This is a genomic window from Agromyces sp. PvR057 (genome assembly GCF_040547485.1).
In the GTDB taxonomy this organism is placed as follows: Bacteria; Actinomycetota; Actinomycetes; order Actinomycetales; family Microbacteriaceae; genus Agromyces.
The window spans coordinates 283,955-340,566 of the sequence record NZ_JBEPPT010000003.1; the positions used below are offsets into that span (position 1 = coordinate 283,955).

Annotated in this window: 52 protein-coding genes and 1 tRNA gene (2 of these 53 running past the window's edge); 33 read left to right on the forward strand and 20 right to left on the reverse strand. The window is 71.2% G+C overall.

Annotated features, from left to right (window positions below; translation table 11 throughout):
* Positions 1-6 carry the 5' end (the start) of a GntR family transcriptional regulator gene (locus ABIC29_RS13960; RefSeq protein ID WP_354246238.1) on the reverse strand. 666 nt of this gene lie to the left of the window's left edge, so only the first 6 of its 672 coding nucleotides appear in the window; it begins with the start codon at positions 4-6; the stop codon falls past the left edge of the window.
* A gap of 230 nt (positions 7-236) precedes the next feature.
* Here ABIC29_RS13960 and ABIC29_RS13965 point away from each other — a divergent pair, with 230 nt between their 5' ends.
* From ABIC29_RS13965 to ABIC29_RS14025, 13 genes are all read left to right on the forward strand, one after another.
* Positions 237-1,508, forward strand: coding sequence for a Gfo/Idh/MocA family protein (locus tag ABIC29_RS13965; protein WP_116080172.1), 1,272 nt, complete (start codon positions 237-239; stop codon positions 1,506-1,508).
* A gap of 83 nt (positions 1,509-1,591) precedes the next feature.
* The gene (locus tag ABIC29_RS13970) at positions 1,592-2,797 is read left to right on the forward strand and encodes an extracellular solute-binding protein (protein WP_354246241.1); all 1,206 of its coding nucleotides are present in this window, start codon (positions 1,592-1,594) and stop codon (positions 2,795-2,797) included.
* A 56-nt stretch (positions 2,798-2,853) separates the two neighbouring features.
* Entirely contained in the window at positions 2,854-3,804 is a 951-nt protein-coding gene (locus ABIC29_RS13975) for a carbohydrate ABC transporter permease (protein WP_354246243.1), read from the forward strand.
* A gap of 5 nt (positions 3,805-3,809) precedes the next feature.
* Positions 3,810-4,673 carry a carbohydrate ABC transporter permease gene (locus ABIC29_RS13980; protein ID WP_502915491.1) on the forward strand — a complete coding sequence of 288 codons (864 nt, stop codon included), beginning with the start codon at positions 3,810-3,812 and terminating at the stop codon, positions 4,671-4,673.
* A gap of 63 nt (positions 4,674-4,736) precedes the next feature.
* Positions 4,737-5,759 (forward strand): NAD-dependent epimerase/dehydratase family protein, encoded by a 1,023-nt coding sequence (locus tag ABIC29_RS13985; protein ID WP_116080176.1) that lies wholly within the window; start codon positions 4,737-4,739, stop codon positions 5,757-5,759.
* Positions 5,759-6,811 (forward strand): dihydrodipicolinate synthase family protein, encoded by a 1,053-nt coding sequence (locus ABIC29_RS13990; RefSeq protein WP_116080177.1) that lies wholly within the window; start codon positions 5,759-5,761, stop codon positions 6,809-6,811. The genes ABIC29_RS13985 and ABIC29_RS13990 overlap by 1 nt, the downstream gene beginning before the upstream one ends.
* Positions 6,799-7,803: a hydroxyacid dehydrogenase gene (locus tag ABIC29_RS13995; RefSeq protein WP_354246248.1), complete on the forward strand. Its 1,005-nt coding sequence runs from the start codon at positions 6,799-6,801 to the stop codon at positions 7,801-7,803. The genes ABIC29_RS13990 and ABIC29_RS13995 overlap by 13 nt, the downstream gene beginning before the upstream one ends.
* Positions 7,800-8,708: a Gfo/Idh/MocA family protein gene (locus tag ABIC29_RS14000; protein ID WP_147309093.1), complete on the forward strand. Its 909-nt coding sequence runs from the start codon at positions 7,800-7,802 to the stop codon at positions 8,706-8,708. The genes ABIC29_RS13995 and ABIC29_RS14000 overlap by 4 nt, the downstream gene beginning before the upstream one ends.
* Positions 8,705-9,643 (forward strand): GNAT family N-acetyltransferase, encoded by a 939-nt coding sequence (locus ABIC29_RS14005; RefSeq protein WP_354246252.1) that lies wholly within the window; start codon positions 8,705-8,707, stop codon positions 9,641-9,643. The genes ABIC29_RS14000 and ABIC29_RS14005 overlap by 4 nt, the downstream gene beginning before the upstream one ends.
* Before the next feature lie 121 nt (positions 9,644-9,764).
* Positions 9,765-11,195 (forward strand): hypothetical protein, encoded by a 1,431-nt coding sequence (locus ABIC29_RS14010; RefSeq protein WP_354246514.1) that lies wholly within the window; start codon positions 9,765-9,767, stop codon positions 11,193-11,195.
* Positions 11,192-11,947 (forward strand): SDR family NAD(P)-dependent oxidoreductase, encoded by a 756-nt coding sequence (locus tag ABIC29_RS14015; protein WP_116080180.1) that lies wholly within the window; start codon positions 11,192-11,194, stop codon positions 11,945-11,947. Before ABIC29_RS14010 ends, ABIC29_RS14015 begins: the two co-directional genes overlap by 4 nt.
* Positions 11,944-13,044, forward strand: coding sequence for an enolase C-terminal domain-like protein (locus tag ABIC29_RS14020; RefSeq protein ID WP_354246255.1), 1,101 nt, complete (start codon positions 11,944-11,946; stop codon positions 13,042-13,044). The genes ABIC29_RS14015 and ABIC29_RS14020 overlap by 4 nt, the downstream gene beginning before the upstream one ends.
* 21 nt (positions 13,045-13,065) lie before the next feature.
* Positions 13,066-13,854: an SDR family NAD(P)-dependent oxidoreductase gene (locus tag ABIC29_RS14025; protein WP_354246258.1), complete on the forward strand. Its 789-nt coding sequence runs from the start codon at positions 13,066-13,068 to the stop codon at positions 13,852-13,854.
* A 47-nt stretch (positions 13,855-13,901) separates the two neighbouring features.
* Here the strand turns inward: ABIC29_RS14025 and ABIC29_RS14030 are convergent, their stop codons facing one another.
* Together ABIC29_RS14030 and ABIC29_RS14035 are read right to left on the reverse strand one after the other, a co-directional pair.
* The gene (locus tag ABIC29_RS14030; protein WP_354246261.1) at positions 13,902-14,240 is read right to left on the reverse strand and encodes a nuclear transport factor 2 family protein; all 339 of its coding nucleotides are present in this window, start codon (positions 14,238-14,240) and stop codon (positions 13,902-13,904) included.
* A complete protein-coding gene (locus ABIC29_RS14035) occupies positions 14,233-14,982 on the reverse strand; it encodes an SDR family NAD(P)-dependent oxidoreductase (protein ID WP_354246264.1) in 750 nt (249 codons plus the stop codon). The genes ABIC29_RS14030 and ABIC29_RS14035 overlap by 8 nt, the downstream gene beginning before the upstream one ends.
* 90 nt (positions 14,983-15,072) lie before the next feature.
* Here ABIC29_RS14035 and ABIC29_RS14040 point away from each other — a divergent pair, with 90 nt between their 5' ends.
* Together ABIC29_RS14040 and ABIC29_RS14045 are read left to right on the forward strand one after the other, a co-directional pair.
* Complete coding sequence (locus ABIC29_RS14040; protein WP_354246267.1) at positions 15,073-16,059, forward strand: C-terminal binding protein; 987 nt, start codon at positions 15,073-15,075, stop codon at positions 16,057-16,059.
* 79 nt (positions 16,060-16,138) lie between these two features.
* Positions 16,139-16,993, forward strand: coding sequence for a fumarylacetoacetate hydrolase family protein (locus tag ABIC29_RS14045; protein ID WP_354246270.1), 855 nt, complete (start codon positions 16,139-16,141; stop codon positions 16,991-16,993).
* A 95-nt stretch (positions 16,994-17,088) separates the two neighbouring features.
* Here the strand turns inward: ABIC29_RS14045 and ABIC29_RS14050 are convergent, their stop codons facing one another.
* The 3 genes from ABIC29_RS14050 to ABIC29_RS14060 are packed head-to-tail and all read right to left on the reverse strand — an operon-like array spanning position 17,089 to position 19,967.
* A complete protein-coding gene (locus tag ABIC29_RS14050) occupies positions 17,089-17,937 on the reverse strand; it encodes an SMP-30/gluconolactonase/LRE family protein (protein ID WP_354246273.1) in 849 nt (282 codons plus the stop codon).
* The gene (gene nucS, locus ABIC29_RS14055) at positions 17,937-18,632 is read right to left on the reverse strand and encodes an endonuclease NucS (protein WP_354246276.1); all 696 of its coding nucleotides are present in this window, start codon (positions 18,630-18,632) and stop codon (positions 17,937-17,939) included. The genes ABIC29_RS14050 and nucS overlap by 1 nt, the downstream gene beginning before the upstream one ends.
* 9 nt (positions 18,633-18,641) lie before the next feature.
* Entirely contained in the window at positions 18,642-19,967 is a 1,326-nt protein-coding gene (locus ABIC29_RS14060) for an MFS transporter (RefSeq protein WP_116080197.1), read from the reverse strand.
* Between the two features lie 321 nt (positions 19,968-20,288).
* On the opposite strand from ABIC29_RS14060, the gene tdh reads away from it, so the two are divergent.
* Together tdh and ABIC29_RS14070 are read left to right on the forward strand one after the other, a co-directional pair.
* A complete protein-coding gene (tdh, locus tag ABIC29_RS14065; protein ID WP_354246280.1) occupies positions 20,289-21,332 on the forward strand; it encodes an L-threonine 3-dehydrogenase in 1,044 nt (347 codons plus the stop codon).
* 2 nt (positions 21,333-21,334) lie between these two features.
* The gene (locus ABIC29_RS14070) at positions 21,335-22,510 is read left to right on the forward strand and encodes a glycine C-acetyltransferase (protein ID WP_116080201.1); all 1,176 of its coding nucleotides are present in this window, start codon (positions 21,335-21,337) and stop codon (positions 22,508-22,510) included.
* 31 nt (positions 22,511-22,541) lie between these two features.
* Here ABIC29_RS14070 and ABIC29_RS14075 read toward each other — a convergent pair whose 3' ends face one another.
* On the reverse strand, positions 22,542-23,306 hold the full coding sequence (locus ABIC29_RS14075) for an SDR family NAD(P)-dependent oxidoreductase (RefSeq protein ID WP_354246283.1): 765 nt from the start codon (positions 23,304-23,306) through the stop codon (positions 22,542-22,544).
* Positions 23,307-23,457: 151 nt separating this feature from the next.
* Between ABIC29_RS14075 and ABIC29_RS14080 the strand changes: the two genes are divergently transcribed.
* Together ABIC29_RS14080 and ABIC29_RS14085 are read left to right on the forward strand one after the other, a co-directional pair.
* A complete protein-coding gene (locus ABIC29_RS14080) occupies positions 23,458-24,561 on the forward strand; it encodes a LacI family DNA-binding transcriptional regulator (RefSeq protein WP_116080204.1) in 1,104 nt (367 codons plus the stop codon).
* A gap of 77 nt (positions 24,562-24,638) precedes the next feature.
* Positions 24,639-25,859, forward strand: a complete 1,221-nt coding sequence (locus tag ABIC29_RS14085) for an amidohydrolase (protein ID WP_354246286.1) — start codon at positions 24,639-24,641, stop codon at positions 25,857-25,859.
* Here ABIC29_RS14085 and ABIC29_RS14090 read toward each other — a convergent pair.
* The 3 genes from ABIC29_RS14090 to ABIC29_RS14100 all read right to left on the reverse strand — a co-directional run bounded on the left by ABIC29_RS14090 (position 25,846) and on the right by ABIC29_RS14100 (position 30,227).
* A complete protein-coding gene (locus tag ABIC29_RS14090) occupies positions 25,846-27,213 on the reverse strand; it encodes an MATE family efflux transporter (RefSeq protein WP_116080208.1) in 1,368 nt (455 codons plus the stop codon). The genes ABIC29_RS14085 and ABIC29_RS14090 overlap by 14 nt on opposite strands.
* 100 nt (positions 27,214-27,313) lie before the next feature.
* Entirely contained in the window at positions 27,314-28,345 is a 1,032-nt protein-coding gene (locus ABIC29_RS14095; protein WP_354246289.1) for a hypothetical protein, read from the reverse strand.
* 10 nt (positions 28,346-28,355) lie between these two features.
* Entirely contained in the window at positions 28,356-30,227 is a 1,872-nt protein-coding gene (locus ABIC29_RS14100; protein WP_354246292.1) for a substrate-binding and vWA domain-containing protein, read from the reverse strand.
* 183 nt (positions 30,228-30,410) lie between these two features.
* Between ABIC29_RS14100 and ABIC29_RS14105 the strand changes: the two genes are divergently transcribed.
* Positions 30,411-32,429 carry a M13 family metallopeptidase gene (locus ABIC29_RS14105; RefSeq protein ID WP_116080211.1) on the forward strand — a complete coding sequence of 673 codons (2,019 nt, stop codon included), beginning with the start codon at positions 30,411-30,413 and terminating at the stop codon, positions 32,427-32,429.
* Positions 32,430-32,533: 104 nt separating this feature from the next.
* A complete protein-coding gene (locus ABIC29_RS14110; RefSeq protein WP_116080214.1) occupies positions 32,534-33,442 on the forward strand; it encodes a serine hydrolase in 909 nt (302 codons plus the stop codon).
* A 14-nt stretch (positions 33,443-33,456) separates the two neighbouring features.
* Here ABIC29_RS14110 and ABIC29_RS14115 read toward each other — a convergent pair whose 3' ends face one another.
* The 3 genes from ABIC29_RS14115 to ABIC29_RS14125 are packed head-to-tail and all read right to left on the reverse strand — an operon-like array spanning position 33,457 to position 38,197.
* Positions 33,457-34,263, reverse strand: a complete 807-nt coding sequence (locus ABIC29_RS14115; RefSeq protein ID WP_354246295.1) for a lipase family protein — start codon at positions 34,261-34,263, stop codon at positions 33,457-33,459.
* A 13-nt stretch (positions 34,264-34,276) separates the two neighbouring features.
* On the reverse strand, positions 34,277-36,835 hold the full coding sequence (locus ABIC29_RS14120; RefSeq protein WP_354246298.1) for a phosphatidylglycerol lysyltransferase domain-containing protein: 2,559 nt from the start codon (positions 36,833-36,835) through the stop codon (positions 34,277-34,279).
* 39 nt (positions 36,836-36,874) lie between these two features.
* A complete protein-coding gene (locus ABIC29_RS14125; protein WP_354246301.1) occupies positions 36,875-38,197 on the reverse strand; it encodes an alpha/beta hydrolase-fold protein in 1,323 nt (440 codons plus the stop codon).
* A gap of 119 nt (positions 38,198-38,316) precedes the next feature.
* On the opposite strand from ABIC29_RS14125, the gene ABIC29_RS14130 reads away from it, so the two are divergent.
* Both ABIC29_RS14130 and ABIC29_RS14135 read left to right on the forward strand, forming a co-directional pair.
* Positions 38,317-39,705: a glycine--tRNA ligase gene (locus ABIC29_RS14130; RefSeq protein WP_354246304.1), complete on the forward strand. Its 1,389-nt coding sequence runs from the start codon at positions 38,317-38,319 to the stop codon at positions 39,703-39,705.
* Positions 39,706-39,795: 90 nt separating this feature from the next.
* A tRNA-Gly gene (locus tag ABIC29_RS14135) sits at positions 39,796-39,870 on the forward strand.
* A 75-nt stretch (positions 39,871-39,945) separates the two neighbouring features.
* Here ABIC29_RS14135 and ABIC29_RS14140 read toward each other — a convergent pair.
* The 3 genes from ABIC29_RS14140 to ABIC29_RS14150 are packed head-to-tail and all read right to left on the reverse strand — an operon-like array spanning position 39,946 to position 42,334.
* Positions 39,946-40,350: an NUDIX hydrolase gene (locus tag ABIC29_RS14140; protein WP_354246307.1), complete on the reverse strand. Its 405-nt coding sequence runs from the start codon at positions 40,348-40,350 to the stop codon at positions 39,946-39,948.
* Positions 40,351-40,395: 45 nt separating this feature from the next.
* Entirely contained in the window at positions 40,396-41,040 is a 645-nt protein-coding gene (locus tag ABIC29_RS14145; RefSeq protein WP_354246310.1) for a trimeric intracellular cation channel family protein, read from the reverse strand.
* A gap of 4 nt (positions 41,041-41,044) precedes the next feature.
* Positions 41,045-42,334, reverse strand: coding sequence for an alpha/beta hydrolase-fold protein (locus tag ABIC29_RS14150; protein WP_354246313.1), 1,290 nt, complete (start codon positions 42,332-42,334; stop codon positions 41,045-41,047).
* Positions 42,335-42,522: 188 nt separating this feature from the next.
* Between ABIC29_RS14150 and ABIC29_RS14155 the strand changes: the two genes are divergently transcribed.
* On the forward strand, positions 42,523-43,908 hold the full coding sequence (locus tag ABIC29_RS14155) for a glycine--tRNA ligase (protein WP_354246316.1): 1,386 nt from the start codon (positions 42,523-42,525) through the stop codon (positions 43,906-43,908).
* Here the strand turns inward: ABIC29_RS14155 and ABIC29_RS14160 are convergent.
* The 4 genes from ABIC29_RS14160 to ABIC29_RS14175 form a co-directional block, all read right to left on the reverse strand.
* Entirely contained in the window at positions 43,878-44,609 is a 732-nt protein-coding gene (locus tag ABIC29_RS14160; RefSeq protein ID WP_354246319.1) for a GNAT family N-acetyltransferase, read from the reverse strand. The two genes, ABIC29_RS14155 and ABIC29_RS14160, sit on opposite strands and share 31 nt — an antisense overlap.
* Before the next feature lie 140 nt (positions 44,610-44,749).
* On the reverse strand, positions 44,750-46,132 hold the full coding sequence (locus ABIC29_RS14165; RefSeq protein ID WP_354246322.1) for a glutamyl-tRNA reductase: 1,383 nt from the start codon (positions 46,130-46,132) through the stop codon (positions 44,750-44,752).
* 66 nt (positions 46,133-46,198) lie between these two features.
* Positions 46,199-46,927 carry a hypothetical protein gene (locus tag ABIC29_RS14170; RefSeq protein ID WP_354246325.1) on the reverse strand — a complete coding sequence of 243 codons (729 nt, stop codon included), beginning with the start codon at positions 46,925-46,927 and terminating at the stop codon, positions 46,199-46,201.
* A 395-nt stretch (positions 46,928-47,322) separates the two neighbouring features.
* On the reverse strand, positions 47,323-48,879 hold the full coding sequence (locus ABIC29_RS14175) for a hypothetical protein (protein WP_354246327.1): 1,557 nt from the start codon (positions 48,877-48,879) through the stop codon (positions 47,323-47,325).
* Between the two features lie 291 nt (positions 48,880-49,170).
* Here ABIC29_RS14175 and hemE point away from each other — a divergent pair, with 291 nt between their 5' ends.
* The 9 genes from hemE to hemC form a co-directional block, all read left to right on the forward strand.
* Positions 49,171-50,319 (forward strand): uroporphyrinogen decarboxylase, encoded by a 1,149-nt coding sequence (hemE, locus tag ABIC29_RS14180; protein ID WP_354246329.1) that lies wholly within the window; start codon positions 49,171-49,173, stop codon positions 50,317-50,319.
* On the forward strand, positions 50,316-51,845 hold the full coding sequence (gene hemG / locus ABIC29_RS14185) for a protoporphyrinogen oxidase (protein WP_354246331.1): 1,530 nt from the start codon (positions 50,316-50,318) through the stop codon (positions 51,843-51,845). The genes hemE and hemG overlap by 4 nt, the downstream gene beginning before the upstream one ends.
* Before the next feature lie 101 nt (positions 51,846-51,946).
* A complete protein-coding gene (locus tag ABIC29_RS14190) occupies positions 51,947-52,402 on the forward strand; it encodes a YtxH domain-containing protein (protein ID WP_158551715.1) in 456 nt (151 codons plus the stop codon).
* 10 nt (positions 52,403-52,412) lie between these two features.
* Positions 52,413-52,817, forward strand: coding sequence for a phage holin family protein (locus tag ABIC29_RS14195; protein WP_158551716.1), 405 nt, complete (start codon positions 52,413-52,415; stop codon positions 52,815-52,817).
* Positions 52,804-53,112, forward strand: a complete 309-nt coding sequence (locus ABIC29_RS14200; RefSeq protein ID WP_116080234.1) for a hypothetical protein — start codon at positions 52,804-52,806, stop codon at positions 53,110-53,112. Before ABIC29_RS14195 ends, ABIC29_RS14200 begins: the two co-directional genes overlap by 14 nt.
* Before the next feature lie 20 nt (positions 53,113-53,132).
* Positions 53,133-53,786 (forward strand): GntR family transcriptional regulator, encoded by a 654-nt coding sequence (locus tag ABIC29_RS14205; protein WP_354246336.1) that lies wholly within the window; start codon positions 53,133-53,135, stop codon positions 53,784-53,786.
* A 54-nt stretch (positions 53,787-53,840) separates the two neighbouring features.
* Complete coding sequence (gene hemQ / locus ABIC29_RS14210) at positions 53,841-54,578, forward strand: hydrogen peroxide-dependent heme synthase (RefSeq protein ID WP_116080237.1); 738 nt, start codon at positions 53,841-53,843, stop codon at positions 54,576-54,578.
* Positions 54,578-55,840, forward strand: coding sequence for a ferrochelatase (locus tag ABIC29_RS14215; RefSeq protein ID WP_116080239.1), 1,263 nt, complete (start codon positions 54,578-54,580; stop codon positions 55,838-55,840). The genes hemQ and ABIC29_RS14215 overlap by 1 nt, the downstream gene beginning before the upstream one ends.
* Positions 55,837-56,612 carry the 5' portion of a hydroxymethylbilane synthase gene (gene hemC, locus ABIC29_RS14220; RefSeq protein ID WP_354246341.1) on the forward strand. Its footprint extends 202 nt past the window's final position, so 776 of the gene's 978 nt are visible here — the first part of the coding sequence; the start codon lies at positions 55,837-55,839; its stop codon lies off the right edge, out of view. The genes ABIC29_RS14215 and hemC overlap by 4 nt, the downstream gene beginning before the upstream one ends.

Consider the following 56,612-nt stretch of genomic DNA (forward strand, 5'->3'; position numbering starts at 1 on the left):
CATCATGGAACTCCTTCTGCGTCGGGCACCGGCGTGCCGGGTCCGCTCGATCTTTGCTACAAGCTATAGGGAATGACACTACGGGGACCGTTGCCACGGCGATACCACGTCATCGGGGGACGCCGTGGAGTTCGGCCGGGGGTGGACATCACCGTAGCTTTGCTACATGCTATAGCGAAATGAACGTCGCGGAGTCAGTCCCTCACGGATCGGCTCCCGACAGGAAGAGCGGCGAGATGAAGGCCACGACGAAGACCGAACCGGTGCGCATCGCGCTCGTCGGCGCCGGCAACCGCGGGCAGTCGTACACGAGGTGGGTGCACGCGAACCCCGACCGCGCGCGGCTCGTCGCCGTCGCGGACCCTCGTTCCCACCAGCGGGACGTCGTCTCGGCCGGCGACCCCGAGGTGGCGCAGTACGCCGACTGGCGGGAGATCGCCGCCCTCGACGAGCGCATCGCAGACGCCGTGATCATCGCGACGCAGGACCGCCAGCATGTCGAACCCGCCGTCGCGCTCGCGGAACGCGGCTACGCGATCCTCATGGAGAAGCCGCTCGCGCCGACGGAGGTCGAGAGTCGGCGGATCGTCGAGGCGATCACGCGGACCGGGGTCATCTTCGGGGTCTGCCATGTCATGCGGTACATGCCGTACACGGACCTCGTGAAGTCCATCATCGACAGCGGCGTCCTCGGCGAGGTCATCAACGTGCAGCACCTCGAGCCCGTGGGCTGGTGGCACATGGCCCATTCCTACGTTCGCGGCCCGTGGCGCCGCGAAGACCTGGCCGCGCCGATGCTGCTCGCCAAGTCGAGCCACGACATCGACTGGATCAGGTACGTCACGGGCAAGCGCATCGCGAAGGTCGCGAGTTTCGGATCGCTCCAGCACTTCCGCCCCGAGAACAAGCCGGCCGGCGCAGCCGACCGCTGCCTCGACTGCGCCCTGGCGACGAGTTGCCCCTATGCCGCGCAGAAGCTCTACCTGAAGACCGTGCGCGAGGAGGGCGACGTGTGGCCGGTCACCGTCATCACGGATGAGGGCACCGAGGCCGGCGTCATCGAGGCGCTCCGCACCGGCCCGTACGGCATCTGCGCCTACGACGCCGACAACGACGTGGTCGACAACCAGGTCGTCGCGTTCACCTTCGACGACGGCACGGCCGGAACGTTCACCATGACGGCTTTCTCGGAGCAGACGCATCGTCGCACCCAGATCTTCGGCTCGCATGGCGTGCTCGACGGTGACGGCGAGTCGGCGAGAGTGGTCGATTTCCGCACCGGCGAGGCCGTCGTGCACCAGGTCGGCCCGACCGGCGCGGCCAACGCCGGAGGAGACCACGGCGGCGGTGACGGCGGCGTGATGAACGCCTTCGTCGCGGCCGTCGCAACAGGGGACCGGTCGTTCATCCGGTCCGGGCCCCTGGAATCACTCGACAGCCACCTCACCGTGTTCGCGGCGGAACGCTCACGCCACGAGGGGCGGATCGTCGAGGTTCCGCGGTACTGATCCACCAACCCACACAGCGCGGCGTCAGCCGCATTCACCGAAGGAGCACCATGCGTCACAAGAGATTGCTGGCAGGCAGCGCCATGGCCGCTGTCGCAGCGATGACCCTCGTCGGTTGCAGCAGCGGTTCGGCCGACTCCGGCGAGCAGACGGTCACGATGTGGATCTACCCCGTCATCGCAGACGAGGCGTCGCATCGCGACTACTGGGACGGCATCGTGAAGGCCTACGAAGCCGACCACGAGAACGTGACCGTCAAGTACGAGATCTACCCGTGGGCGAACCGCGACGAATCGCTCGCCACCGCGATCGCGGCCAACAAGGCACCCGACCTCGTCTACCTCATCCCCGACCAGCTGTCGACCTACCAGAACTCGATCGAGCCGATGGACGAGTACCTGCCCGCCGAGCAGAAGGACGACATCCTCGACAACGTCGTCGACTCGATCACGATCGACGGCCAGCTCATGGGCGCGCCGCTGCTCACGAGCGCCAACGCGCTCATGTGCGACAAGAACGCGTTCGATGCGGCCGGGCTCACCGAGTACCCGTCCACGTGGGACGACCTGATGGACATCGCCCCCGCGCTGAAGGAGAAGGGCATCTACGCGACGCAGTACTTCGCGGCCCCCGAGGTGACCCTCAACATGACCTTCTACCCCCTGCTCTGGCAGGCGGGCGGTTCCGTCTTCAACGAGGACGGCAGCGAGGTCGCCTTCGACAGCGAGGCCGGCGTCGAAGCGCTCACCTACATCACCGACATGGCGAAGAACGGCTACATCGAGCCCGACCTGATCTCGACCTTCCCGTCGCTCGAGCAGACCGCGATCGCGACCGATCAGGTCGCCTGCACCTGGCAGTCGGCGCCCGCCGATGTCAGCGCCTTCTGGGGTGAGGACGCCATCGTCATCAAGCCGCCGCTCGAGAACGAGGAATCCGTCTCCTACGGCACCGTGGGGTCGCTCGCGATGATGAAGGGATCGTCGCACAAGGAGGCCGCCGGAGCATTCGCCGCGTACGCGACCAACGCGGAGAACGTCGTCGCGTACGATCTCGCCGCGAACTACTTCTCGCCGTTGAAGTCGACCGGCGAGCTGTACGCGGACGACCCGATCCAGGGTGCCATCGAGGCGATCGTGCCGACGAGCACCGTCGGGGAGCTCTTCCCGAGTTCGCGTGAGGTCATGGGTGTGCTCGCCCCCGAGATCCAGGCCGCGCTCCTCGGCACGAAGACCCCGAAGCAGGCGCTCGAGGATGCCGCAGCATCCGCCGCGCCCCTGCTGAAGTAGTCGCACCACGCGGTGGGGCGGCGGAATGCCGCCCCACCGCACCCGAGGAGGCCCAGATGACAACCACCGGTTCCACGGCGATGCTCGAACCGCCTCGCCCCCGATCGGACGGCGAGCCGCCGCGATCCAAGCGGAACCTCGCCAAGCGCGTGCTCGAACGGCGCGAGGCGCGAATCGGGTTCTTCTTCGCGTTGCCGGCGTTCCTCCTCTTCCTCGCCTTCCGATTCGGGCCCGCGATCGCAGGCGTCGGGCTCAGCTTCTTCGACTACGACATCTCGGGCCTGCTCGAATGGGAGGGCGTCGCGAACTTCGAGCGCATGGTCGGCGACCCCGTGTTCTGGAACGCGCTGGGCGTCACGCTCCTGTACTCGCTGCTCGCGGTGCCGCTCTCCGTCGCGCTGTCGGTGGTCATGGCGCTGGGCGTCCGGCGCGGCTTCCGCGGCTCACGCTTCTTCCGTTCGGTCTTCTTCCTCCCGGTCATCACCTCGCTCGTGCTGGCCGGCGCGATCTTCAAGTGGATCTTCTCGACCGACGGGCCGTGGTCGCAGTTGATGACGCCCTTCGGTCTCGACGAGTCGTGGCTCAACTCACCGGTGCTGGTCGTTCCGGCCCTGGTCATCGTCGGCATCTGGTCGCGATTCGGCTACGGCATGCTCATCGTCATCGCCGCGCTGCAGGACGTACCGCGCGAGCTCGAGGAGGCCGCCCTCATGGACGGCGCCGGCGCATGGCACCGCTTCCGGTACATCGTGCTCCCGCACCTGAAGCCGACGTTGTTCTTCCTCCTCGTGATCGAGACCACCGCTTCGTTCCAGGTGTTCGACCTCGTCTACGTGATGACCCAGGGCGGCCCGGCCCACGCGAGCTACTCGCTCGTCTACATGCTCTACGACCAGGGCTTCAAGTACTTCGACTACGGCTATGCCGCTGCGATCGGCGTGACGCTCTTCGTCATGACCCTCGTGGTCGCGCTCATCCAGCGCCGTCTCGTCGGGAGGGACAAATGACACAGGTGACCACCACCCGACTGGGTCTTCGCCGCCGCTCCTACCTCGCGCTCGAGCCGACGCCGGTCGGCGTGCTGCTGCGTTGGATCGGTCTCGGCATCGCGGCGATCGCGTGCTTCTTCCCGTTCTACGCCATGGTCGTGCTCAGCCTGAAGCCCGGCCTCGCGGTCGAGTTCCCGTCGAGCCTCATGCCGTGGAACCTGTCGACCGAATCGTACGAGCAGGTCCTCGGCGGACAGAACGTGCTCGTCTGGCTCGGGAACACGCTCATCTACTCGATCGTCAGCGTCGCGGCGGTGCTGCTGCTCTCGGCGATGGCGGGGTACGCCTTCGCGAAGAAGCGCTTCGCCGGCAAGGAGGTGATGTTCTGGTCGTTCCTCGCGATGGTGATGGTGCCGTTCCACGTCACCCTCATCCCGACGTTCATCGTGCTCGCGAAGCTCGGCGGCGTCGACACCTACTGGGGCCTGATCCTGCCGACGCTCGCGAACGCGCAGGCGGTGTTCCTGATGCGCCAGTTCATCCAGGGGCTGCCCGACGAGCTCTTCGAGGCAGCGCGCATCGACGGCGCGAGCGAGCTGCGCATCTTCTTCACGATCGTGCTGCCGCTGTGCAAGCCGGTGCTCGCGACGCTGGGCATCTTCGTCTTCCTCTGGCACTGGAACGACTTCCTCTGGCCGTTGATCATGGCGAAGAGCTCGAACATGTGGACGCTGACCGTCGGCATCTCGTCGCTTCAGCAGCAGAACGTCCCACTCAGCGTCATGCTCGCCGGCTCGGTCGTCGCTCTCGTCCCGATCTTCTTCGCATACCTGCTCGCGCAGCGGTACGTGCAGGAGGGCGTCGCGACATCCGGCATCAAGGGCTGACGGCCCGGCTCCCGGGTTCGAAGCGACCCGCATTCTCGCGACCGCGTGATCAGAAAGGCAACCATGTTCTCCTCCGAAGCCGAACTCGAGGCGCGACTCACTGCGCCGAGCGACGGGCTCGTCGCCGACCTCGCACGGGGGTCGGGTGATCTCGTCATCCTCGGCGCGGGGGGCAAGATGGGCCCCACCCTCTCCGTGCTCGCCCGCAAGGGCCTCGACGCGGCGGGGCGTGAGGGCGACCAGGTGTTCGCCGTCTCGCGATACTCGGACCCGGACGCGCGCGAGCGGCTCGAGGCATCCGGAGTCCGCACGATCGCCTTCGACCTGCTCGGCGACGACGACCTCGCGGGGCTGCCCGATGCGCCGAACGTGATCTTCATGGTCGGCGCGAAGTTCGGGGCGGCGACCAACGGCTCGTGGGCGTGGGAGGTCAACGCGGCGCTGCCCGATCGGGTCGCCCGGCGCTATCGCGACAGCGCGATCTCGGCCATGTCGACCGGCAACGTGTATCCGTTCGTGTCCGCCGCCAGCGGAGGCGCCGACGAGTCCGTGGCGCCCGCGCCGCTCGGCGAGTACGCCATGTCGTGCCTCGGCCGGGAGCGGGTCTTCGAGTTCGGCGCCGTGACCCGCGGAACCCCCGTGTCGATCGTGCGCCTGAACTACGCCGTCGACCTGCGCTACGGGGTTCTCGCGGACATCGGGTCGGCGGTCCTCGCCGGCGATCCCGTCTCCGTGGCGACCGGCAACGTCAACGTCGTCTGGCAGGGGTACGCCAACGAGGTCGTGCTCCGTTCGCTCGGTCACGCGTCGAACGAGGTCTTCACGCTCAATCTCACGGGGCCGGAGACCCTGAGCGTCGAGAAGATCGCACGCCGCTTCGCCGCAGTGCTCGGTCGTGAGCTCGAGCTCGTCGACGAGCCGGCCCCCACGGCGCTCCTGAACGACGCGGCGCGCTCGTTCGAGCTCTTCGGCTACCCGGATGTCTCGGCGAACACCCTCATCGAGTGGCAGGCGGAGTGGCTGCGCCAGGGTCTGCCCACCTCTGGCAAGCCCACGAAGTGGGCCGTTCGGGACGGCAGGTTCTGATGACCGCCGCCCTTCCTGCCGAACTCGCGGCGCTCCTCCGCCGCGGAACCGTGATTCCGGCCCATCCCCTCGCGCTCGACGCCGATCGACGGCTCGACGAGCGTCGCCAGCGCGCGCTCACCAGGTACTACGCCGACGCGGGCGCCGGAGGCGTGGCCGTTGCGGTGCACACCACGCAGTTCGAGATCAGGGAGCCGCAGCACGGGCTCTTCGAGCCGGTGCTCGCGCTCGCGGCCGATGTGCTCGACCGGGAGATCTCGCGGCCGATGCTGCGTGTCGCGGGCGTGGTCGGTCCGACCGCGCAGGCCGTCGCCGAAGCCGAGATCGCTCGTGGACTGGGCTACCACGCCGCGCTCGTCAGCCCACGGTTGCCCGGCGCGACCGAGGCGGAGCTCCTCGAGCGCGCTCGCGCCGTGGGCGAGGTGCTGCCCGTCATCGGCTTCTACCTGCAGTCGGCGATCGGGGGACCAGTGCTCTCGCGCGAGTTCTGGCGCGCCTTCGCTGACATCGAGGCGGTCGTCGCCGTGAAGGCCGCACCGTTCGATCGGTATCGCACGCTGGAGCTCGTGCGCGGCGTCGCCGAGTCCTCCCGCGCCGGCGACGTCGCGCTCTACACCGGCAACGATGACGCGATCGTCGCCGACCTGCTCGGCGAGTACCACCTGGTTCCGGAGGCGGCGCCGATGCGGTTCGTCGGCGGCCTGCTCGGTCAATGGGCCGTCGGCACGAGGGCCGCCGTCGGGCTGCTCGAACTCGCGCATCGCGCACGTGCCGGCGACGACGAGGCCAGGAGCAGACTGGTCGGCATGGCGAACGACCTCACCGATTTCAATGCGGCCGTGTTCGACCCGTCTCACGACTTCCGCGGCGTGATCGCCGGCGTGCACGAGGTGCTTCGACAGCAGGGCCTGTTCGAGGGCACGTGGTGCCTCGATCCCGCCGAGTCGCTCTCGCCGGGCCAGTCGCACGAGATCGAACTCGCTCGGGCTCGATACCCGTACCTGAGCGACGACGCATTCGTGGCCGAGCATCGGGACGCATGGCTGTCGTGACGCCTCGCGTGCTCGCGGTGGTCGGCGAGGGGCTCCGTCGGGAGTTCTTCGCCGCGGCGTCGCGGGCCGCGTTGGATGCGCGGGGAACGGTGTTCGTCTCGACGCTCGAGGAAGCCCTCGGCTCCTCGATCGATGCCGCCTCGATCGAGGTGCTCATCACGAGTTGGGGGCTCGGCCCGCTCGATGCGGCCGCGCTCGACCGTCTGCCCGCGCTGCGGCTCGTCGCCCACACCGGTGCGAGCGTGAAGCCCTTCGCGACCGACGAGCTGTTCGCCCGTGGCATCCGCGTCACGCAGGCGGGCGCCGCGATGGCGCGCTCGGTCGCCGAGGTCGCGCTCGGCTTCACGTTGTCGCTGCTGCATCGGATGCCGCAGTTCGACCATGCCATGCACGCGGGTGCCGACTGGGCCGTGGCCGAGCGCGCGCCGGCCCAGCACGAACTGCTCGACGCGCCGATCGGCGTGATCGGCGCGTCGCGCACGGGCCGCGCCTACCTGGATCTCGTCCGGCTCCTCGGGGGGCGGGTGCTGCTGGCCGACCCCACGCTCGACGAGGCCGGAGCACGGCGGCTCGGTGCGGAGCACGTCTCGCTCGAAGATCTGCTGCGGCGATCGCGCATCGTCGCGCTGCACGCCCCGTCACTGCCGGAGACCCGGCACCTGCTGGGTGCGCGCGAGTTCGCCGCGATGCCGGACGGTGCGGGGTTCGTCAATACGGCGCGCTCCTGGATGGTCGATGAGGCGGCGCTCGTCGCGGAGCTCCGCACCGGCCGCATCGACGCTGCGATCGACGTGTTCGATGACGAGCCGCTGCCGGTCGCGCACCCGTTCCGCGCGCTGCCGAACGTGCTCCTCACGCCGCACAAGGCCGCGGGCACCCGGGAGGGTCGGCTTCGGCAAGGGGCGCTGGTGGTCGACGAGGTCGAACGTCTCCTCGACGGGCTTCCACTGCGGCACGCGGTGACGGCGACCGATCTCGACCGCATGGCATGAGGGTCGTCTTCGCCGGTGCGGCCCATTCCCACCCGTTCAGCGACGCCCGGAACCTTCGCGAGCTCGGTGCGGAGATCTCCGGCGTGTGGGACCTCGACGACCACGCGCTCGCCGCAGAGTTCGCCCGCGAGTTCTCCGTGCCGGTCGCGCGCGACCTGGGGTCGCTGCTCGACACGCAGCCCGATCTCGTGATCGCGACCCCGCGCACCCCGCGGGTCGCCGAGGTCGTGGAGGTCCTCGCGAGCAGCACGGTGCCGTTCTTCGTCAACAAGGTCGCGGCCGCGTCGCACGTCCAGCTCGGTGCGCTCGACGCGGTGATGCCCGCGGCACGGGGGTTCACGAGTTCGGTGCTGCGGTTCGCGCCGCGCCTGATGGGCCTCGCTTCGCGCCTGGCGGGCGAGGAGGTGCTGGCCGTCCGCGTGCGCGCCCAGCACGATCTCATGGGATTCACGACCGCCCCGCGCGCGTGGCAGGACGATCCGAAGGGGGCCGGCGGCACGCTCGTGAACATCGGGGTGCACGCCTGGGAGATGCTCGACGTGCTGCTCGACGACGAGATCGTCCTCGACGCGGGGGTGACGCGTCGCAGACCCGGCAGCCCGACCAGGTCGGAGGACATCGCGATCGTGCACGGTGCAACCACGGGCGGGGTGCCGGTGGTCGCCGAGATCTCCGGCCTGCCCGGCCCCGACTCCTATGCCGTGTCGGTGATGATCGGTTCCGGCACGGTCGAGGCGGAGCTCACGGTCGGGGACCTCGCCACCCAGCTCGGCTACCGCGGCCTCGCGGCGCGCGTCCTCGCCCTCGCGGCCGGGGACGAGGTCGCGGTGCCGTGGCACCGATCACGACGTGTGCTCGCGACCACGATCCGCGCGGCGGAGCTCGCACGGGGTGCGGCAGCGTGAGCGCCGCGGAGCTCCGCCGCGCGAGGATCGGCGACGAGCCGGGTCTCGCGGCGCTCTGGGCACAGGCGTTCGACGCGCCGATCATGCTGCCGCAGTGGTCGCTCGACCCCGATCGGCACGCTCGAACGATCGTCGCGGTGCGCGACGGTGAGGTCGTCGGCAGCGTCTACGGGCTCGCGCAGCAGCTCCGTGCCGTCGGCGGCGCCGTGCACCGAGTGCTCGGCATCGCGGATGTCGCGGTCGCGCCTTCCGCTCGCGGTCTCGGTCTGGCCCGCTCGATGATGGACCGCATCGCGGCGGATGCGCTCGACGCCGGCGTGCATTGGGCCCTGCTCTTCACGGGAACGCCCGGCGTGTATCGCGGGGCGGGCTACACGCGGTTCTCCCAGCGGCGGTTGCGGCGTGGGACGGTCGCACCATCGTCTCCGTATGCTCGCACGCCCGGGGTGGAGACGGAGCCCGTCGTCACCGCCGACCTGGCCGAACTGGGGCCGATGCACGAGCACGTGAGCGCGCGGCATCCGATGAGCGCCCTGCGTTCCGACCTGGGGTGGCGACGGGCTCGCCTGTGGTTCGAGGGCGCCGATCTCGTGACCGCGCGAGCGGCCGATGGTGCGATCCTCGCGTATGCCATCGTGCGGGCGTCGGCGGCGGATGCTCCGGCGTCGGTGCTCGAGGCGGGATGGGCGGGAGCAGGAGCCGGTGCGTCGGCCGACCTCGCCGCGGTGCTCGGTCGAGGCCTCGCGCGCCACTCGGGGGCGGTCGTCGAACTCGCGTTGCCCGATGCGCCGGAGGTGTCGGCAGCGCTCCACTCGGTCGTCCCCGCCGCCGAGTGGATCCCCGACGAGACGGCCATGTTCCGTCCGCTCGCGGTCGACCCGTCTGGAACCTGTCGGCATCCCGACGCCTTCCACTGGACCGGGGACTACCTGTGAGCCGAGCTCCGCACGGCCGCGCATGTGGACGTCCACCGCAGGCTACTGTATTTGCTATAGCAAATCGTCGATCTCGGTCAGTCAGCACGACCGAGCAGGAGGAGGCCGGCACGTGACCGTCATGGGAGAACGACTGCCCGCTCCGGCCTTCACCGGCCGCATCGGCGTCGCACGACGCGACGTCACGCCGCCCGTCGGCATCCGCGCCCGCAATTGGGGCCCTGCCGCTTGGAACGCGTCCGCCGGCAATCACCGTTCGATGACCCTCACGGCGGTCGCGATCGACGATGCCGAGGGTGCGCTGGTGATCATCGCGGTCGACGGCACCTGGTGGCGCCGGGTCGATGACGAGTGGCGCGTGCGCGGAGCGATCCTCGATGCACTCGACCTCGCGCCCGAACGACTGCTGTTCTCCCTCTCGCACACGCATGCCGGTCCGGTGCTCTGCACGGCCGACGCCGGTCTCGAAGGCGGCGAGCTGATTCCCGCCTACCTCGACCACCTCGCCGATGCGGGCATCGAGGCCGGGCGGGAGGCGCTCGGGGCTGCGGCATCCGCTCGCCTCGAGTGGGTCACGGGCCGATGCGCGCTGGCCGGCGATCGTGAGCTCGACATCGACGGCCGAGCGCTCGTCGGGCACAACCCCGAAGTGGTGGCCGACGACACGGTGCTCGTGGGGCGGCTGACCTCCGGAGACGAGGTGATCGGCACGATCGTGAACTACGCGTGCCATCCGACCACGCTCGCATGGCAGAACGAGCTCGTCTCTCCCGACTACGTCGGTGCGATGCGCGCGGTCGTCGAGGAGGCCACCGGCGCGCCGTGCGTGTTCCTGCAGGGCGCCTCCGGTGAGCTGGCACCCCGTCGGCAGTACACCGGTGACCTCGCGGCGGCGGATCGGCACGGAGCCTCGCTCGGACACGCGGTGCTCGCCGCCCTCGCCGGCATGCCGCCGATCGGCACCGAGCTCGAGCTGAGCGGCATCGTGGAGTCGGGCGCGCCGCTCGCGATGTGGCAGCCCGTCGCGGCCCACTCGAGTGGCGGAGCGGTGGCCCGCTCCGCCGCCGTCGAGCTCGAACTCGCCCAGCTCAAGACGCTCGACGAGCTCGCCGAGGAGTGGGCGGGCATCGATGCGCGCAGTCGCGGGGAGCGCCTCGGCCGGGCTCGCAACCTGCGCGACGGGTACATCGACGGACCGACCGTGCAGCATCCGGTCTGGGCGTGGCGCCTCGGCGACGGCGTCGTCGTCGCGCACCCCGGCGAGGCGTACTCGCGCCTGCAGACCACCCTGCGCAGCCGATTCCCGGGGGTGCCGATCACCGTCGTCAACCTCACCAACGGGCCGGGCTTCGTCTACCTGCCCACACGGGACGCCTACGAACGCGGCGCCTATCAGGCCTGGCAGACCCCCCTCGCCCCCGGATCGCTCGAGCGTCTCGAGGCGCACGCGGGCGCACTCGTCGCCGACCTGCTCGGCACGCCGAGGGCACTCGCCGAACACGCCATCTCCACCGCCATACCGACCGACCCCGACCCCGAGGAATCCGCATGACCGAACGCATCCAGACCGCCATCGTCACCGGAGGTGCCGCCGGCATCGGCTGGGACATCGCTCTTCGCCTGCTCGCCGACGGCTATCGCGTCATCGCCGCCGACCTCGTGCCCGGCCGCACGGCCGAGCAGCCCGACGTGCTCTGGCGCGAGCTCGACGTCACCGACCACGCCGCCGTGAGTCGGGTCTTCGACGGCATCGCCGAGGAGTTCGGCGGGCTCGACGTGCTCGTCAACAACGCGGGCATCCAACGCCACCGCGCGATCGAGGACCTCACATGGACCGAATGGTCGGCTGTCGTGAACGTCAACCTCAACGGCGTCTTCGCGTGCCTGCAGGCCGCCGGGCGCCACATGCTCCCCGCCGGTGGAGGCCGCATCGTCAACATCTCCTCGGTGTCGGCACGCGGCTCGGCCGGGCGGGCTCCGTACTCCACGACGAAGGCGGCCGTCATCGGGCTGACCTCGACCGCGGGCGCGGAGTGGGCGGCGCGCGGCGTGCGGGTCAACGCGGTCGCGCCCGGATACGTCGACACGGGCGTGTTCCGCCAGGGCATCGAGGCGGGCACGCTCAGCCTCGACACGATCCTCGAGCGCATCCCGGCGAAGCGGCTCGCCCAGGCGAGTGAGGTCGCGGCTGCGGTGAGCTTCCTCGTCTCCGACCAGGCGAGCTACATGAACGGCCAGACGCTCTACGTCGACGGCGGCTTCATGGTCGACTACGGCATCCCGCTCGCGAAGAAGCCGGAATGACCGCGACCGCCGCCGGTGCCTCGGTCTCCTCGATCGACACGATCACGGCGGCCCTGCCGTTGCCGGAGCCGCTGCGACTCGGCGCGATGACGGTGCACCGACGCGAGTACGCGGCCGTGCGCGTCGCGGTCGGCGACGGGAGTCACGGCCTCGCGTACTGCCTCACGCGGGAGGCTCCGATGGCCGAGATCGTCGAGCGACTCGTGGCGCCCCACGCGATCGGAGCGGATGCCGCGGACGTGCCGGCCGTCTGGGAGCGGATGCTGCGCGGCAGCGCGATCGTCGGTCGCGTCGGGCTCGTCCGCCGCGCGATCGGCCTCGTCGACATCGCCCTGTGGGATGCTGCGGCTCGCCGAGCCGGCCGACCGCTCTGGGAAGTGCTCGGTACGGGTGATGCGCCGCGCGAGACGATGCTCGTCGCCGCATACCCCCGGCCCGGGCGCAGCGTGGCGGACGTCGTCGACGAGGTCGTGACGCAGGCGCGCGAGGGGTGGTCCCTGGTCAAGATCTCACGGTCGCCCGACCCCGCATTCATGCGCGAGCTGCTCGCCGTGCTGAACGCCGAACTGCCGGCGTCGACCGGCCTGGTCGTCGACGTCGGGTTCGGCTGGCGCGACGCCGATGACGCGCTCGCCGAGCTCCGCCAGTGGGGCGAGCCTCGCCTCGCATGGCTCGAGGACCCGCTGCTCCCCGAGGACGTGGCCGGCTGCGCTCGCATCCGGCGCGAGTCGGGGTGGCCGGTCTCGGTCGGCGACGAGGTCACAGACCCTGCCGTCCTGCGCGCGCTGGTCGAGGCCGATGCGGTGGACGTGCTCCGAATCGACGCGGTCGCGGTCGGCGGCATCACGCCGACGCTCGAGCTCATCGCGTGGGCCGAGGAACGGGGCACCCCCGTCTCGGGTCACGTGTATCCCGAGGTGACCGCGCACCTCGGCATCGGGGTGGAGACCTTCAACCGGGCGGGCAATCCGTACGATCCGGCGTCGACGTTCATCGTCGGCGGGCCGTCGTTCGATGGGGGCCGGGCGGTGCCCGGTCGAGAGCCGGGCCTCGGCTTCTCGTTCGATCCCGCCGTGTTCGACTTCGCGGCACACTGAGTCGCAGGAATGGAGGCAGGCATGGAACGCAGTGTCGTCGTCACCGGCAGCGGAAAGGGCATCGGCCGAGCGATCGCCGAACGTCTCACGAGCGATGGCTGGATCGTCGTGGGCATCGAGCGCACCCCGGGCTCGGGCACCCTCGAGGCGGGCACCTGCCGCGCCGTGGTGCAGGGCGACACCGCCGACCGCGGCGTGCACGACGAGGCGGCCCGGGTCGCTCGTGGCCTGGCCCCCCTCGGCGGGTGGGTGAACAACGCCGGCATCACCAAGCGCACGCCGCTGCACGAACTCGACGAGGCGATCGTCCGTCAGGTCGTCGACACCAACGGCCTCGGCTACCTCTGGGGCGCCGCCGCGGCGGTCAACGCCTTCATCGCGCAGACGAGCGGAGGATCGATCGTGAACGTCGGATCGATCCACGGCCGCGCGAGTTTCGCCGACCATGCCGCGTACGAGTTCACGAAGGGCGGCATCGACGCCCTCTCCCGGAGCATCGCGGTCACGTACGGCCCGCTCGGCATCCGCGCCAACACCGTTGCGCCCGGCGGGGTGCGCACGCCCCACCTCGAGGCGCAGATCGCCTCGGCCGCCGATCCCGCGGCCGAGGAGCGCGCGCTCGCCGAGGGTCCGCCGATGCGCCGCATCGCGGAGGCGGGCGAGGTCGCGGCGCTCACCGCCTTCCTGCTGGGCGACGAGGCCGCCTACGTCAGCGGACAGTCGATCGCGGTCGACGGCGCATGGACCTCGTCGTTCGGGGACCCCAGCCTCGACCCGTCGCTCGGCGCTCGGTACGGCATCGCGCCATGACGGGCGGCCGTGGCATCCGTCCGGCTGAGGAGGAGCCGGAGAACGCGTCAGCCCTTCAACATCGACGCGCGTGCGATACGGCCGTTCACGACATCGAAGGTGGCGATCGTCTCGGTCGGGATTCCGGCATTGACGACCTGTTCGCGAGCGACCACCCATCGATCTCCGAAGAGCACCGTCTCCTCGATGACGCAGCTGAGGTCGGGATTCGCGAGTCGCGGGCCGTAGAAGGCTCGGAGCTCGTCGCTGCCGACGATCGCCGACGGTGAGACGCCGGTCACGACGGCATCGTCGGCGTAGGTCGCCGCGAACGCGTCGAGGTCTCCGGCGTTGAAGGCGTCGAGCTGCGCCTCCACGGTGGCGAGTGCGGTGCGGTGGTCAGTCAATGCGAACGCCTCCGTTGACGTCGTAGGTGGCACCGGTCACGAAGCCGGCTCGCGGTGAGATGAGCGAGGCGATCGTCCATGCGACCTGATCGGGTTCGCCGAACGCGCCCAGCGGAATCCCGGCACTCAGCGCCGCGCGGCCGTCGTCGCTCAACTGGTCGGTGATGGCGCTCGCCACGGGACCGGGGGTCACCGCGTTGACGCGGATGCCCTCGGCGGCGAGGTGGCGGGCGAAGCTGCGGGTGATCGCGAGGATCGCGCCCTTGCTCGCGGCGTAGTGCATGCCCGTCTGGAGCGCGCCGACCTGGCCCGCGATGGACGACAGGTTCACGATCGATCGATCGCCCTCCGCCGCACGAAGCAGGGGCAGGCTCGCGCGTGAGAGCAGGAACGTGCCGCGCCCGTTCGTCTCCATCACGGCGTCCCACTCGTCGATGTCGATGTCGTCGAAGTGGCGATACGGGCAGACGCCGCCGTTGTTGACGAGGGCATGCAGCTCGCCCCATTCGCGCGTCACCTCGGCGACGAGAGTGTCGATCGAGGCCGGGTCGCGCAGGTCGAGGCGCGAGAGGCGCACATCGGATGCCCCGGCCCGCCGGCACTCGTCGGCGACCCGGGCGCCGGCATCGGCGCCTCCGGCGTAGGTGAGCCAGACCGAGTAGCCCTGCGCGGCGAGCTCGATCGCGGTGGCGGCGCCGATGCCGGAGCTCGCCCCGGTGATGAGTGCGCGTCGAAGAGTCATGGCCTAAACGCTATAGCAATATCCCTGCGGGGAGGGTTCGGACCGTGAACCGACTCGCCAAAGAATGCTAGATGCTATAGCGTTTGCTGCATGCGATCCGACCATGTCCTCGTCACCGACTGCGATCTGCCCGGCGCGTCCGTGGAGCAGACGCTGGAAGCTGCGGGCCTCGTCGCCACCCGGTCGCCGCACCCCGACCCCGAAGCGATCGTCTCCGCTGGAGCCGACGCCACCGCCCTCGTCGTGCAGTGGGCCCCGATCACCGGCGAACTGCTCGACCGCATGCCGAACGTCCGATTCATCAGCAGGCTCGGAATCGGCTACGACATGATCGATGTCGCCGCCGCCACAGAGCGCGGCATCGCCGTCGCGAACACCCCGAGCTACTGCATCGAGGAGGTCGCGACCCACACGCTCGCGATGCTGCTCGGGCAGGCCAGGGGACTCGCCGCCTACGATCGGCGCGTGCGATCCGGCGCATGGTCGGCCGTCACGGCGCGGCCCATGGCGACCAGGCCGTCGACCTCGACCGTCTCGGTGATCGGATTCGGACGGATCGGCTCGCTCGTGGCCGCCGGATGCGCGGCACTGGGCTTCCGAGTGCTCGTCGCCGACCCGTACGCCGGCGACGACCTCATCACTGCGGCCGGACACACACCGGTCGGGCTCGCCGATGCCATCGCCGAGGCAGACCTGCTCACCCTGCACGCGCCGCTCACCGCGGAGACCACCCACCTGCTCGACGCGGCATCCATCGCGACCATGAAGGCCGGCGCCGTCATCGTCAACACCTGTCGAGGGCCGTTGATCGATGAGGAGGCGCTCGCCGATGCGATCGAGTCCGGGCACCTCGGGGGTGCCGCGCTCGACGTCTTCGCGTTCGAGCCGCTGCCGGCCGACAGTCGCCTGCGCGCGTTCGATTCCGTGATGCTGACGCCCCACGCGGCATGGTTCTCGCCCGCGGCGCTCATCGATCTCCCAGTGCACGCGGCGACCAACGTGATCGATTTCCTGGCAGGGCGCCGGGTCGGCTCCATCGTGAACCCCGAGGTGTTGCTCGGACGGCCCGTGCGCTGACCGCCGCTCACCGCATGCGCACGCGAAGGCGCCGCGCACCGCATCCGCCGCAACTCGCGGTGTCCCGAGAGGAGACCACATGGAACTGCTACGCCTCGGCGCCGAGGGGGCCGAACGGCCCTGCGTGCGCGAGCACGGTCGCGTCTTCGGGCTCGATGGCCTGACGCATGATCTCGACGGTGCGTTCCTGGCCGCCGACGGCATCGAGCGGGTGCGGGCCGCGCTCGCCGCCGGGACCCTGCCGGAGGTCGAGGGCTGGAGCGGCCTCCGGATCGGTCCGCCGGTCGCCAGACCGGGTGCGGTCATCTGCATCGGCATGAACTACGCGGCCCATGCCGCAGAGGGCGGCTCGCAGCCGCCGACCGAGCCGGTCGTCTTCTTCAAGCATCCGAACACGGTCGTCGGGCCGTATGACACGGTGCTGCTGCCACCCGGCGCCGTGCGGACGGACTGGGAGGTGGAGCTCGCCCTCGTCATCGGGCGCCGCGCGCGTTATCTCGAGTCGGTGGAGGAGGGGCGGGCCTGCATCGCCGGCTACACCATCTCGAACGACGTCTCCGAGCGCGATGCGCAGCTCGTCGTCTCCGGGGGGCAGTGGTCGAAGGGCAAGTGCTCCGAGACGTTCAACCCGCTCGGGCCGGCGCTCGTGCCCGCCGACGAGCTCGACGAACGATCGCTGCGGCTCGGCTCCTCGGTCAACGGCAACGTGCGGCAGGACTCGACAACGGCGGACATGATCTTCGATGCCGGCACGATCGTCTGGGAGCTCAGCCAGTACATGGTGCTCGAGCCCGGCGACCTCGTGAACACGGGGACGCCCGAGGGAGTGGCGCTGTCAGGACGGTTCCCGTATCTCGCCGACGGCGACGAGATGACGATGTGGATCGACGGTCTCGGCGAGCAGACCCAGGCGGTGCGGCGCGCTCGCCGCTGACTCCTGAGCCGGGCCCGACCCTGCCTGCCCTGCCCGGCTCAGGTCATCACGTCTGCGCCCATGCGGTTCGCTCCGGCACGGATCGGACGTCCCGGTCAGCCCGCGAACGGAACCACGGGGACGCCGCGGACCCCCACCTCGGCGACGAACACCGATCCGGCCTCGGGCTGCTCGTGATCGGAGAGGTCCTGGCGGGACGTCGTGATGTACAGCTGGTCGAGGTCGTCGCCGCCGAACGTGCAGGCGCTGACCTGCGTGGCCGGAAGCTCGATCGACGCGATCTGCGTGCCGTCGACGTCGAAGCCCCGCACGACCGAAGCCCCCCAATACGCGACCCAGACGCTGCCGTCTGCGGCGACCGTGAGGCCATCGGGCATGCCGTCGACGGCCTCGGTCACGACGAACGGGCGCCGATGCGCGAGCTCGCCATCGACGAGGTCGAAGCGATCGACCCGTCCGGTCGCGGTGTCGGCGTAGTACGCCCGAGCGCCGTCGGGGGAGAACGCGAGCCCGTTCGAGATGGTGACGTCCGCCAGCACGCGGCGCCGGCCCAACTCGGCGTCGATGCGGAAGAGGGCGCCCGCGCCCGGCGTCGCGTCGTAGGCCATCGAGCCGACGTAGAGGCGTCCGGTCGCGTCGGTCGCGCCGTCGTTCGCACGCACGCCGGAGTCGCCCCAGAGCTCGATCGCGCGATCGGGCGCCTCGTCGACGTGGTCGCTGAGCGCGATGCCCCGCTCGATCGCGACGACGTAGCCGCCCGAGGCGCGAGGTCGCACGAAGGCCGCGACCGGCGAACCCGTCGCGAGTCGTTGAACCCCGTCATCCCTGATGGTCAACAGGTCGCCCGCCGAGAGGTCGACGTACCGGAGGCCGCCCCATCCTGGCCACCAGACCGGACCCTCGGCGTGGTGCGCGATCGGGCCGGTCGCGTTCTGCGCACGCATCAGAACAGGCGCGAGTCGCTGTCGTCGAGTCCGCGCATCGCGTCGTAGTCGAGCACGACGCAGCGGATGCCGCGGTCCTCGGCGAGCGTGCGCGCCTGCGGCTTGATCTCCTGGGCTGCGAACACGCCGGTGACGGGCGCGAGCAGCGGGTCTCGGTTCATGAGCTCGAGGTAGCGCGTGAGCTGCTCGACGCCGTCGATGTCGCCGCGGCGCTTGAGCTCGACCGCGACCGAGCCGCCCGAGGCATCCGTCGCCAGGATGTCGACCGGGCCGATGGCCGTCATGTACTCGCGGCGCACGAGCCGGTGGCCGTCGCCGAGGAGCTCGATCTGCTCGGCGAGCAGCTTCTGCAGGTGCGCCTCGACGCCGTCCTTCTGCAGGCCGGGGTCGATGCCGAGCTCGTGGGTCGAGTCGTGCAGCACCTCGTGGATCGACACGATGAGCTGGTCGGCCGTCTTCCTGTGCGTGACCTTCCAGACTTCGACGACGCCGGCGGCGGCCTGCGCCTCATCGGGCGAGACGGTCTCGAGCACGCACGGCGGGCTCATCCAGTTGAGCGGCTTGTAGCTGCCGCCGTCGGAGTGCACGAGCAGCGAGCCGTCGCCCTTGACCATGAGCAGGCGCTGGGCGAGTGGGAGATGGGCCGAGAGCCGCCCCGCGTAGTCGACGGAGCAGCGGGCGATGACGAGACGCACCCGTCGAGTTTAGGCGTCGGATGCCGCGGCGGAGGCCCCGCCAGAGGTGCCCGTCGCGTCGGGGTGCTCCTCGACGCCCGTCGCACCCGGCTTGTTCGACCGCTCGCGCGCCGCGGGCGCCGCGAGTCCGGCGATCACCATGAGCACGAGGATCACGAGCAGTGCGTTCAGCAGCCCGAACTGCTCGCCGAGGAACCCGATGAACGGCGGGCCGACGAGGAACGCGCAGTAGCCGATGATCGCGACGGCGCTCACGCGGGCCGCGGCCTGGGCGCGGTCGGGAACGTCGGCCGCGGCCGACATGCCGACCGGGAAGCCCATCGAGGCGCCGACGCCCCAGAACACGGTGCCGAGGATGATCACCCAGAGCTCGCTGCCGAAGATGAACATGCTGAGGCCGAGCACGCCCGTCGCGGCGAGCACGCGCAGCGTGAGCACGCGCCCGAAGCGGTCGATGAGCGGCCCGCCGAGCACGCGCGCGGTGGTCATCGACACGGCGAAGACCGTGAAGACGGCGGCGCCTGCCGCGGGCTCGAGGCCGTGGCCGTCGACGGCCGCGAGGGTGAGCCAGTCGTTCGCCGATCCCTCGGCGAACGACATGCCGAGCATGATGACGCCGATGAGGAGCAGCTGCACGTCGCCCCACACCTTCAGGCTGTCGCGGAGTCGCTCGGTCCACGGGCGGGCCGGTGCGGCATCCGCTCGTCCTGCGGCGTCGGCGGCGACGTCGGCCGGGTCGCCGAGTTCGGTGCGATGCGGCACGAATCGCACCGCGATCACGGCGCCGACCGCGATGAGGGCGGCGATGACGCCGAGGTGGGCGAACACGACGACGTCGAGGGCGGCTGCGGCGGCGGCGATGCCGGCACCGGCGACCGTGCCGAAGGAGAAGAACGCGTGCATGAGCGGCATGACCGTGCGGCCGATCTCACGCTCGGCCTCTGCGCCCTCGACGTTCATCATGACGTCGACCGCGCCGTTGCCGAACCCGGCGAAGGCGAGGCCGATCGCGATCATCGGCACCGAGGGGGCGAGCGATCCGCCGATGCCGATGAGCACGAGGCCCGTCGAGACGGCGATGAGCGTGCCGGCCATGCCGATGCGGGCGCCGAAGCGGGCCATGAGCGGGGGCGCGGCGATGAGGCCGATGACCGAGGCGATCGAGCCCGAGAGGATCACCAGCCCGACGCCCTGCGTGCTGAGCCCGGTCTCGTCGCGCACCTCCGGAAGTCGCGCGACCCAGCTCGCGAGGCTCAGTCCCGAGAGGAAGAAGATCGCGAAGACGGCGTTGCGCCAGGCGGTGAGTCCTCGGCGGGTCGTGGTTGGTGCGCTCATGTGCTCGGCTTCATTGTCGGGGGCGGGATGCCGCGGGCGGCGTCGTCGGAACGGCCGCCGGGGTGGGTCGTGGCCGGTGAGGAATCGAATCGATTCGATAGCGACCTCCCGAAACCTTATCGACCGGGTCCGGCCGCCGCAACACGGGCCGTCCGGCCGCACGGTGCGGCTGCGGCGCCCTGACCTCTGACCCCGGCGGGCGCCCGGCCCGCCACCGTTCGACCGTGCCCGATACGATGGCTGTGCCATCCGGCGCACCCACCGGACCACTTCGCAGTGGCCGCCGCACCCAGCGGCCCTGCACCGAACAACGAGGTTTCGATGAAGGCCCTCTTCAAGCGCGCACCCGGCGCAGGTTTCGAGTACACCGACCGACCTGAGCCCGTTCCCGGCCCCGCCGACGTGAAGATCCGGGTGCTCCGCACCGGCATCTGCGGCACAGACCTGCACATCGAGGCGTGGGACGACTGGGCCGCGTCGAACATCGCCACCCCGCTCGTGCCCGGGCACGAGTTCTTCGGCGAGGTCGTCGAGGTCGGCCCCCTCGTCCACGACATCTCGATCGGCGACACGGTCTCGGGCGAGGGCCACGTGGTCTGCGGCATGTGCCGCAACTGCCGCGCCGGGCGCCGGCAGATGTGCATCCGCACGCTCGGCGTCGGACTCCACCGCGACGGCGCGTTCGCCGAGTACATCGTGATCCCGGGCGAGAACGTCTGGGTGCATCACGCCCCCGTCGAGCCCGAGGTCGGCGCGATCTTCGACCCCTTCGGCAACGCCGTGCACACGGCCCTCGCGTTCTCCGTCGTCGGCGAGGACGTGCTCGTCACCGGGTGCGGCCCCATCGGCCTCATGTCGATCGCGGTCGCGCGCCACGTCGGCGCCCGCTTCATCGTGGCGACGGATGTCTCGCCGGCCCGCCTCGAGCTCGCCAGGTCGACGGGCGCCGACGCCGTCGTCGACGTCTCGCGCGAACGCGTCGCCGACGTGCAGGCCCGGCTCGGCATGCGCGAGGGCTTCGACGTCGGATTCGAGATGTCGGGCTCGCCGCGCGCACTGCCCGAGATGATCGAGAACATGAACCACGGCGGCCGCATCGCGATGCTGGGCCTGCCGAGCGAGCCCTACGCGATCGACTGGGGCAAGGTCGTCACGCACATGCTCACCGTGAAGGGCATCTACGGGCGCGAGATGTTCGAGACGTGGAACTCGATGAGCGCGATGCTGCAGACGAGTCCCGTGCTGGGCGAGCGCGTCGCGTCGATCATCTCGGAGCGGTACCCCGCCCGCGAATGGCGGGCGGCATTCGACACGGCCAGGTCGGCCGGCGTCGGCAAGGTCATCCTCGACTGGACGGAGGCGTAGGCATGTACGGATCGGTGAAGGACCAGTTGCGGGCCGAGCTCGACGAGATCGACACGGCGGGGCTCACCAAGCGCGAGCGCGGCATCCTCGGCCCGCAGTCGTCGGAGGTGTCGGTCGCCGGGCACGAGGTGCTGAACTTCTGCGCGAACAACTACCTGGGCCTCGCGAACGACCCGCGCATCGTCGAGGCCGCGCATCGCGGACTCGACGAGTGGGGCTACGGCCTGGCAAGCGTGCGCTTCATCTGCGGCACGCAGGAGCAGCACCTCGAGCTCGAGCGGCGCGTCTCGGAGTTCCTCGGGTACGACGACACGATCCTCTTCTCGTCGTGCTTCGACGCCAACGGCGGCGTCTTCGAGACCCTGTTCGGACCCGACGACGCGATCATCTCCGACGAGCTCAACCACGCGTCGATCATCGACGGCATCCGGCTCTCGAAGGCTCGCAGGCACCGGTACCGGAACCGCGACCTCGCCGACCTCGAGGCGCAGCTCGAGCTCGCATCCGACGCCCGTCGCCGCGTCATCGTCACCGACGGCGTCTTCTCGATGGACGGCTACATCGCGCCCCTCGCCGAGATCTGCGACCTGGCCGACCGGTACGGCGCCCTCGTCTTCGTCGACGACTCGCACGCCGTCGGCTTCGTCGGCGAGCACGGCAGGGGGACGCCGGAGCTCTGCGGCGTCGAGGGGCGGGTCGACATCACGACCGGCACGTTCGGCAAGGCGCTCGGCGGGGCATCCGGGGGCTACGTCGCGGCCCGGCAGGAGATCGTCGACCTCCTGCGACAGCGCGCCCGCCCCTACCTCTTCTCGAACACGCTCGCGCCCGCGATCGTCGCCGGCACGCTCGAGGCGCTCTCGCTGCTCGAGTCGTCGGGCGAGCTGCGGTCGCGCCTGAACGCCAACGCCGCCCTGTTCCGCTCGCTGATGACGGATGCCGCATTCGACCTGCTGCCGGGCGAGCACGCCATCGTGCCCGTCATGTTCGGCGATGCCGTCGTGACGGCGCGCATGGCCGAACTGCTGCAGGAGCGCGGCGTCTACGTGACGGCGTTCTCGTTCCCGGTGGTGCCACGCGGGGCGGCGCGCATCCGCGTGCAGCTCTCGGCCGCGCACTCCGAGGACGAGATCCGTCGGTGCGTCGCCGCGTTCGTCGAGGCGCGCGCCTCGGTCTGACGGACGGATGCCCCGGGCAGGCGCTCGCGGCTCAGCGCCCGTGCTCGCCGAAGCGGATCGCGACGGAGGCCGGCACCAGCCGCGTGAGGGTGATCAGCGCGCGGTAGCGCAGCGAGGGCACGGAGACGCCCTTGCCGCGCGCCGCGTCGCGCAGGCCCTCTGCGACGACCGTGCGGGCGTCGAGCCACATCCATGCGGGCACGCCCTCCTTGCCCGGTGCGAGGCCCATGCGCTCGTGGAAGTTCGTGTGCGTGTAGCCGGGGCAGACGGCCGTCGTCGTCACGCCCCGCGCCGCGTACCGGTCGTTCGCCCAGCGGCTGAAGCTGATGAGCCAGCCCTTGCACGCGCCGTACGTGGCACGCGGGATGAACCCGGCCACCGAGGCGACGTTGATGATGCGTCCGCGCCCGCGGGGGAGCATCTGCCCGAGTGCGGCATGGCTCAGCCGCATGGGCACCTCGACGTGCAGGTGCAGGTGCTTCACCTCGTCGTCGATGTCGTTCGCGGCGAAGTCGAGCGGCAGCCCGAACCCGGCGTTGTTCACGAGCAGGTCGATCGGGCGCTCGGCATCGGCCACGCGCGCGACGACCTTGGCGAGGTGCCGGCGCTTGAGCAGGTCGGCCGGCAGCACCTCGACGCCGACGCCGTACTTCGCGCGGAGGCGGTCGGCCAGCCCGTCGAGCGCGTCGCGGTCGCGCGCCACGAGCACGAGGTCCGCGCCGGTCATGGCGAGCTGGCGCGCGAACTCGGCTCCGAGGCCCGAGCTCGCACCGGTGATGAGTGCGGTCTTCGACATGCGGCCAGCCTAGGCGGCAGCCGGATTCGGGCGTGAACGGGAGATTCACGCACGCGCGCGACATCCGCCTCTCGAATCGATTCGAGGTCGATGACCTATGATCGGGCGTACCGGCGACCCCCGCCGACCCGCCGTCAGAGGATGCCCGCGCATGTCCGAGTCCGCCAGACCGACCCTGAGTGACGTCGCGGCGCGCGCCGGCGTCTCGGCCTCCACGGCCTCGCTCGCGTTCAGCGGATCGGGCCCGGTGTCGGATGCCACGAAGCAGCGCGTGCTCGCCGCGGCCGCCGAACTCGGCTACGCCGGCCCGGATCCCCGCGCCCGGTCGCTTCGGCGCGGACGCTCGGGCATCGTCGGCGTGGTGCTCGAGCAGCGCGTGCGCACCGCGTTCCTCGACCCCGTGAAGATCCAGATGCTCGACGGCATCACCGAGGGCATCGCCCCGCTCGGTGCCGGACTGCTCCTCCTCACCGACGTCGGCGCCGCCGACCTGCCGGTCGTCGACACCGCCGACGGCATCGTCGCCACCCCGGCGCTCAGCGTCGAGAACGCCCCGGTCGACGCCGTCGTGCTCGTCGGCTGCAGCCCCAGGCTCGGCCAGACCGTGGCCGCGCTGCGCCGCCGCGGCATCCCGACCGTCGCCATCGAGGGTGCCGCGGGCTCCGACATCCCCGAGATCTCGATCGACAACCGCGACGCGACCCGCCGCGGCGCCCAGCACCTGCGCGACCTCGGGCACGCGGATGCCGCGATCGTGACCCTCCCGCTCGACCCCGCCCGAACGCGCGGCCCGCTCACCGCGGCGCTCGAGGCGGGCAGCACGTCCGACACGGCGAGCGAACGCCTGCGCGGGGCTCGCGAGGTGTTCCCGAACGCGACCGGACGCTCCGCCGCCGCGAGCTCGATCGAGGAGGGCCTCGAAGCCGGGCGCGTGCTGCTCGCCGACCCGGCGACCCGACCCACCGCGATCATCGCGCAGAGCGACCTGCTCGCTGCGGGCGTGCTGCAGGCCGCAGAGGAGCTCGGCGTCGCCGTGCCCGGCGAGGTGAGCGTGGTCGGCTTCGACGGCATCCGCGTCGACGGGCTGCAGCACGACCTGACGACCCTCGTGCAGCCCTCCGTGGCGAAGGGGCGGGCGGCCGGCGAGGCGGTCGTGCGCATGCTCGCCGAAGACGGGGGCGACGCGCCCGCCTCGCGCTGCTTCACGAGCGTGCTGCACATCGGCGACACCACCGCCCCGCCCCGCGCGCGCTGACCCGCCCCGCCCCGCGCCGCGCCGACCCGCGCTCGATCCGCCCGCATGAGCGGATCGCGGCTGCCTAGGCTGGCGGCATGGCCATCGACCTCGCTTCCGTCTATCGCGACCTCCACCGGCACCCCGAGCTCTCGTTCCAGGAGCAGCGCACCGCCGCCATCGTCTCCGAGACGCTCACGGAGCTCGGCCTCGAGGTGACCACCGGCATCGGGCGCACCGGCGTCGTCGGCGTGCTCGCCAACGGCGACGGCCCGACGGTGCTGCTCCGTGCCGACATGGACGGGCTGCCCGTGCTCGAGGCGACCGGCCTGCCGTACGCCAGTGAGGCCACGAGCATCGACCACGAGGGCCACCAGGTGCCGGTGATGCACGCCTGCGGCCACGACGTGCACGTGACCTGCCTGCTCGGCGCGGCCGAGCGGCTCGTGACCGAGCGGGACTCGTGGTCGGGCACGCTCGTCGCGCTCTTCCAGCCGGCCGAGGAGTGGGGCGGCGGCGCCGAGGAGATGGTCGCCGACGGCCTCTACCAGCGCGTGCCGAGGCCCGACGTCGTCCTCGGCCAGCATGTGGCGCCGTTCCCTGCGGGATTCATCGGCCTGCACGCCGGCCCGGCGATGGCCGGTGCGGACTCCATCAACATCCGCATCCACGGCACGGGCGGGCACGGGTCGCGCCCCGAGACGACGGTCGACCCCGTGTACCTCGCGGCCTCGACGACGGTTCGCCTGCAGGGCATCGTCGCCAGGGAGGTCGCGCCGACGGATGCCGCGGTCGTCACGGTCGGGCAGCTGCACGCCGGCAGCAAGAACAACATCATCCCCGCCGAGGCGACGCTCGGGCTGAGCGTGCGCACCTTCGACGAGTCCGTGCGCACCAAGGTGCTCGGCGCCATCGAGCGGATCGTGCAGGCCGAGGCCGTGGCCGCCGGCGCCCCGATGCCGCCAGAGCTGTCGTACGACGAACGGTTCCCGGTGACCGTGAACGACCCGGAGGCGACGGCGCGCACCGCGGCGGCGCTGCGCACCGCGTTCGGGGCCCAGCGCGTCATCGACCCCGGCATCGTCTCGGGCAGCGAGGACGTCGGCGTGCTCGCGACGGCGGCCGGGGTTCCGCTCGTCTACTGGTTCCTGGGCGGCTCGGACCCTTCCCTGTTCGGCGACGCGCTGAAGACCGGGCGCATGCCCGAGGACATCCCGTCGAACCACTCACCGCATTTCGCGCCGCTCATCGAACCCACCCTCGAGGTCGGGGTCGCGGCGCTCGTGGCCGCCGCCCGCGAATGGCTCAGCGTGCGGTGACGCCCGTGACCATCCACGCGGCGCCGCGCGCCCGCAGCGACAGCGTCACCGCACGAGCGGCGAGGTAGCCGATGGCGAACGCCGCTGTGAGCAGCGCGAGCGCCGTCGCACTCGGCAGGCCCGCGGACTCGGCCCACCAGGTCGTGCCGAGCGCGAGCGGCACGAACACCGCGAGGTTCACGAGGCCGGTCCATGCGAGGTAGCGGGCGTCGCCGGCGCCGATGAGCACGCCGTCGAGCACGAACACGAGTCCGCCGAGCGGCGCCGAGAGGCCGAGCACCACGAGCGAGGGCGGCAGCAGCGCCGCGACCTCGGCCGATGACGTGAAGAGCGCCGGCAGCACCCATGCGGTCGAGATGACGAGGGCGCCGAGCACGACGCCCGAGATGACCCCCCACTGCACGCACCGGCGCAGCACGGCCCGCACCTGCTCGACGTCGCCCTCGCCGAGGCCCTTGCCGATCAGCGCCTGCGCCGCGATCGCGAGCGCGTCGAGCGCGAACCCGAGCGTGAAGTAGATCGTGATGGCCACCTGGTAGGCGGCGAGCTCGTCTGGCCCGAGCGAGGTCGCGGCCCACGTCGCGAGCAGCAGCGCCGCGCGCAGGCTCAGCGTGCGCAGGAACAGCCAGCCGCCGGATGCCGCCCCGCGCAGCACGCCCGCGTGATGCGGCCACGGGCTCGCCCCCACGCGTGCGGTGTGCCGCGCGATGACCACGACGTAGACGAGCACCATGCCCCACTGCGCGATCACCGTGCCGACCGCCGACCCGGCGATGCCCCAGCCGAGCCCGTAGATGAACGCGAAGTTCAGGGCGATGTTCGCGGCGAACCCGATGCCCGCGACCCAGAGCGGCGTCGTGGTGTCCTGCAGTCCGCGCAGCAGGCCCGTCGCGGCGAACACGAGCAGCATCGCCGGCAGGCCCAGCATCGAGATCGACAGGTACGAGGATGCCGCGGCCGACACCTCGGGCGACGCGCCGAACACGCCGACGAGCCACGGGGTCGCGAACCACCCGAGCACCGCCAGCACCGCACCGAGCCCGGCCGCGAGCCACAGGCCGTCGACCCCCGCGGAGACCGCCGCGCGCTCGTCGCCCGCGCCGAGGCGGCGAGCCACCATCGGCGTCGTCGCGTAGGCGAGGAACACCATGAGCCCGATGATCGTCTGCAGCACCGCGCTCGCGATGCCGAGACCCGCGAGCGGCGTCGCGCCCAGGTGGCCGACCATCGCCGTGTCGGCGAGCAGGAACAGGGGCTCGGCGATGAGCGCGCCGAGCGCGGGGACGGCGAGCCGCAGGATGTCGCGGTCGACCGTGCGCGACGGGGGAGCTGGGGGCGGGGTTTCGGCGTCCATGTGCGGACTCGAGCCTATGCCTGGCGGCCGTCGCGGCATCCGCTCGCCCGGCGACGCAGACGCCGACGCCGGCGACGCCACCGGTGCGTCGCGACGCCGCTCACGTGGGCGGGGGCTGGCCCTCGTCGGCCGCGCGCTCGAACGCGCGCTCCCACTCCTGCAACTCCGCTCGCTTGCCGATGAGGCCGTCGAGCGAGACCTGGAAGTGCAGCCCGCGACGCGCGTTGACCTGCCGGATGTTCTGCACGAGGTCCTCGGACACGGCCGTGACGGCGGTGCGCACCTCGCGGACGCGCTCCTCGGGGTCGTCCCAGAGTTGCGGGTGCGTGAGGATGTCGAGCAGGTAGTCGCGGTCGAGCGCCGCCGTGAGCTTGCGGAGCGTGGCATCGAGCTCGATGGCGGCGAGTCCGCGCTGGTCGGCGCCGCTGCGCTGGTCGAGGCGCGCGAACAGCTCCTCGACGTTCACCGCGATGCCCGCGATGTCGGTCGCGGTCTGCGCGGCCACCTGGTTGCCCGCGGCGCCGACCTGCGCGTAGGCCGTGTCCAGCGATCGCAGCGTCGCGACGTGCCGACGGATCGGCTCTGGCAGCCGGCCGTCGAGCGCCCCGCGGCGTCGCCTCGCGCGGATCACCCCGAACGCCGCACCGGCACCGGCGACGATGACCGCCGCGCCGATCGCGAGCCCCAGCACGAGCCCGCCGCCGCCGGCCGTCGCTCCCGACACCGCAGGCTCTGCCGCCTGCACACCCTGCACGGTCGTGGTGAGTGCCGCCTCGACGCTGTCCGAGTTCTCCTCGGCCACGTTCGCGATGCGCATCGCCTCACCGCCCGCGAGCGGGCTGACCTTCGACGCGGCCGAGAGGTCGTCGCCTATCGCCACGATGATCGTGTCGTAGCCCGTCTGCTGACCCAGCTGGATGGCGATGTTCGGCCCGGTGTCCTCCAGCTCGGCGTTCGGCGAGAGCACCGCGATGCCGATCGAGTCGCTCCCGATCTGATCGACGAGCTGCGCCTGAAGCGCCTGCCCGTCGACGCCGGTCGCGTCTGGTGCGATATAGACCGACGAGGTCTGCAGGGCCTGCACGGCATCGTCGACGTAGCCGCCGTCGGACGCGGGGAGCGAGACATCCATCCGTCGCCCCCTAGAAGTTGTTGATGACCGACGCGAACACGAGGTCGATCTTGGCGGGGTCGGAGGCGTCGAACCACTGCCCGCCCGTCGCCTCGGCGATGCGCTGCAGCGCGCCGGTGTCGGCGCCCTCGCCATAGGCGATCGGGAAGATGCGCACCGGGGCGTCGCCGCCGCCCTCGCCGCTGGACTTGCCGATCTTCGTGATGAGCGAGTCGATCGAGATCGACGAATCGGTGTCCTGCCCGTCGGAGAGCACGACGATCGCGTTGATGCGGCCAGGCTCGGCGCGGGCGATCATCTCGTCGTAGGCGGCGGCGATGGCGTCGTAGAGCGGCGTGCCCTGGCGGTTCGCATAGCGGAGGTCCGCGATCGAGGAGCGCAGCGTCTCGCCCTCGGAGCCGAGCGGCGAGACGCCCCTGAGCTCGATGAGGTTCTTGCCCGCGGCGGACTCGACGTCGGTCGTGAACGCCCACACGCCGACCTCGTCGGTCGAGCGGAAGTGCCCGAGCGTCGCCTGAGCGCCCTCGATCGCCCCATCGAGCTTCGACCGGCCGTCGCCGATCGGGTCGTCCATCGAGCCCGAGATGTCGATGACCTCGAGCACCGACGAGGGCTTGCGGATCTGCGTCCACTGGTCGAGCGCCGCCGAGACGACGTCGACGGCGGGGCGCGGCAGCGTGATCGCCGGCCCGGCGGGATCGACGCCGTACTGCTCGGTGAACAGGTCGCCGAGCGGCACGGACTCGTCGAGCGGCCGGAACCCGTACTCGGGCAGGATCCGCTGCGCCGGCTCGGTCGCGAGGAAGTCGATGAACGCCTCGCCCGCGGTCGCCTGCGCCTCGGTCACCCAGTCGGCGCCGAGCACCGTCACCGGGTTGTCCGACCAGATCGACCCGCCGGAGGGGTACACCGCGACGAGCTTCTCCTTCGGCGGGGTCAGCGTCTCGCCGGGCTGCACGGTGTGCGAGTCGGGGTTGCCCTGGTTGTAGTTGAGCAGCGAGGTCTCCTCGAGCGCCACCGCCGAGACGTAGCCGGAGCCGCCGGAGCCGTTCTGGGTCTCGTCGTAGAGCGTGGAGAGCACCTTGCCGGTCGTGTCGCCGTAGTGGATCACGCACTCCTCGAACACGCGCGAGAACTCCTCGGCCGCGGCGACGTCGTCGGCCGTGAGGTCGGCCGTCTTGCCCGACGCCTCGTACGACTGCATCAGGATCGCCGACAGGCCGGTGGTCGACGTGTTCGGGTTGGTCTTCGAGATCTTGAACGATCCCCAGATCGGCTTGCCGACGCTGCCCCATCCGGCGGGATCGGCGCAGAGCTTCTCGAGGTCGGCGATGCCGATCTCCGCACCGGGCCAGCCGAGGGCCTTCGCCATCGTCTCGGGCACGCCGAACACGACGGGCGTGTGCGTGAACGACACCGGCTCTCCGACGAGGGAGGCGGATGCCGCGGCCGCGACGCGCTCGGTCCACACCGTGGATGCCGGCGACCACAGGGTCGGCCAACGGCGGGCGTCCTCATCCGGCCAGTCCTCGCCGGACGTGAGGAACCGGGTCGCGTCGCCGGAGGACACGTTCACGGGCCGCACGGTCGCGCACTCGTCGAGCGCCTCGTGCTCCGGAGACTCCTTGAACGCGGCGGCCAGCGCATCGAGCATGTTGACCTTCTCCGACGAGGTCGCGACGACGACGCTCGTGCAGCCGTCGTCGACGAAATCGCCTCCCTCGACGGTTCCGCCGTCGACCGTGTCGCCCCCGAACGTGCACCCGCTCATGGCGACCGTCGCCACGGCGACGAGTGCGATCGCGAGCGTCGCGCGCACACCCCGCCTCGAGGTCGTCGGGAGCGGGGAGCGGGCGGCCGTGCGCCGCGGAACGGGTGCCATGGGAACAGGGTACGTCCCCCGCCCCCGTGATGGACACGGGCGGTCGACGTCCGCTCCCTCGGGTGCCGTTCGGCCCCGCCCGATCGCCGCCGAGGGGCGCGGGCCGGCGGCACGCTGCGAGTGCGCCATGAGACCGGCCCCGAGGCATCCGCTCGGTCGGCGGACACGCATAGGGTGGAACGCATGACCGACGTCTCGCTCACCTCCGGCATCGCGCACGACGAACTCGACGAAGCGGTGCGACCGCAGGACGACCTGTTCCGGCACGTCAACGGCAAGTGGATCGCACGCACCGAGATCCCCGCCGACAAGGCCCGCTACGGCTCGTTCATCGTGCTGCACGAAGAGGCCGAACAGGCCGTGCGCGAGATCATCCACGAGTCGCAGCAGGCCGAGCCCGGCACCGAGGCGCGCAAGGTCGGCGACCTCTTCTCGAGCTTCCTCAACGAGGAGCGCGCGAACCTGCTCGGCGCGACGCCGATCGCGGGCCAGCTCGGCGAGGTGTCGCTCGTGGGTTCGGTACCGACCTTCCTCGAGACCCTCGGCCGCCTCGAGCGCCAGGGCGTCTCGGGCCTCGTGCAGCTGTTCGTCGACAACGATCCGGGCGACCCCGAGCGCTACCTCGCGTTCGTCGAGCAGGGCGGCATCGGCCTGCCCGATGAGAGCTACTTCCGCGAAGAGCGCTTCGCACCGATCCGCGAGGCCTACCTGGCCCTGCTCGAGCGCATGTTCACGCTCGCGCGACTCGACGACCCGGCGGTTCGCGCCCAGCGCGTGTTCGACCTCGAGACCGAGATCGCGGCCGCGCACTGGAACAACGTCGAGACGCGCGACAGCCACAAGACCTACAACCTCTCCACCTGGGCGGATGCCGCGGCCGCCGCCGCGGGCACCTCCACGGTGTTCGACCTCGCCGTGTGGCGCGACGCCATGGGCGTGCCCGAGGGCGCGTTCGACGAGATCGTGCTCCGCGAGCCGTCGTTCGTCGAGGCGCTCGGAGCGATCGTCACCGAAGACCGGCTGCCCGCGCTGAAGGACTGGCTGGCGTGGCAGGTCATCCGCGCGAACGCCGCCTACCTCTCCGACGACTTCGTCGAGGCGAACTTCGACTTCTACGGCCGCACGCTGAGCGGAACGCCGCAGATCCGCGAGCGCTGGAAGCGCGGCGTCTCCATCGTCGAGGGCGCCATGGGCGAGGCCGTCGGCCGCATCTACGTCGAGCGGCACTTCCCCTCCACGGCGAAGGCCGCCATGGACGAGCTCGTCGCCAACCTCATCGAGGCCTACCGGCAGTCGATCGGCGGGCTCGAGTGGATGGGCGAGCAGACGCGCGCCAAGGCGCTCGACAAGCTCGAGAAGTTCACGCCGAAGATCGGCTTCCCCGTGAAGTGGCGCGACTACTCCTCGCTCGAGATCGTCGGCGACGACCTCGTGGCGAATGTGCGGGCGACGGCCGAGTACACGTTCCTGCGCGAGATCGGCAAGCTCGGCAAGCCGATCGACCGCGACGAGTGGTTCATGACCCCGCAGACGATCAACGCCTACTACAACCCCGGGTTCAACGAGATCGTGTTCCCCGCGGCGATCCTCCAGTTCCCCTTCTTCGACGAGGGTCGGGATGCCGCGGCGAACTACGGGGCGATCGGCGCCGTCATCGGCCACGAGATCGGCCACGGCTTCGACGACCAGGGCTCGAAGTACGACGGCGACGGACGCCTCACCGACTGGTGGACCGAGGCCGACCGCGACGCATTCGAGGAGCGCACCAAGGCGCTGATCGCGCAGTACGACGCGCTCGTGCCGGCGCAGCTCGTCGGCGACGGCTCGGGCGAGGGGGCCGGCGAGGCCGAGGGCTCCGAGCAGCATGTGAACGGCGCCCTGACGATCGGCGAGAACATCGGCGACCTCGGCGGTCTCGCGATCGCCTGGAGGGCCTACGTCATCTCGCTCGACGGCGCCGAGCCGCCCGTCATCGACGGGCTCACCGGCGTGCAGCGCTTCTTCCTGTCGTGGGCGCAGGCCTGGCAGCAGAAGGGCCGCGACGCCGAGGTGATCCGCCTGCTCGCGATCGACCCGCACTCGCCGAACGAGTTCCGCTGCAACCAGATCGTGCGCAACATCGACGAGTTCTACACTGGGTTCGGAGTGACCTCCGATGACGCGCTCTGGCTCGACCCGGCCGACCGCGTGACCATCTGGTAGTCGGCCCGCCGAACCCCTACATCGACCCCCGCCCGACGCCCCCGAGCGTGCGGCCCGCCGTGGCCATGCACGCCGACCAACCCCAGAGAGACCGTGCAAGTGCCGTGGTGACGCCGTCGCAGGGATCAGAGCGAAGAGCGCGCCATTCGAACGTGCACCGCGGCAAGCACCGGGGCGTCGAGCCGGCCGAGAGCTTCGCACGCGGGTTCAACGCCTTGAGCGACCTCGCGCTCGCCGGGGTGCAGGTGACGGCCCGCGCCACCGACCTCGCGACGGGCAAGGAGCTCTTCTCGGTCGACGACCACGTGGTCATGCCCACGGCATCCATCGGCAAGGTGCTGCTGCTGGTCGAGGTCGCCTCGCGCCTCACGGGCACGAGCGCCGAGTCGTTCACGGTGCTCGACCGCGCGCCCCGCGACGCGGTGGGCGACTCCGGCATCTGGCAGCACCTGCAGTCCCCGTCGTTGCCGCTCGCCGATCTCGCCGCGATGATCGGGGCCACGAGCGACAACCTCGCGACGAACGTGCTGCTGCGCCACGTCGGACTCGAGGCGGTGCGCGCGCGCACCGAGGCCCTCGGGCTCACCCGCACGGCCCTGCTCGACCTCGTTCGCGACCACCGCGGCCCCGACGACGCCCCGCAGCTCTCGATCGGCTCGGCGAAGGAGCTCACCTGGCTGTTCGCCTCGCTCGCACGCGGCGAGATCGTGAGTCCCGAGGTCTCCCAGCGCGTCATCGGCTGGCTCTCGCTGAACTCCGACCTGTCGATGGTCGCGAGCGCGTTCGGCCTCGACCCGCTCGCGCACCGCACCCCCGACCACGGCGTGCTGCTCGTCAACAAGACCGGCACCGACGGCGGCGTGCGCAGCGAGGCCGGCGTGCTGCGCGGGCCTCGGGCGAGCGTCTCGTACGCGGTCTCGACGTACTTCGCCGACACCGGCCTCTCGTCGCGCCTCGCGGTGCTCGACGGCATGCGCCAGGTCGGCATGGACCTGCTCGAGTACGTGCACTGACCTCTGGCTGCCGGTCAGGCCGACCGGCTCGCGAGCAGCGCGATGCCGTCGCGCACCGCGCCGGTCGTCTCGGGTGCCCGCAGGATGCGGAAGTGGCCGGCGACGGGCACCTGCACGTTCGTCGCGCCGACGAGGTCGCTGCCCTCCGGCACGTGCGGATCGAAGATCCCGGAGATCGAGACGATGCGGCCGTTGACGGATGCCGCCGCGGCGAGCCGCACGATCGTCTCGTCGTGCGGCATGAGCGCGCGGATCGTGGGATCGACGAAGAGCCTCGCGTACCGTGATCCGGCGAACGGCGTGCAGATGGCGACGAGTCCGAGCACCCGGGCGTGGGGTGCGCGTCCCTGCTCGGTCGCACCGGACGGCTCGGTCGCATCGGACGGCTCGGTCGCATCGGCACGTGGCTCGGTCGTCTCGTCGGGGGAGAGGAGCGCGGCCTCCTCGTCCATGAGCATGTGCTTGCCGACGAGCCCGCCCTTGCTGTGCGCCACGATCACGAACCCGGCGGCCGCGGGCTCGGCCTGCGCGAGGGCGAGCGCGGCACGATGGGCGGTCTCGGAGATCGGGATGCGGTTGGTGCCGAGTCCGCGCACCACGCGCACGCGATGGCCGGCCGCGTTGAGCGCGTTCCCGAGCGGACGAAGGAAGGTCCAGTGCTCGTACACGCCAGGGAGCAGTACGACCTCGGGCAGGGCGTCATCGCCCTCGCTCCACGCCTTCGGCCGACGATTGCCGCCGAGCAGTGCGAGTTGCCGCCAGCCCGCGTAGAGCTCGTCGGCCAGGGTCCACCTGACGAGATCGAAGATCGACGCACCCACGCGGGATCACCGACTACTTGGTCAGCGTCTTCACGAGCGCGACCGCCTCCTTCGGCGACACCTCGGGAAGGTAGGCCTTTCCGATGGCGATGCCGATCGTCGGCAGGGCCAGCGGGTCGGGGTAGGCCATCGAGATGGTCTCGTACTCGGGGTTGAACTTCGCCTTGAACCGGAAGAGCGAGGTGAAGCCGTAGGCGGGTTCGAGCGTGCGCCCGAGGAACTCCAGCAGGCGCGTCATGACGGTCGGCTCCGGCGGCTCCTCTCCGGCGGCGAGCGGCTTCGCGGCGAGCGGTGCCCCCGAGAGGCTCAGCACTTCGGCACCCTCGTCCTTCATGTGCAGTGCGGCCGAGGCGATGAGGAACTCCATGACGCCGTTCATCGACTCGTCGGCGCGGCGCATGAAGTCGATCGTCCAGCCGACGACGGCGTCGTCGCGATACACCGGCAACCAGCTCGTGATCGCCTGCATGCGCCCGTCGGGACCGACGGCGAGCATGAGCTTCACCTCGGGATCCTTCAGCTCCTCCATCGCGCCGAGGGTGAAGCCCATCTCGGGCAGCTCCTTCTCGGCGACCCACTCCTCGGAGATGGCGTTGATCTCGGCGACCGTGGCGAGCGGCAGCTCGTCCCATGTCGTCCAGACCGTCGTGAGCCCTTCCTTGATGCCGCGGTTCAGCGCCTGGCGCACCTTCTGCCATGGCTTCCCGGCCATCTCGAGGCCCTTGGTGTGCACGATCGTCTCCTCGCCGACGGACATGTGCAGCCACCCGAGTTCGTCGAAGACCGGCAGGTATCGCGGATGCACGCTGTAGAACACCGGCACCCAGCTGTTGGCATCGCAGAACGCGGCGAACTCCCGGATGACGCGGCCGTCCTCCGTCGGGGCGCAGATCGGGTCGGACATCGTGATGGCGATGCCGTTGATGACCCGGTAGGCGATCGCGGCGTCGCCGTCGGCGCTGAACCAGGGGACGTTTCCGGGCCAGGTGCCCATGAACCCGAGCGTTCCGCCGCCGTGCCGCCGCAGCAGCACGCGGAAGCGCTCCTCGTCGGCCGTGGTCGATGCGGTCGACGTGCGATTCACCAGCAGGAGCGCTGCGACGATGAAGATCGTCCAGAATGCCGCGCCGACCCACTGGAAGAGCCCGCTCGTGAGGTCGTGTCCCGGCAGCACGATCGGGTCGGTGGCGGCGAGGAAGTGCGGCGGCACGAACCGCTTGAAGGTGTCGACGAGCAGGTCGACGACGGATGCCGCGGGCCAGAACTCCGAGAGCGTCGCGAGCCCGACGACGAAGTAGGCGCCGGCGAGCACGATCAACGACCCGAGCACGATGGTGAGGAACCGCCGGAACGCGTCCCGCGGCGACCGGATGCGGAAGCGCCGCCGCGTGAGCACCAGGAGCACGATGACGGCGATCGGCAGCAGTGCCGCCGCGATGCCCCAGCCGAACAGCTCGGCGATGCCGTAGTCGTTCCAATCGGTGCCGCCCGCCTCGCCGAGCATGGTCGACAGGTCGAAGCCGGTCCGGGCGAACAGCACGATCGCGACGTTCACCGAGATCGCCAGCCAGAAGCCGAACCGCCGGCCCTTGTGCAGGGCCCATGCGGCGAGGAGCAGCAGGAGGACGGGAACGAACGAGAGGACCGCCATGCCGACCCCCTGACTGCTCAGCAGCGCGAGCTGGCGCAGGCAGGCGTCGGAGAGCGGCGCGGCGTCGCCGCACGACCTCGACACCTGGTCGAAGTCGACGGGGTCGTCGGCGAACATGAACGACCCGAACGCGAACGGCGTGAAGGCGGACCGGTTGACGAGGGCGACGATCGGACCGATCGCCGTGACGGCGACGACGGAGGCCACGAGCGTCCGGGTCTCGCGGAACGAGCTGCGGCGCAGCGAGAGGGCGGACGCGTCGTGCGCGAGCGCGGCGCCGAGGGGGTAGCCGGCCAGCGCGGCGATGAGGCGGTAGACGTTGGACGAGTCGCCGTCGTAGAGCACGAAGATGAGCAGGAACGCGAGCGTCAGGACCCGGATGCGACGCCGCCACAGCGGCCCCATGAACGCCGTCGAGGTGATGAGCGCGCCGACGATGCCGGTGAGCGGGTCGAGGGTGAGATCGATCGAGGTGTCGCTCGCCCACCACTCTCCGGCGAGCGAGCCGAGCCACTGCAGCGTCGTGCCGAGGAGCACGCCGACGGTGCCCGTGACCAGGAAGGCGAGGATCGCGCGCCAGGTGCCCATGCGACGCTCGGCGATGCCCAGCAGCACGATGGACGCGATGACGCCGACGACGAGCTGGAACGGATCCCACGGGATGACCTGCGCCGTCACGATGGTCCACCAGGAGCCGCCGTCGAAGGTCGTCAGGACCCCGGCCGCCCAGTACGCGGCGGTGTCGCCGGACGCGGCGCCCACGACGGTGCCGGTGATCGCCGCCGTGATCAGGAGCACTGCGGCGAGGGTGAAGCTGAACGGGATGCGCCTGGCGAAGCCGGCGATCGCCTCGCCGGTGGTGCGCAGGCGGCCGGCCGGAGCGACGTCTGGCGCTTCGGCGGTGGTCTGGGTCTCGGTCATCGGGGCTCCGATCGGTTCAGGTCGGCGTCGGAATCGCGGTCATCCGGCTGAGAGCCCGAGCCGCGGGTAGAGGATCTCGAAGCCCTTCTCGAGGCCGCCGTTCAGGCCGGTGGCGCCGTGGTCGGCGCCTGGCACGCTGTAGAAGGTGGTGGCCATGCCGGCGCTCTTGGCGGCGTCGGCGAGGCGCTGCGTTCCCTCCTGGTACGACGGCGACAGATCATTCGAGCCGATGGTGAACACGGCAGTGGTGTCGGCGTACGGGGCGTTCTTCGCCATGATGTTCGCCGGCTTCGCGGCGTCGTAGGCGGCCTGATCGCCGTTGAAGGCCCAGCTCAACGGCCCACTCGGATCGTCCGCCCCGGGGTACTCCTCGGGCGAGACGGCGAGGATGTTGCCGAAGGTATCGGGGTACTTCGACCCGAAGGATGCCGCGCATTGTCCACCGTTCGAGTAGCCCGCGACGGTCCAGTACTTGGCCGCGTGCAGTGCCCTGAGATTCGCCTTGGCCCACGGCACCACATCCTTCATGATGTACGTTTCGACCTTTGCGCGGCTGGTGTCCAGACACAGTGGATCCTGGCTCGGGTCGCTGAGTTGGTCGACGACGAGCGCGATCGGGGCGAGCCCGTTGTTCTTCGCCGCATACTCGTCGAGCACCTTCGCGATGTACTGCGGGTCGGGGTCGCCTGGCTGCCCCATCATCATGATGACCACGGGGAGCAACGGCGCATCCTTCGTGTTCGCGGCCGGCGGGGTGTAGATCTGTGCGGGACGCGCCGGGAAGCCCGAGTTCGTGTTCGGGATTCCGCCCTGCACGAGTCCGGTCATGCCCGTCTTCCGCATGTCGGAGGGGGCCTTCCAGGTCTGGTACAGCGGCTCGTCGGGGTCAGCGGTGTCCGTCGGGCCGGGGGTGGGAATGTCGATCGCCTTCGCGGTGCTGACGTGGAGGAGAGCACCGAGCGTGGGGGAGAGGCCGTATGCGGCACTGATGGCGAAGGTCGCCGTGGCGACGAACATGAGGATCGAGATGATGGCGATGACCTTGCGCCACCATCGCGACCCCCAGAGGTTGAAGATCGCGAGCAGGATGCCGGCGAACGCCGCCGGAACCCAGAACCACGTCACCTCGTTGACGGGGCCGCCGAACGCGTCGAGCACGTTCACGGCCAGCCAGACCACCCCGACCCCGATGAGCGCTCCGACGACGAGCACGATGAACGCCGTCAGGAACCACGCGGCGGTGCGCTTCTTGAACACCAGGTAGATCAGCGCCGCGGCGCTCAGGATGTACCACGTCCAGAGGAAGGCAGGATCGTCGATCTTGATGTCGAGCAGGAAGTCCCACATGGCCGTTGCCCCCATGACACGCCGCGGATTCGTACCGTTCTCGCTCGAATATAGCGGCGAGGCCCTTTCGAGTGGTGGATTCTTTCGTCCCATTAGGATGGCGTCATCTCGCACACGGACTTCAGGGGAGAACCATGGCGGACAAGTCGCGACTCGATTCGGTGATCACGCTCGCCCAGCACAGGGGGTTCGTCTTCCCCTCCGGCGAGATCTACGGCGGCACGCGATCGGCCTGGGACTACGGCCCGCTCGGCGTGGAGCTCAAGGAGAACATCAAGCGGCAGTGGTGGAACACGTTCGTGCGCGGGCGCGGCGACATGGTCGGCCTCGACTCCGCCGTGATCCTCCCGACCGCCGTGTGGCGGGCATCGGGCCACGTCAAGACCTTCAGCGATCCCCTGACCGAATCGCTCATCTCGCACAAGCGCTACCGCGCCGACCACCTCTTCGAGGCGTACGAGGAGCAGCACGGGCATCCGCCGGTGAACGGGCTCGCGGACATCCCCGACCCGGAGCACCCCGACAAGGTCGGCCAGTGGAGCGAGATCAAGCAGTTCTCGGGCCTCATGAAGACGTACCTCGGCGTCGTCGACGACGACTCCGGCCTGCACTACCTGCGCCCCGAGACCGCCCAGGGCATCTTCACCGACTTCGCCGCGGTGCTGCAGACCGCGCGCAAGAAGCCGCCGTTCGGCATCGGCCAGATCGGCAAGGCGTTCCGCAACGAGATCACGCCGGGCAACTTCATCTTCCGCACGCGCGAGTTCGAGCAGATGGAGATCGAGTTCTTCGTCGAGCCCGGCACCGACGACGACTGGCAGCAGACCTGGATGGACGCCTGCTGGAAGTGGTTCCTCGACCTCGGCATGACGCCCGAGAACATCCGCTGGTTCGAGCACCCGGCCGACAAGCTCGCGCACTACTCCAAGCGCACCGTCGACATCGAGTACCGGTTCGGGTTCACGGGCGGCGAGTGGGGCGAGCTCATGGGCGTCGCGAACCGCACCGACTTCGACCTGAGGTCGCACGCGGAGGCATCCGGAAAGGACCTCAGCTACTTCGACCAGACGAAGGGCGAGCGGTACATCCCGTACGTCATCGAGCCGTCGTTCGGCCTCACGAGGTCACTCATGGCCTTCCTCGTCGACGCCTACCACGAGGAGGAGGTGCCGAACACGAAGGGCGGCGTCGACGTGCGCACCGTCCTGCGCCTGCACCCCCGCCTCGCTCCGATCAAGGTCGCCGTGCTGCCGCTCAGTCGGAACGAAGCGCTCTCGCCGCTCGCACGCGGTCTCGCCGACCGGCTCCGCCAGCACTGGAACGTCGACTTCGACGACGCGCAGGCCATCGGTCGCCGCTATCGCCGTCATGACGAGATCGGCACGCCGTTCTGCGTGACCGTCGACTTCGATTCGCTCGAGGACGACGCGGTGACCGTGCGCGACCGCGACACGATGCAGCAGGAGCGGGTGGGGCTCGACCGCATCGAGGCCTACCTCGCCGAGCGCCTCATCGGGGCCTGAACCCGGGCAGGCGGGCCGAGCAGGTCGTCATGGATTGCCTCTTGCCTTGATGCGCGCGGTGCAATAGCGTACTCATACGCCACGGCGCATGCGAGTGTAGTTCAACGCTAGAATGCCGGCCTTCCCGGTCGGAGATGCAGTGTTCAATTCCTGCCACTCGCTCCACTTCTCCCCGGCCGTGACCTCTCAGGGGTCGCGCATCCGCGAGGCTGCCGAATCTGTCGGCTCCGCGCCAGCGCTTCAGTCGATCGTTCCGGAGGCCGCGAGCAGGCGCAGCACCTCGGCACCCGCCGGCGGGCAGCGATCGACGTCGGCGGTCGTCACCCAGTGCAGGGCGCCGACCTCCGCGGAAGCGGCGGGCGCGGCATCCGTCTCGGCGCGGAACACGCGCATGCGCACGAGGCGGCCGTCGGGCTCGCCGTGGGCCTGCGTCACGACCTCGAACAGCTCGACGAGCGAGGCGGGATCGAGCTCGAGCGCCACCTCCTCGAACGCCTCGCGTGCGGCGGCCTCGGCGGCGGTCTCGCCAGGGTCGATCTTGCCCCCGGGCATGTAGTGCACGTCGCGGCCACGTGCGGTGACCATGAGCACCCGGCGATCGCGCACGAGCGCGATGGCGGCGACGAGGAGGTCGGGAAGCGGCATCCGTCCAACCCTACGTCCCGGGCTGCGCCCGAACGTGAGCGGGAGTCATCCGAACACCGGCAACCGCCAGTCGTACGCCAGCGCGAGCGTGCGCAGCGTGACGCAGACGGCGAACCCCACCGCCATCGGCCATGGGGTTCGGATGCCGCGAGCGGCCGTCGCCCACTGGGCGGCGGCCCCGATGATCGCGGCGGTCGCGTAGAAGCCCGTGGTCAGCACCGTCGGCGAGTGCGAGAGGAGCAGGTCCCGGATCACGCCGCCGCCGACCCCGGTGATCGTGCCGAGCGCGACGACGACGAAGCCGTTCGACCCCCACTCCAGCGCCTTCTGCGCCCCGGCAGCCACGAACAGCGCCAGCGCGATCGCGTCGAGCACGCCGATCACGCCGGGCGCGTCGGCGGCGAGCGAGCCGAACGGCACGGCGAGCAGCGCGCCTGCGACGGCGACGATGATGCGGAGCGGCGAACGGAAGGCGGCCGGGGGCGCGTCGCCGAGCAGCACGTCGCGGATGACGCCGCCGAACAGGGCCGTCGCGAACCCGACGACGACGATGCCCAGGAGGTCGAGGCCGGCCGCCACGGCCGCCACGGCGCCCTCGAACCCGAACAGTCCCGTCGCCGCGACGTCGGCCGCCGTGAAGTACGGGCTCGGTGCGCGGCGCGCGACGGCGCGGGCGGTCCCGGTCGTCATGCGCTCAACTCCCCGGCGGCGGCGCCAGGCCGAGACGGGGGTAGAGCACCTCGAAGCCCTCCTCCAGCCCGCCGACGACGGTCGACGCGCCATGATCGCCCCCTGGCACCTCGTAGTACGTCGCGGCGATGCCGGCGGCCGTCGCGGCATCCGCCAGTCGCTTCGTCCCCGGAGCGAAGGCGTGATCGTTCTGGCCGACGGCGTAGATGCCGACCGAGTCGGGGTAGGGCGCCTTGGCTGCCATGATCGTCTCGGGCTTCACCGCGTCGTACGCGGCCTGGTCGCCCTTGAAGGCCGACGCGAGCACCTCGTCGTTGCGCTCGACGCCGGCGTACTCCGTCGGGGCGACCGCGATGATGTTGCCGAACGTCTCGGGGTACTTCGCGCCGAAGTAGGCCGCGCAGCCACCGCCGTTCGAGTATCCTGCGACGGTCGTGACCTTCGCTCCCTGCAGCACGTTCAGGTGCAGCTTCGCCCAAGGCACCACGTCCTGCATGACATAGGTCTCCACCTTGCCGAGGTCGGTGTCGAGGCAGAGCGGGTCCTGCGTCGGATCGCCGAGCTGGTCGATCACCAGGGCGATCGGGGCGAGTCCGTCGTGCTTCGCGGCGAACTCGTCGAGCACCTGGCCGATGAAGGTGACGTCGGGGTCGCCCGGCTGGCCCATCATCATGATCACGAGCGGCAGTCGGGGCGGGTTGTCGACGAGCGCCGCGGGCGGCAGGTAGAACTCGGCGGGCCTGGCCGGGAACCCCGAGACGGTGTTCGGCACCGCCGGATCCGGCGTGCCCACCTCGCCGTGCGCCGGCATCCCCTCCGGCGCCGTCCACGTCGTGTACAGGGGCTCGGCCGGGTCGGGGGGCGGTGGGTCGACGCCTGGATCTCGGATGTCGCCACTCGGCACCGTGGAGATGCCGAGGAGGTCGCCGATCGTGCGGTCGATGCCGTAGGCGGCGTTGATGCCGAGCACCGCGGTGAGGGCGAAGACGGGGATCGCGATCAGCGCGATCACCTTGCGCCACCACCGCGAACGCCAGAGGTTCCAGATCGCGAGCGCGATCGCGGCGAAGGCGCCGGGAACCCAGAGCCAGGCCGCATCGGCGACCGGGCCGCCGAACAGGTCGAGCACGTTCACGGCGGCCCAGAGCACCGCGCCGCCGATCATCGCGCCGACGACGAGCACCACGATGGCCGTCAGCGCCCAGCTGACGGAGGCCTCTCGGCCCAGGAGGTAGATGAACAGGAGCGCCGCGATGACGTAGACCGTGAAGAGCAGCGGTCCACTGACGATCACCTGATCGAGCACCGTATCGACCACAACGCCTCCCCACCCCGACGAAGTCAGCCACAGCGTAGCGCGCGCGCACCTCGCGGAGCCGGAGCGACGGACCGGCGGGCGCAACCCGCGACCGGGAGCCAACGTAGGATGGTGGCATCGTTTCCTCGGGCCGATCGGCCCAACCCTCGACCATTGGAGCCACCGTGGCCGCCGCCAGCCGTCTCGAAGCCGTCATCACCCTCGCACAGCACCGGGGATTCGTCTTCCAGGCGGGGGAGATCTACGGAGGCTCCCGCTCGGCGTGGGACTACGGGCCCCTCGGCGTCGCCCTCAAGGAGAACATCAAGCGCCAGTGGTGGCTGCACATGGTGCAGGGCCGCGACGACGTCGTCGGACTCGACTCGAGCGTCATCCTCCCGAAGGCGGTGTGGGAGGCATCGGGCCATGTCGACGTCTTCACGGATCCGCTCGTCGAATGCCTCAGCTGCAACAAGCGCTACCGCGAGGACCACCTCATCGAGGCCTACGAGGAGAAGAAGGGGCGCGCCCCCGAGAACGGCCTCGCCGACATCGTGTGCACCGCATGCGGCGCTCGCGGCCAGTGGACCGAGCCGCGCGCCTTCTCGGGCATGCTCAAGACGTTCCTCGGCGTCGTCGACGACGCGTCGGGCCTGCACTACCTGCGTCCCGAGACCGCACAGGGCATCTTCGTGAACTTCGCGAACGTGCTGCAGGCGGCCCGCATGAAGCCCCCGTTCGGCATCGGCCAGATCGGCAAGAGCTTCCGCAACGAGATCACCCCGGGCAACTTCATCTTCCGCACGCGCGAGTTCGAGCAGATGGAGATGGAGTTCTTCGTCGAGCCCGGCACCGACGACGAGTGGTTCGAGTACTGGCTCGACCAGCGCTGGAACTGGTACGTCGAGCTCGGCGTCGACCCCGCGAACCTCCGACGCTACGAGCACGCGCAGGAGAAGCTGTCGCACTACTCCAAGCGCACCGTCGACATCGAGTACCGGTTCGGGTTCACGGGCGGCGAGTGGGGCGAGCTCGAGGGCGTCGCGAACCGCACCGACTTCGATCTCTCGACCCACTCCGAGCACTCCGGCAAGGACCTCTCGTACTTCGACCAGTCCAAGAACGAGCGATGGACGCCCTACGTCATCGAGCCCGCGGCCGGCCTCACCCGCTCGCTCATGGCGTTCCTCGTCGACGCGTACGACGTCGAGGAGGTGCCGAACGCGAAGGGCGGTGTCGACAGCCGAACCGTGCTGCGGCTCGACCCGCGACTCGCGCCGGTGAAGGTCGCCGTGCTCCCGCTGTCGCGCAACGAACGGTTGTCCCCGCTCGCGCGCGAACTCGCGGCGAAGCTGCGCAAGATCTGGAACGTCGACTTCGACGATGCCGGCGCCATCGGCCGCCGCTACCGCCGTCAGGACGAGATCGGCACGCCGTTCTGCATCACGGTCGACTTCGACTCGCTCGACGACGACGCGGTGACCGTTCGCGAGCGCGACACCATGGCGCAGGAGCGCGTGCCGCTCGCCGAGCTGCAGGCCTACCTGGGCGCCCGCCTCGTCGGAGCCTGACCGACCGCCACGTCGACCGGGGCGGCCGCCCACTCGCGGCGCAGCACGCCGTACATCGCGGTGTCCTGCCATTCGCCGTCGTTGTACTCCTCTTCGAGGATCGTCGCCTCGCGTCGCATGCCGAGCCGCTCGCACAGGGCCGCGGATGCCGCATTCCGGGCGTCGAGCAGCGCGTGCACGCGGTGCGCGCGCAGCGTGTCGAACGCGACGCCCATCACGGCGGCGGCCGCTTCGCGCGCGAGTCCACGGCCCTGGAAGTCGGGGTGCACGACCCACCCGACCTCGAGCCGGCCGTGCTCGACCCGGTCGGCGCGCAGCATGACGTCCCCGATGACACGGCTGCCCGCGGCATCCGCCCCGCCCTCGTCGGTCGGCCCGCCCGCGGCATCCGCCCGGGGCGTGCGCGGCTCGCCGATGAGCTCCACGGCGAAGAAGATCGCGTCCTCGTCCTTCTCGAGCCGGCGCAGTCCCGCGCGCTTCGCGGTGTGCTCGCGGGCCTCGGTGCGATCGCGTTCCGGCCACGGGATGTAGCGCAGCACCTCGGGCAGGCGCTGGTACTCCCACACGTCGTCGGCGTCGGATGCCTCGAGCGGGCGCAGCCTCAGGCGCTCGGTGGTGATGGCCGCGAACGCCGGCTCGTCGACGTCGAACGGCAGGGCGAGGTGCGGGGGTCCGTCGAAGCGGGGCGTCGCATCGGTCATCCTCCGACGCTATCGCGACGGACGAGGGCTCTCAGCCTCAGGACAGGGGCGGCGAGGTGCTCGCGTGCGCCCGCGGGCGGCGGGTCCCGCGACACGGGTACCGCCGCGGTTCGTCCCGCGAGCCGCGGCCGGCTCTCGAGTCAGCCCGCAGAGCCGGTGCGGCGAACGGCGTCGGGTGCGTCGGACAGGCCGTACTCGCCCGCGCCGGCTGCACCGGCCGACTCGACCGGCGCCGTGACGCCGAAGATCGCCTCGAGCCCGTCGATCCAGGACTGCTGGTCGCCCGACCTGGCGAGTTCGCGCGAGCGCACCATGGGGGTGTGCAGCAGCACGCCGGCCATATGGCGCAGGGCCGCCTCGGTGCGCCCGTCGTCGTCGCCGCGGGAGGCGGCGCGCTCGATCTCGGCGTCGAGGATGTCGAACACGTGCTTGCGCAGCGCGACGACGGCCGGCGCGAGCCGCTGCTCCTCGCCGCTCTCGCCGAACGCGCGTGCGTCGCGCAGCACGATGGCGCGCGCGGCATCGGTCGCCCCGAGCTCTTCGAGCGGCGCGTGGATCTTGATGGTCTCGAGGTCGAGCAGTTCGACGCCGGGCAGTTCGACGACGTCGGGTGCGACGTTGCGCGGCAGGCCGAGGTCGATCACGAGCTGGCGGATGTCGGCGGCCGGCGCGGGTGCGTCGAGGCCGATGCGCGGCAGCGCGCCGACGCGCTCGTGCTCGGCGCGGCCTGCGGCGAGCAGCTCGCGGTCGACGACGTGGTGCTCGACGGTCGTGCAGGTGACGATCACGTCGACCGTGGCCGCCGTGAGGGCGAACTCGTCGTGGGCGACCGCGTCGATGCCGTGGCCGATCGCGAACTTCTCGGCGCGGCCCGACGGCGAGTACACGCGAACGTCGGTGGCCCCGCGATCGCGGAGCGCCGCGAGCGAGGCTCCGGCGAAGCGGCCGGTGCCCACGAGCAGCACGCGGGTCTTGGCCCAGTCGGTGATGCGGCTCTCGCCGAGGTCGAGGGCGAGGCGCACGAGGGAGCGGCCCTCGCCGCCGAGCTCGGTCTCGTTCTTGACACGGCGCGAGGTCTGCGACGCGCGCTGGAAGAGGCGTTCGAGCTCGGGGGTCGTTGTGCCGTCGGAGCGAGCCTGCTCGAGCGACCGACGGACCTGGCCGGCGATCTCGCCCTCGCCGACGACGACGGATTCGAGGCCGGATGCGACGGAGAAGAGATGGCCGGCGACGGCGTTGCCGTGCACGAAGCCGAATGTGGTGCGGAGCTCGGCAGCATCGAGTCCGGCGACCGCGCCGACCGCTCGCACGGCCTCGTGCACGACCTCGACCGGCGACGAGCCCTCGGGGGCCGCCAGGTCGAGGTAGGCCTCGAAGCGGTTGCAGGTGGAGATGACGACCGCGCCCTGCAGGGCGTCGTGGCCGTCCAGAATGCGCGGTGCCGCCTGGTTGGAGCTGGCCGAAAGACGCTCGAGCATGTCGAACCCGGCGTTCTTATGGCTCGCAGTAAGACAGATGAGCACGCGGAGATTCTACTCGCTGCCGGACGGGGGTCTGCCCAGTGCGGTCCCTGAGCGCGACGGGGCGCGTCAGCTGCGGTGCGCGGCCAGCATCTCGGCCGAGATCACGGGGATCGGCGCGGTCAGCGGCGGCACCTCGAGGCCTTCGGCGGCGAGGGCGACGCGGTGCCTGGCCTTCCAGTCGCGCACGATCGCGAAGAACGCGGCATCGGACAGGGCGTAGCGGCCGACACCGCGCGCCGCGAACACGATCGGCAGCTCGACGCTGTTCTTGCGGCGGCGCACGCGCAGCACGAGGACGGACACGACGGTGCTGCCCATGACGACCGAATCAGCGCGGATGTTGCGCACCTCGCGCCAGGGGTAGGAGTCGACCCGGCGGGGTCGACGGTGGCCGCCGTCCCAGAGGGTGACGCCGAGGTCGTCGACGGCGACCGTATAGCGGCGACCGAGCCGAACGGGCGTCGCGCCGTCGAGTCGGAGCTCGTTCATGCGGGGCACGAGTTCGGCGGTGCGGATGCCGCACGCCGCCGCCGTGTCGAACGACCGCGCGAGGGCGGTGCTGCGCGCGGTGCTGCGCGCCGCCCTGCCGAGTGCGCCGATCGCGAAGGCGATCGCCGTGGCGGCGGCGGCCGTCGCGATCACGAGGGGGAGCAGGCGCGGCGCGGAGACGACCGGGAGCCCGGTCACCAGGTGGTCGACCTCGGGGGCCGCGGCGAGGAGCGCGGCGACGACGAGGCCCGCGATGGCGGCGACGAGCACCGTGAGGCCCGTGCGATGGTGCGCGTCGGCGTTCATCGTCGAGGCCCGGCGGCCCTGTGCTGCTGCTGGGTGGGCGACGTGCCCTGCTCGGCTGATGCGACGCTGCCCGAGCGTGGGTACGACGCATCGCAGCGTCGCACCGCACGACCGAACGTCGGCGCGGGGGACAAAGGGGGGAACACGAGCAGGGACACGTCGTCGAGTACTCCGTGGGGGGCGGAGGCACGCCACCTAGGGCGCGTCGCCGTGCGAGGGGGCGCACAACGTGTCCGACTGTAGCGCCCCCGTCGCCTGAATGTAAGGGTCATCAACAAACTGTGGAGAGCCGGCGAAGAATGCTCATCTGAGCACGCCCGAAGGCGTCGTGCTGCGGGATGACGAACGGGCCCGCCACCGCGAGGTGACGGGCCCGTTCGCATGCATGCGGGGGATCAGCCGCGCGCGCCCGCCGCGCGACGACGGACCGACATCGCGACGAGTGCGCCGGCGCCGAGGAGGAGCGCGGCGAGGCCGCCGAGCGCGAGCCCGGTCGACTCGAAGCCCGTGTCGGCGAGGCCGGCGGCTGCGGTGTCGGTCGAGTCGCCCGCGGCGGGCGTGCTGCCCGAGCCGCTGCCGACCGGGGCCGTCACCGTGAGGGGGACGCTCAGCTCGGTGCCGTCCTCGAGGATCGCCACGATCTCGTGGTCGCCGGCGGGCGTCGAGGCGGGAACGACGGCGGCGAAGGCGAGCGCGCCGTCTTCATCGGCGACGACCGAGCCGAGCTCGACGGGCGTCGAGCGCAGCTCGAATGCGACGGCGGCGCGGGAGGGGAAGTCCGCACCGGTCAGGGTGACCGTGCCGCCGGCGACGATCGTGGCGACGTCGGCCGTGAGCGACGGCTCCGCTGCCTCGGGCTCCTCGGGTGCCGCGTCGACCTTCGCGGTGAACGGCTGCGTGGAGCATCCGTAGTCCACGCTCGTGAGCGTGATGCTGTTGGCGCCGGCGTTCACGTAGACCTTGATCGATCCGATCTCCGGGTCGGACTCGAGGTCGGCGGCGAGGTCGCGGCTCTCGTAGTAGCCGCCCTTCAGCGACGCGGCGGGGAAGATGCCCTTCTGGTCGGTCCAGAACCGGCCGTCGTCGTCGAAGTGCAGCTGCGCCGTGAGGTCGCCGCCCTCGAGGATGATGCCGCCCCACCAGATTCCGGAGCGTTCGCCGTTCGCCGCCAGGCGCGACAGCTCGGACAGGTCGGTGCCCGCCGGAAGCGCCAGCTTGACCCACGCCGAACCGGAGTCGGTCGCGGCGAGGCGCACGGCGCCGTCCTGCCACGTCGGGGTCGTGCCGGGCTTGACGGTCCACGAGCCCAGTTCCGCGGCCGTCACGGCCGGGAGGGTCACCGGGGTCGCGCAGCTCGACAGCGTGTAGCCGTCGAAGGTGTAGCGCGTGCCACCGGCGACGACCGCGTGCACGACACCGTCGCCGTGGACGCCGGAGCCGAGGCTGAAGCCGACCTTGACGATGCGCGCGGCGGGGGCGGCGGCCGCCCACTGCGCGAGCGTGCCGAAGTACGCCGAGCCGTTGCCGCCGTCTTCAGCGCCCGACGGGTCGAGGGCCTTGAACGCCGCGGTCGAGCTGTTGGACAGCCACCAGTTCTCGCCGTACACGCGCTCGCCGACGAGGATGCCGTCGCCGGTGCCGTCGCCGTCGATGTCCACGACGAACTGGGCGCCGGGTGCGGCGCCGTCGATGGTCGCCGTGTAGTCGACGCCGCCCGTGAGGGTGCTCGCGAGCGGCAGGTCGACGTCGAGGTAACCGGCGACCTTGTCGGTCGAGGTCGAGCCCTCGGTCCAGATGTGCAGGCCTTCGGCCGTGCGGGCGGCGTGGCCGGTGATGCGGGTGTCGCTGAAGTCCCAGTCGCCGAGCGGTGCTGCCTGGGCGGGAACGGCGACGGCGGCGAGGGCGAGCGCGATGCCCGCGACGCCGCCTGCCGCGATGGTCTTGGTGAACATGCTTCTCCTGGTCGGGTGGTTGGCGCGCGCGGCGGCGCTGCCGCGACGAACGTGAAGGTGCGGAGTGCGCGTTCGTGCACGGGTCCGCTCGCGCGTGCGGGGGCGTGGGCGCGGGCCTTCGGGGTCTCCCCGGCGTCGGGACGCCGGAGGTCGGGTGGCCGTCGGTCGGCGCTCTTCGGGTGAAGCGGGGACGCCGGACGTCGGGTCCTCTCGACGCTAACAACCGATCCGGGCCCGTGATGACGCTTTCCCCACCCCAGTGAGGGGGGCCTCCCAGCCCGATACGCGACAATGTCAGGCGTGATCCTCTCCGCGCAGCACCCCCTCTCCGCCGGCCTCACGGGCGACGCTCGACTCATCCGTGCCTACCGGGGAGAACGGGCCGACACGACGCCCGTGTGGTTCATGCGCCAGGCGGGCCGGTCCCTGCCCGAGTACCGCGACCTGCGCGTGGGCACCCGCATGCTCGACGCGTGCCTCGACCCGGCCATGGCGAGCGAGATCACGCTGCAGCCGGTGCGCCGCCACAAGGTCGATGCCGGCATCTTCTTCAGCGACATCGTGGTGCCGCTGAAGCTCGTCGGCGTCGACGTCGAGATCCAGCCCGGTCGCGGGCCGGTCTTCGGCCGGGGCTACGCGGATGCCGCGGGCGTGGCCGAGCTGACGGCGATCGACCCTGCGCGGCTCGACGAGACATCCGCCCCCATCACCGAGGCCGTGCAGCGCACGGTCGCCGAGCTGAACACGACCGACAACGGATCGGGCACGGCGACGCCGCTCATCGGCTTCGCCGGGGCGCCGTTCACGCTCGCCGCGTACCTCGCCGAGGGCGGCCCGTCGAAGGACCACCTCGCCGCCCGCACGCTCATGCACGCCGACCCGGGTGCGTGGCGCGCGCTCATGGAGTGGACCGCCGAGCTCACGGGCCGGTTCCTGCGCACGCAGGTGCTGGCCGGCGCATCCGCAGCCCAGCTCTTCGACTCGTGGGCAGGCGCGCTCTCGCTCGCCGACTACGAGACGCACGTGGCGCCCGCCTCGGCGAAGGCGCTCGCGCACGTGCACGACCTCTCGTACGAGGTGACGGATGCCGCGGGCGCGCGCACGACCCGCGACGTGCCCGTCGTGCACTTCGGCGTCGGCACCGGCGAACTGCTCGCCGCGATGCACGGCATCGGCGTCGACGCCATCGGCGTGGACTACCGGGTCCCGCTGGATGTCGCGGTCGCCCGCGTCGGCGAGGGCGTACCCCTGCAGGGCAACCTCGATCCGGCGCTCCTCGCCGCACCGGCGCCCGTGCTCGAGGCCGCGGTGCGCGACGTGCTGCGGCGCGGCACCGCCGCTCCGGCCCACGTGTTCAACCTCGGGCACGGCGTTCCGCCCGAGACCGACCCGACCGTGCTCACGCGCGTCGTCGAGCTCGTGCACGAGGCCGGCGCATGACCGACGAGCCCCGCGCCGAGCAGGAGCACCGCACGACCGACGTCGTCGTGGTCGGCGGCGGGGTCGCCGGCCTGGTCTCCGCGCTCGAGTGCGCCAAGATCGGCCTCAAGGTCACCCTGCTCGAGCGCCGCGTCGTGGTCGGCGGTTGCGTCGGCCGCCTCGAGCTCGACGGCCTCACCCTCGACTCGGGCGCCGAGTCGTTCGCAACCCGCGGGGGAGCGGTCGCCGAGCTCATCGCCGACCTCGGGCTCTCCGACGCCGTCGAATCGCCGAACCCCGCAGGAGCCTGGCTCGTGTGGCCCGCGGGCGGCCAGCGCGGTCCGGGCGCGAAGCTCGACGCCGCCCCGCTGCCGAGGACCGGCATGCTCGGCATCCCGGCGAACCCGCTCGGCGACGACGTGCGCCGCATCATCGGGTGGAACGGGTCGAGCCGGGCGTACCTCGACCGACTGAAGCCGATCCTCCGCATCGGCAGGGCGCACAGCCTCGGCAGGCTGGTGCGCGATCGCATGGGCGAGGCGGTGCTCGACCGCCTCGTGACGCCGATCTCGGCCGGCGTCTACTCGACGAACCCCGACGACCTCGACCTCGATGTCGTCGCTCCCGGCCTGAACGAGGCGATGACCCGCACGGGATCGCTGTCGGGCGGGGTCGGCCAGCTGCTCGAGGAACGCAAGGCCGGCGCCGCGGTGCAGGGGCTCGCCGGCGGCATGCACACGCTCGTCGACGCCCTGGTCGCGCAGCTCGGGCGCTTCGACGTCGACGTCGTCACGGGCGCCGAGGTCACCGACCTCGTGCGCACCGACGAGGGCTGGCGCGTGACCGCGACCGTCGCCGGCGAACCTGCCGCCGGGCCCGCCGGGCCCGCCGGGGCGGCGCAGGCCGGCACCGAGCTCGTCGTCGATTCACGGTTCGCGCTGCTCGCCTCGCCCGCCGCGTCCTCGCGCCACCTGCTCGTCGACGCGCTCGAGGGGTGGGCGGAGGTCACGGCATGGCCGGCCGCGGCATCCATCGAGATCGTGACCCTCGTGCTCGATGCCCCCGCGCTCGACGACGCACCCCGCGGAACCGGCGTGCTGGTCGCCGCCGACGCCCCAGGCGTGACCGCGAAGGCCATGACGCATTCGACCGCGAAGTGGCCATGGCTCGCCGCGCGCACCGGCGGCCGACACGTCGTGCGGCTCTCGTACGGCCGTGCCGGCGAGCCGAACCCGCTCGACGGGCTGGCCGACGCCGACGTTCGCTCCCTCGCGCTCGCCGATGCGTCGGCGCTGTTCGGGGTCGCCCTCGACGCCGACGCGATCCTCGCCCTCGGGCGGGCGAGCTGGCGCGATGCGCTGTCGCAGGCGACGATCGGCCAGCGCGACCGCGTGCGCGCCCTCGAGGACGCCCTCGCCGCCGAACCCGGCATCGAGGTGACCGGATCTTGGGTCGCCGGCACGGGCCTCGCATCGGTGGTTCCGCACGCGATCGCGGCCGCCGCACGCATCCGGCACCTGGCCGTCGGCCCCGCCGCGAACGCATAGCCGTAACGGCATATTTTGCCCCGGCAACCCCCTTGCGCGAGACGTCGCTGGGTCTACGCTGGAATGACGTCGCACAACGCGCTGTGGGGAATGGGGTGCACATGAAGGGCAAGATCCTCTTCGTCGTCGGGGTCGGTGTCGGGTACGTGCTCGGCACGCGCGCCGGCCGTGAGCGGTACGAGCAGATCAAGAGCGCCGCCGAGAGCGTGTGGAACACGCCCACCGTGCAGAAGGGCGTCGACTCGGCGAAGGAGTTCGCCATGGCCCGCGTCGGCAGCGTGAGCGACGCCGTGCTCGACAACGTCAAGGGCTTCATCGGCAACGCCACGAAGGCGTCCGGCGCCTCGAAGCAGGATGTCCGCTCCGGCGCCCGCTCGGCGAAGTCCGGTGTCTCGAAGGCGGCGACGGCGGCGCGCGACGCGGTCGACGAGGCCGCGTCGAAGATCGACGAGGTCATCGACGAGGCCGCCGATACGGCAGCGGCCTCCGCGAAGCCCGACGCGAAGCCGGCCGGCACGTCCGCCGCGAAGCCGCGATCGACGAAGTCCGGATCCTGAGGTCGGATCGATGCCCGCACCCACGAACGACGAGCGTTCGCTGTTCCAGTTGATCGGGGAGCTCCCCGACACGGTCTCGACGCTCGTCCGCGCCGAGATCGACCAGGTCAAGGCCGAGATCTCCTACAAGCTCAAGCACTTCGGCATCGGCGCGGGCCTCGTCGCCGGAGCCGCCGTGGTCGGCATCTTCCTGCTGTTCACGCTCATCACGGCGGCGATCTTCGCGTTCGCGCTCGTGATGCCCCCGTGGGCCGCTGCGCTCACCGTCGGCGGCATCCTGCTCCTCATCATCGCGGTGCTCCTCTGGATCGCGTACCTCAATTTCAAGCGCGGCAGCGAACCGCTCGAGTCCGTCGAGAGCCTGAAGGCCGATCTCGACGCGCTGAAGGGAACGGGTGACTATGACCGCCATTGACGCACCCAAGCCCTCCAAGCGCACCGACAAGGAGCGCGAGCGCAACCTCACCCGCGTGCAGGCCCGCGTCGCGTCCGAACGGGCGCGCGCCGACTTCGCCGAGACGCTGAACGCCCTCGAAGACAAGCTCAACCTGCCGAAGCAGGCCAGGCGCAAGGGCCGCGCGCTCCGGGCGAAGATCGACCGCATGGCCGACGAGGCGCCGGGCACGCTCCTCGCCGTGGCTGCCGGCGCGATCACCGTGGTCGGCGTCACCGTCTGGCTCATCGTGCGGGCGTCGTCCTCCGACGACTGAACCGGGCAGTTGAACGGCACATGAGCCGAGCGGATGCCGCGGCCGACGACGCGCGCAACGCGACCGCCGTCGATCGCGTGGCCGCAGCCGTGCGCGACGACATCCTGAGCGGGCGTCTCGCGGCGGGCGAACCGCTCCGCGAGGAGGCGGCCTCCGCACGCTACGCCGTCTCGCGGCACACCGTGCGCGCGGCGTTCCAGCGCCTGGCGAGCGAGCGCCTCGCCGTCGCCCTGCCGTACCGCGGGGTGCGGGTCGCGGCGTTCGGCCCCGACGAGATCATCGCGCTGCAGCAACTGCGTTCCGCGCTCGAGGCCGAGGCGATCCGCATCGCGCGGGAGCGCCACGGCACGGCCTGGCCCGACGACGTGCTCGCCCCGGCGCGCGGCGCGCTCGAACGGCTCGCCGCCTGCGCCGACTGGCTCGAGGCCGAGCGCGTGCACCTCGAGCTGCACGCGGCGCTCGTCGCGGCATCCGGGAGCCCCCGCATCATCGAGGCGCACGCCGCGATCGGCAGCGAGATCCTGCTGTTCCTGCTTCACGTGCGCCCGCACTACACGCTCGAGTCGCTCGTGACCGAGCACCGCGCGCTCATCGACGCGGTGCAGTCGCGCGGGCCCGACGCGATCCGCGAGCACCTCGACCACTCGACGGCCCTGCTCCTCGGCCGGCGATGAGTCGGATCTTCGGCATTTTTTGGCCGATGCGTCCGAAAGGGGGAGACTAGGGACATGTCATCCCCCGCTGCCGAAGCGGCAGCCGACGCGCTCCAGACCGAATCCGACGCCGAGCAGTCTCCTGTGGGTTACACGGTGTTCGCAGTGCTCCGCCGCGATCCCGCACGCCCCGACGACCTCGACGGCCACGACGTGCCGCGATTCGTCACGGAACTCGACGGCATGATCGCCCTCGTCGAAGAAGAAGGCGTCACCGTTCGCGGCATCTACGACGTCTCCGGCCTCCGGGCCGACGCCGACGTGATGCTGTGGCTCCACGGCGACACCGCCGAGGGCCTGCAGTGGGCGCTGCGCGAACTGCGCCGCTCCCGCCTGCTGCGAGCGCTGCTGCCGACGTGGAACGCCATGGGCGTGCACCGCGACGCCGAGTTCAACAAGGCGCACGTGCCCGGGTTCCTCCGCGGCATCGAGCCCAAGGACTGGCTCACGGTGTACCCGTTCGTGCGCAGCTACGAGTGGTACCTGCTCGATCCGGGCGAGCGAGGCCGCATGCTCGCCGAGCACGGGCGCAAGGGCGCCTCGTTCCGCGGCGTGGTCGCGAACACGGTCTCGGCGTTCGCCCTCGGCGACTACGAGTGGCTGCTGCCCATGGAAGCCGACGAGCTCACCGACCTCGTCGACATGATGCGCGACCTGCGCGCCACCGACGCGCGCCGACACGTGCGCGACGAGCTGCCGTTCTACACGGGCCGCCGCATCTCGACCGCCGAGCTCGTGGAGGTGCTGCAGTAATGGCAGCCGTGAACCTCGGTTCGACCGGTGCGGATGCCGCGGGCACGACGCCCCGCGGCCGCAAGCCGGCCCCCGCGGCATCCGCCCCATGCGCTGCCGGAGCGCTCGTGCCAGGCGCGACGCCCGCAGCCCAGGGCGGAGCCGAGCACGTGACGGAGCCCGTCGCGTACGACGCGATCCTGCTGGCCGGCTTCGGCGGGCCCGAAGGTCAAGACGACGTGATCCCGTTCCTGCGCAACGTCACGAGCGGGCGCGGCATCCCCGACGAGCGCCTCGAGGAGGTCGCGCACCACTACCGCCACTTCGACGGCATCAGCCCCATCAACGAGCAGAACCGCGTGCTGAAGGCGGCGCTCGAGGCCGAGCTCGCGAGCCGCGGCATCGACCTGCCCGTGCTGTGGGGCAACCGCAACTGGGATCCCTACCTCAACGACGCGCTCGACGAGGCGAAGTCCGCCGGCCACACGAAGCTGATCGCGATCGCGACGAGCGCGTACAGCTCGTACTCGAGCTGCCGGCAGTACCGCGAGGACTTCGCCGACGCGCTCGAGGACACGCAGCTCGGCGACGTGATCCAGATCGACAAGGTGCGCCAGTTCTTCGACCACCCCGGCTTCGTCACGCCGTTCATCGACGGCGTCCGCGACGGCATCGCCGGCCTCGTGGCCGCGAACCCCGACCTGAATCCGGCCACCGACATCGAGGTGCTCTTCGCGACGCACTCGATCCCGTCGACGGATGCCGCGAAGTCCGGCCCCGCTGACCGCGGGTTCGGCGAGGGCGGCGCCTACGCCGCGCAGCACCGCGCCGTCGCCGAGGTCGTCATGCGCGATGCCGGCGCGACCGACGTGCCGTGGCAGCTCGTCTACCAGTCGCGCTCCGGCCCGCCCTCGATGCCGTGGCTCGAGCCCGACATCAACGACGCGATCGCCGAGCTCCCGGCCGCCGGCCGCAAGGCGATCGTGATCGTGCCGCTCGGCTTCGTCAGCGACCACATGGAAGTGCTCTGGGACCTCGACAACGAGGCGCTCGAGACCGCGGGCGAGCACGGACTCGACGCCGTTCGCGTGCCGACGCCCGGCACCCACCCCGCGTACGTCGCGGGCCTGGTCGACCTCGTGCTCGAGCGCGTCAACGGCACCCCGGTCGCCGACCGGCCCGCCGTCACCGAACTCGGCCCCTGGTACGACGTCTGCCGCCCCGGCTGCTGCGAGAACGTGCGCCTCGGATTCCGTCCGGCGCTCGCGGGGATCGCGCCGTGAGCGGCGGCTCCGGCTCCGGCGGCGTGATCCGCGTCGGCACCAGGGCGAGCGCGCTGGCGATGGCGCAGACGAAGCAGATCGCCGAGCGCCTCGGCCTCGCGGCCAAGGCCGAGATCGAGCTCGTGCCGGTCACGACCGAGGGCGACGTCTCGCGGGCCTCGCTCGCCTCCCTCGGCGGCACCGGCGTCTTCGTCACGGCCCTGCGCGATGCACTGCTCGCCGACCGCTGCGACGTGGTCGTGCACTCCATGAAGGACCTGCCGACCGCAGACCACGAGGGCCTCCGCCTCGGTGCGGTGCCGAAGCGCGCGGATGCACGCGACGCGCTCTGCGCCCGAGATGGCCTCTCGCTCGAGGAGCTGCCAGAGGGCGCGCGCGTCGGCACCGGTTCGCCGCGCCGCATCGCGCAGTTGCTCGCCGTGCGCCCCGACCTCGAGGTGCTCGACATCCGCGGCAACGTCGACACCCGCCTCGGCAAGGTCGAGTCCGGCGAACTCGACGCCGTGCTGCTCGCCGCCGCCGGACTCGCCCGCCTCGGGCGATCGGATGCCGCGACCGAACTGCTCGCGCTCGACGAGTGGCCGACCGCCGCAGCGCAGGGAGCGCTCGCGATCGAGGTGCGTCGCGAACGCGGCACCCGCGCGCTCGAGCAGGCGCTCGAAGCCGTCGACCACCGATCCACGCGCGCCATGGCGCTCGCTGAGCGCCTCGTGCTCGCCGGACTCGAGGCCGGATGCGCGGCGCCCGTCGGCGTCACCGCCTTCCTCGAGGA

Bases quoted from the DNA above. Each gene is read 5' to 3' on its own strand.
- ABIC29_RS13965 (WP_116080172.1), top strand. From the start codon at position 237: ATGAAGGCCACGACGAAGACCGAACCGGTGCGCATCGCGCTCGTCGGC.
- ABIC29_RS13970 (WP_354246241.1), top strand. From the start codon at position 1,592: ATGGCCGCTGTCGCAGCGATGACCCTCGTCGGTTGCAGCAGCGGTTCG.
- ABIC29_RS13975 (WP_354246243.1), top strand. From the start codon at position 2,854: ATGACAACCACCGGTTCCACGGCGATGCTCGAACCGCCTCGCCCCCGA.
- ABIC29_RS13985 (WP_116080176.1), top strand. From the start codon at position 4,737: ATGTTCTCCTCCGAAGCCGAACTCGAGGCGCGACTCACTGCGCCGAGC.
- ABIC29_RS13990 (WP_116080177.1), top strand. From the start codon at position 5,759: ATGACCGCCGCCCTTCCTGCCGAACTCGCGGCGCTCCTCCGCCGCGGA.
- ABIC29_RS13995 (WP_354246248.1), top strand. From the start codon at position 6,799: ATGGCTGTCGTGACGCCTCGCGTGCTCGCGGTGGTCGGCGAGGGGCTC.
- ABIC29_RS14000 (WP_147309093.1), top strand. From the start codon at position 7,800: ATGAGGGTCGTCTTCGCCGGTGCGGCCCATTCCCACCCGTTCAGCGAC.
- ABIC29_RS14010 (WP_354246514.1), top strand. From the start codon at position 9,765: ATGGGAGAACGACTGCCCGCTCCGGCCTTCACCGGCCGCATCGGCGTC.
- ABIC29_RS14015 (WP_116080180.1), top strand. From the start codon at position 11,192: ATGACCGAACGCATCCAGACCGCCATCGTCACCGGAGGTGCCGCCGGC.
- ABIC29_RS14020 (WP_354246255.1), top strand. From the start codon at position 11,944: ATGACCGCGACCGCCGCCGGTGCCTCGGTCTCCTCGATCGACACGATC.
- ABIC29_RS14025 (WP_354246258.1), top strand. From the start codon at position 13,066: ATGGAACGCAGTGTCGTCGTCACCGGCAGCGGAAAGGGCATCGGCCGA.
- ABIC29_RS14035 (WP_354246264.1), bottom strand. From the start codon at position 14,982: ATGACTCTTCGACGCGCACTCATCACCGGGGCGAGCTCCGGCATCGGC.
- ABIC29_RS14040 (WP_354246267.1), top strand. From the start codon at position 15,073: ATGCGATCCGACCATGTCCTCGTCACCGACTGCGATCTGCCCGGCGCG.
- ABIC29_RS14045 (WP_354246270.1), top strand. From the start codon at position 16,139: ATGGAACTGCTACGCCTCGGCGCCGAGGGGGCCGAACGGCCCTGCGTG.
- ABIC29_RS14050 (WP_354246273.1), bottom strand. From the start codon at position 17,937: ATGCGTGCGCAGAACGCGACCGGCCCGATCGCGCACCACGCCGAGGGT.
- ABIC29_RS14060 (WP_116080197.1), bottom strand. From the start codon at position 19,967: ATGAGCGCACCAACCACGACCCGCCGAGGACTCACCGCCTGGCGCAAC.
- tdh (WP_354246280.1), top strand. From the start codon at position 20,289: ATGAAGGCCCTCTTCAAGCGCGCACCCGGCGCAGGTTTCGAGTACACC.
- ABIC29_RS14070 (WP_116080201.1), top strand. From the start codon at position 21,335: ATGTACGGATCGGTGAAGGACCAGTTGCGGGCCGAGCTCGACGAGATC.
- ABIC29_RS14075 (WP_354246283.1), bottom strand. From the start codon at position 23,306: ATGTCGAAGACCGCACTCATCACCGGTGCGAGCTCGGGCCTCGGAGCC.
- ABIC29_RS14080 (WP_116080204.1), top strand. From the start codon at position 23,458: ATGTCCGAGTCCGCCAGACCGACCCTGAGTGACGTCGCGGCGCGCGCC.
- ABIC29_RS14085 (WP_354246286.1), top strand. From the start codon at position 24,639: ATGGCCATCGACCTCGCTTCCGTCTATCGCGACCTCCACCGGCACCCC.
- ABIC29_RS14090 (WP_116080208.1), bottom strand. From the start codon at position 27,213: ATGGACGCCGAAACCCCGCCCCCAGCTCCCCCGTCGCGCACGGTCGAC.
- ABIC29_RS14095 (WP_354246289.1), bottom strand. From the start codon at position 28,345: ATGGATGTCTCGCTCCCCGCGTCCGACGGCGGCTACGTCGACGATGCC.
- ABIC29_RS14100 (WP_354246292.1), bottom strand. From the start codon at position 30,227: ATGGCACCCGTTCCGCGGCGCACGGCCGCCCGCTCCCCGCTCCCGACG.
- ABIC29_RS14105 (WP_116080211.1), top strand. From the start codon at position 30,411: ATGACCGACGTCTCGCTCACCTCCGGCATCGCGCACGACGAACTCGAC.
- ABIC29_RS14120 (WP_354246298.1), bottom strand. From the start codon at position 36,835: ATGACCGAGACCCAGACCACCGCCGAAGCGCCAGACGTCGCTCCGGCC.
- ABIC29_RS14125 (WP_354246301.1), bottom strand. From the start codon at position 38,197: ATGGGGGCAACGGCCATGTGGGACTTCCTGCTCGACATCAAGATCGAC.
- ABIC29_RS14130 (WP_354246304.1), top strand. From the start codon at position 38,317: ATGGCGGACAAGTCGCGACTCGATTCGGTGATCACGCTCGCCCAGCAC.
- ABIC29_RS14140 (WP_354246307.1), bottom strand. From the start codon at position 40,350: ATGCCGCTTCCCGACCTCCTCGTCGCCGCCATCGCGCTCGTGCGCGAT.
- ABIC29_RS14145 (WP_354246310.1), bottom strand. From the start codon at position 41,040: ATGACGACCGGGACCGCCCGCGCCGTCGCGCGCCGCGCACCGAGCCCG.
- ABIC29_RS14160 (WP_354246319.1), bottom strand. From the start codon at position 44,609: ATGACCGATGCGACGCCCCGCTTCGACGGACCCCCGCACCTCGCCCTG.
- ABIC29_RS14170 (WP_354246325.1), bottom strand. From the start codon at position 46,927: ATGAACGCCGACGCGCACCATCGCACGGGCCTCACGGTGCTCGTCGCC.
- ABIC29_RS14175 (WP_354246327.1), bottom strand. From the start codon at position 48,879: ATGTTCACCAAGACCATCGCGGCAGGCGGCGTCGCGGGCATCGCGCTC.
- hemE (WP_354246329.1), top strand. From the start codon at position 49,171: ATGTCAGGCGTGATCCTCTCCGCGCAGCACCCCCTCTCCGCCGGCCTC.
- hemG (WP_354246331.1), top strand. From the start codon at position 50,316: ATGACCGACGAGCCCCGCGCCGAGCAGGAGCACCGCACGACCGACGTC.
- ABIC29_RS14190 (WP_158551715.1), top strand. From the start codon at position 51,947: ATGAAGGGCAAGATCCTCTTCGTCGTCGGGGTCGGTGTCGGGTACGTG.
- ABIC29_RS14195 (WP_158551716.1), top strand. From the start codon at position 52,413: ATGCCCGCACCCACGAACGACGAGCGTTCGCTGTTCCAGTTGATCGGG.
- ABIC29_RS14200 (WP_116080234.1), top strand. From the start codon at position 52,804: ATGACCGCCATTGACGCACCCAAGCCCTCCAAGCGCACCGACAAGGAG.
- ABIC29_RS14205 (WP_354246336.1), top strand. From the start codon at position 53,133: ATGAGCCGAGCGGATGCCGCGGCCGACGACGCGCGCAACGCGACCGCC.
- hemQ (WP_116080237.1), top strand. From the start codon at position 53,841: ATGTCATCCCCCGCTGCCGAAGCGGCAGCCGACGCGCTCCAGACCGAA.
- ABIC29_RS14215 (WP_116080239.1), top strand. From the start codon at position 54,578: ATGGCAGCCGTGAACCTCGGTTCGACCGGTGCGGATGCCGCGGGCACG.